This is a genomic window from Paenibacillus sp. LHD-38, from assembly GCF_031157315.1.
In the GTDB taxonomy this organism is placed as follows: domain Bacteria; phylum Bacillota; class Bacilli; order Paenibacillales; family Paenibacillaceae; genus Pristimantibacillus.
This window is the reverse complement of sequence record NZ_JAVIFU010000018.1, coordinates 57,672-115,342: the sequence shown is the minus strand read 5'-3', so window position 1 is coordinate 115,342 and position 57,671 is coordinate 57,672. Positions and strand designations below refer to the sequence as shown.

Annotated in this window: 37 protein-coding genes and 2 pseudogenes (1 of these 39 only partly in view); 6 read left to right on the top strand and 33 right to left on the bottom strand. The window is 47.6% G+C overall.

Going from position 1 to position 57,671, the window contains the following annotated elements:
* The 11 genes and pseudogenes from yiaK (RCO25_RS17090) to RCO25_RS17040 all read right to left on the bottom strand — a co-directional run.
* A protein-coding gene (gene yiaK, locus RCO25_RS17090; protein ID WP_308997347.1) for a 3-dehydro-L-gulonate 2-dehydrogenase crosses the window boundary here: on the bottom strand, positions 1-578 show its 5' portion. 424 nt of this gene lie to the left of the window's left edge; 578 of the gene's 1,002 nt are visible here — the first part of the coding sequence; the start codon lies at positions 576-578; the stop codon falls past the left edge of the window.
* A 14-nt stretch (positions 579-592) separates the two neighbouring features.
* Positions 593-1,612 carry a zinc-binding alcohol dehydrogenase family protein gene (locus RCO25_RS17085; protein WP_308997346.1) on the bottom strand — a complete coding sequence of 340 codons (1,020 nt, stop codon included), beginning with the start codon at positions 1,610-1,612 and terminating at the stop codon, positions 593-595.
* Positions 1,613-1,650: 38 nt separating this feature from the next.
* On the bottom strand, positions 1,651-2,604 hold the full coding sequence (locus RCO25_RS17080; RefSeq protein ID WP_308997345.1) for a Fe(3+) ABC transporter substrate-binding protein: 954 nt from the start codon (positions 2,602-2,604) through the stop codon (positions 1,651-1,653).
* Between the two features lie 106 nt (positions 2,605-2,710).
* Positions 2,711-3,712: a 3-dehydro-L-gulonate 2-dehydrogenase gene (gene yiaK / locus RCO25_RS17075; RefSeq protein ID WP_308997344.1), complete on the bottom strand. Its 1,002-nt coding sequence runs from the start codon at positions 3,710-3,712 to the stop codon at positions 2,711-2,713.
* A gap of 24 nt (positions 3,713-3,736) precedes the next feature.
* Positions 3,737-4,768 (bottom strand): mannonate dehydratase, encoded by a 1,032-nt coding sequence (locus tag RCO25_RS17070; RefSeq protein WP_308997343.1) that lies wholly within the window; start codon positions 4,766-4,768, stop codon positions 3,737-3,739.
* 29 nt (positions 4,769-4,797) lie between these two features.
* On the bottom strand, positions 4,798-6,156 hold the full coding sequence (locus tag RCO25_RS17065; protein WP_308997342.1) for an ABC transporter substrate-binding protein: 1,359 nt from the start codon (positions 6,154-6,156) through the stop codon (positions 4,798-4,800).
* A gap of 51 nt (positions 6,157-6,207) precedes the next feature.
* Positions 6,208-7,005, bottom strand: a complete 798-nt coding sequence (locus RCO25_RS17060) for a sugar phosphate isomerase/epimerase family protein (RefSeq protein ID WP_308997341.1) — start codon at positions 7,003-7,005, stop codon at positions 6,208-6,210.
* Positions 7,006-7,982: 977 nt separating this feature from the next.
* Positions 7,983-8,204: pseudogene (locus RCO25_RS17055) on the bottom strand (type I glyceraldehyde-3-phosphate dehydrogenase); the annotation flags it as partial.
* A gap of 75 nt (positions 8,205-8,279) precedes the next feature.
* The gene (locus RCO25_RS17050) at positions 8,280-9,461 is read right to left on the bottom strand and encodes a glycerate kinase family protein (protein WP_308997384.1); all 1,182 of its coding nucleotides are present in this window, start codon (positions 9,459-9,461) and stop codon (positions 8,280-8,282) included.
* A gap of 223 nt (positions 9,462-9,684) precedes the next feature.
* Positions 9,685-11,022: a GntP family permease gene (locus tag RCO25_RS17045; RefSeq protein WP_308997340.1), complete on the bottom strand. Its 1,338-nt coding sequence runs from the start codon at positions 11,020-11,022 to the stop codon at positions 9,685-9,687.
* 240 nt (positions 11,023-11,262) lie between these two features.
* Positions 11,263-11,412 carry a glycerate kinase gene (locus RCO25_RS17040; protein ID WP_308997339.1) on the bottom strand — a complete coding sequence of 50 codons (150 nt, stop codon included), beginning with the start codon at positions 11,410-11,412 and terminating at the stop codon, positions 11,263-11,265.
* A 263-nt stretch (positions 11,413-11,675) separates the two neighbouring features.
* Here RCO25_RS17040 and RCO25_RS17035 point away from each other — a divergent pair, with 263 nt between their 5' ends.
* Together RCO25_RS17035 and RCO25_RS17030 are read left to right on the top strand one after the other, a co-directional pair.
* Positions 11,676-12,215: a sugar diacid recognition domain-containing protein gene (locus RCO25_RS17035; protein WP_308997338.1), complete on the top strand. Its 540-nt coding sequence runs from the start codon at positions 11,676-11,678 to the stop codon at positions 12,213-12,215.
* Between the two features lie 140 nt (positions 12,216-12,355).
* Complete coding sequence (locus RCO25_RS17030; RefSeq protein ID WP_308997337.1) at positions 12,356-12,781, top strand: PucR family transcriptional regulator; 426 nt, start codon at positions 12,356-12,358, stop codon at positions 12,779-12,781.
* A gap of 541 nt (positions 12,782-13,322) precedes the next feature.
* Here the strand turns inward: RCO25_RS17030 and RCO25_RS17025 are convergent.
* Both RCO25_RS17025 and RCO25_RS17020 read right to left on the bottom strand, forming a co-directional pair.
* A complete protein-coding gene (locus RCO25_RS17025; protein WP_308997336.1) occupies positions 13,323-14,570 on the bottom strand; it encodes an MFS transporter in 1,248 nt (415 codons plus the stop codon).
* A gap of 640 nt (positions 14,571-15,210) precedes the next feature.
* Positions 15,211-16,656, bottom strand: a complete 1,446-nt coding sequence (locus RCO25_RS17020; protein WP_308997335.1) for a tyrosine-type recombinase/integrase — start codon at positions 16,654-16,656, stop codon at positions 15,211-15,213.
* 315 nt (positions 16,657-16,971) lie between these two features.
* On the opposite strand from RCO25_RS17020, the gene RCO25_RS17015 reads away from it, so the two are divergent.
* Together RCO25_RS17015 and RCO25_RS34860 are read left to right on the top strand one after the other, a co-directional pair.
* Positions 16,972-17,478: a tyrosine-type recombinase/integrase gene (locus tag RCO25_RS17015; protein ID WP_308997383.1), complete on the top strand. Its 507-nt coding sequence runs from the start codon at positions 16,972-16,974 to the stop codon at positions 17,476-17,478.
* Between the two features lie 54 nt (positions 17,479-17,532).
* Positions 17,533-18,102, top strand: a complete 570-nt coding sequence (locus tag RCO25_RS34860; protein ID WP_374992123.1) for a site-specific integrase — start codon at positions 17,533-17,535, stop codon at positions 18,100-18,102.
* A 145-nt stretch (positions 18,103-18,247) separates the two neighbouring features.
* Here the strand turns inward: RCO25_RS34860 and RCO25_RS17005 are convergent, their stop codons facing one another.
* From RCO25_RS17005 to RCO25_RS16955, 11 genes and pseudogenes are all read right to left on the bottom strand, one after another.
* Positions 18,248-18,976, bottom strand: coding sequence for a hypothetical protein (locus RCO25_RS17005; protein ID WP_308997333.1), 729 nt, complete (start codon positions 18,974-18,976; stop codon positions 18,248-18,250).
* 221 nt (positions 18,977-19,197) lie between these two features.
* The gene (locus RCO25_RS17000) at positions 19,198-19,941 is read right to left on the bottom strand and encodes a hypothetical protein (RefSeq protein ID WP_308997332.1); all 744 of its coding nucleotides are present in this window, start codon (positions 19,939-19,941) and stop codon (positions 19,198-19,200) included.
* A gap of 179 nt (positions 19,942-20,120) precedes the next feature.
* A complete protein-coding gene (locus tag RCO25_RS16995; protein ID WP_308997331.1) occupies positions 20,121-21,002 on the bottom strand; it encodes a hypothetical protein in 882 nt (293 codons plus the stop codon).
* A gap of 633 nt (positions 21,003-21,635) precedes the next feature.
* Entirely contained in the window at positions 21,636-22,484 is an 849-nt protein-coding gene (locus RCO25_RS16990; RefSeq protein ID WP_308997330.1) for a sulfurtransferase, read from the bottom strand.
* Positions 22,485-22,514: 30 nt separating this feature from the next.
* Positions 22,515-23,378 (bottom strand): alpha/beta hydrolase family protein, encoded by an 864-nt coding sequence (locus tag RCO25_RS16985; protein WP_308997329.1) that lies wholly within the window; start codon positions 23,376-23,378, stop codon positions 22,515-22,517.
* A 123-nt stretch (positions 23,379-23,501) separates the two neighbouring features.
* Positions 23,502-24,746 (bottom strand): molybdopterin-dependent oxidoreductase, encoded by a 1,245-nt coding sequence (locus tag RCO25_RS16980; protein WP_308997328.1) that lies wholly within the window; start codon positions 24,744-24,746, stop codon positions 23,502-23,504.
* Positions 24,747-26,385: 1,639 nt separating this feature from the next.
* A complete protein-coding gene (locus tag RCO25_RS16975; RefSeq protein ID WP_308997327.1) occupies positions 26,386-33,861 on the bottom strand; it encodes an immunoglobulin-like domain-containing protein in 7,476 nt (2,491 codons plus the stop codon).
* A 173-nt stretch (positions 33,862-34,034) separates the two neighbouring features.
* Positions 34,035-35,639, bottom strand: coding sequence for an extracellular solute-binding protein (locus tag RCO25_RS16970; RefSeq protein ID WP_308997382.1), 1,605 nt, complete (start codon positions 35,637-35,639; stop codon positions 34,035-34,037).
* A 65-nt stretch (positions 35,640-35,704) separates the two neighbouring features.
* On the bottom strand, positions 35,705-36,598 hold the full coding sequence (locus tag RCO25_RS16965; protein ID WP_308997326.1) for a carbohydrate ABC transporter permease: 894 nt from the start codon (positions 36,596-36,598) through the stop codon (positions 35,705-35,707).
* Between the two features lie 48 nt (positions 36,599-36,646).
* On the bottom strand, positions 36,647-37,570 hold the full coding sequence (locus RCO25_RS16960; RefSeq protein WP_308997325.1) for an ABC transporter permease: 924 nt from the start codon (positions 37,568-37,570) through the stop codon (positions 36,647-36,649).
* Between the two features lie 364 nt (positions 37,571-37,934).
* Positions 37,935-39,949 (bottom strand): annotated as a pseudogene (locus tag RCO25_RS16955) (beta-galactosidase).
* Positions 39,950-40,295: 346 nt separating this feature from the next.
* Between RCO25_RS16955 and RCO25_RS16950 the strand changes: the two are divergent.
* Positions 40,296-42,539 (top strand): AraC family transcriptional regulator, encoded by a 2,244-nt coding sequence (locus tag RCO25_RS16950; RefSeq protein WP_308997324.1) that lies wholly within the window; start codon positions 40,296-40,298, stop codon positions 42,537-42,539.
* Between the two features lie 93 nt (positions 42,540-42,632).
* Here RCO25_RS16950 and map read toward each other — a convergent pair whose 3' ends face one another.
* From map to RCO25_RS16905, 9 genes are all read right to left on the bottom strand, one after another.
* Positions 42,633-43,385, bottom strand: a complete 753-nt coding sequence (map, locus tag RCO25_RS16945) for a type I methionyl aminopeptidase (RefSeq protein ID WP_308997323.1) — start codon at positions 43,383-43,385, stop codon at positions 42,633-42,635.
* A 1,255-nt stretch (positions 43,386-44,640) separates the two neighbouring features.
* Positions 44,641-44,829, bottom strand: a complete 189-nt coding sequence (locus RCO25_RS16940; RefSeq protein ID WP_054026245.1) for a hypothetical protein — start codon at positions 44,827-44,829, stop codon at positions 44,641-44,643.
* A gap of 181 nt (positions 44,830-45,010) precedes the next feature.
* The gene (locus tag RCO25_RS16935) at positions 45,011-45,232 is read right to left on the bottom strand and encodes a hypothetical protein (protein ID WP_308997322.1); all 222 of its coding nucleotides are present in this window, start codon (positions 45,230-45,232) and stop codon (positions 45,011-45,013) included.
* 144 nt (positions 45,233-45,376) lie between these two features.
* Positions 45,377-45,805 carry a PaaI family thioesterase gene (locus tag RCO25_RS16930; RefSeq protein WP_308997381.1) on the bottom strand — a complete coding sequence of 143 codons (429 nt, stop codon included), beginning with the start codon at positions 45,803-45,805 and terminating at the stop codon, positions 45,377-45,379.
* Positions 45,806-45,810: 5 nt separating this feature from the next.
* Positions 45,811-47,592 (bottom strand): long-chain-fatty-acid--CoA ligase, encoded by a 1,782-nt coding sequence (locus RCO25_RS16925; RefSeq protein ID WP_308997321.1) that lies wholly within the window; start codon positions 47,590-47,592, stop codon positions 45,811-45,813.
* 15 nt (positions 47,593-47,607) lie between these two features.
* Positions 47,608-49,398: an acyl-CoA dehydrogenase family protein gene (locus RCO25_RS16920; RefSeq protein WP_308997320.1), complete on the bottom strand. Its 1,791-nt coding sequence runs from the start codon at positions 49,396-49,398 to the stop codon at positions 47,608-47,610.
* A gap of 89 nt (positions 49,399-49,487) precedes the next feature.
* Positions 49,488-50,702, bottom strand: a complete 1,215-nt coding sequence (locus RCO25_RS16915) for an acetyl-CoA C-acyltransferase (RefSeq protein ID WP_308997319.1) — start codon at positions 50,700-50,702, stop codon at positions 49,488-49,490.
* Positions 50,703-50,733: 31 nt separating this feature from the next.
* On the bottom strand, positions 50,734-53,175 hold the full coding sequence (locus tag RCO25_RS16910) for a 3-hydroxyacyl-CoA dehydrogenase/enoyl-CoA hydratase family protein (RefSeq protein ID WP_308997318.1): 2,442 nt from the start codon (positions 53,173-53,175) through the stop codon (positions 50,734-50,736).
* 97 nt (positions 53,176-53,272) lie between these two features.
* Entirely contained in the window at positions 53,273-55,516 is a 2,244-nt protein-coding gene (locus RCO25_RS16905) for a (Fe-S)-binding protein (RefSeq protein WP_374992122.1), read from the bottom strand.
* 246 nt (positions 55,517-55,762) lie between these two features.
* Here RCO25_RS16905 and RCO25_RS16900 point away from each other — a divergent pair, with 246 nt between their 5' ends.
* Positions 55,763-56,614, top strand: a complete 852-nt coding sequence (locus RCO25_RS16900; protein WP_483874712.1) for an electron transfer flavoprotein subunit beta/FixA family protein — start codon at positions 55,763-55,765, stop codon at positions 56,612-56,614.
* Positions 56,615-57,671: the final 1,057 nt, after the last annotated feature.

Below are 57,671 nucleotides of genomic sequence, written 5' to 3'. Positions count from 1 at the left end.
TCTTTATTTTTCAATTTATACTCTTCGATTTTTCCATAAGAGTACTGCGACATTGCCATATCAACAACAATATGTCCCTTTTGACGAGGAATAGCCATAATCAAAGGATTATTACCGATCCTTCTGTCCATTGCACCCCATGCAGGCATATTCGGCTGGGTATTGGTCCAGCAAATGCCAATGCATCCAGCGTTAGCCGCCTGCCAGCCATACGCTCCGCCCCTCATCCAGTGATTATTATTTTTTATAGCTACACAACCAATACCATATTGTGATGCCAGATCAATAGCTCGATCCATACATTGCTTCGCAATTAAGCTTCCTAATCCTAAATGACCATCCCAGTTTTCCAATGCGCCTAAACCGCCAATTTTTGTAGCTTTGACATTCGGTTTAATATAACCCTTTTCTATATACTGCACGACTCTTGGAAAGCGGTTTACACCATGAGAATACACGCCATCACAGCTATTATCGGCAAAAGATGTCGCAGCTTGCTCTGCTGACTCCTCATTGAACCCTTTCTCCATAAAAATTCGTTTGAATTCGCTTTTCATTTCTTCGTACGGGATTCTCACGCGTTCATTCCTCCTTAAAATAGCAAAACTACTTTAATGACTTCATTTGGTTTTTCATTAATCAAATCCATTGCTTCCTTGGCTTGATCAAAACTGTATCTATGGGAAATAATTTTTTCGGGATCGACCTCTCCTTTTTCCATCCATTCAATGGCAATAGGAAACTTGTTATTATTCAATCTCGAGCCGATAATGTCGAGCTCTCGTCTCATAATGTCAAATGGACTGATTTTTGCTTTTTCTTTAGGAAAGCCCAGCACCACGATTCGTCCTGCTTGAGCTGCAAGATCGGAAACGCATATTTCAAGTACAGCGATATTCCCCGTTGATTCAACAATAAAACTTGCCCCCTCTTGATTCGTAAAATCCATAACCGTTTCGACAAGCGGGTCTTTCTTAGTGTTTATAACGAGATCTGCACCCAATTCTTTAGCTTTTTCGAGTCTGCTTTCCACTATATCCACAGCTGCAACCTTTACATTCAGTCTCTTTACCGCTTGAAGAGTAATCAATCCAAGCGGACCCGCTCCACAAATCAACACATGGTCATTCTCGGACAAGCCTCCTCTATCAATAACCTGAGCTGCAATGCTATAGGGCTCAATTAACGCAGCGTGCTCCCAAGGTACGGTATTTGGAATTTTATAAACATTTTTTCCGCGAATTTTCAAAAACTCTTTGTAACCGCCTTCAACATGCACGCCAAGAACCTTAACCTCTCTGCACACATTCTCTCTGCCAATAGAACAAGCATAACAAGTACCGCAGGACAAGACGTTGTTGACTACCGCCTTATCCCCCTTCTGAAGATGAGTCACGCTCTCCCCCACCTCAACAATCTCCCCCGCTAATTCATGCCCCATTATATTGGGATACACTGCAAATGCCGAATGTCCATTGTAAATATGAATATCAGAACCGCAAATACCTGCCGCTTTCATTTTTATAATGACTTCATCCGCTGCAGGTTTACCGTAGTTTTCTCTATTTATAATATGAATCTCTCCGGGGCGAATCACTTCAATAGCCTTCATAAACATCCTCCTCGAAATAGAGAGCTTATCTCTATCAGTCATTGCCAACCGGCTTGATCAAATATATGAATCGCCTTCTGCTGGTTTCGTCCCAAAGCATCCATATATATCTCTTGTTCCTGGAAATCTCCCCACGACTGCAAAAGCTTGGATAGATTCGCATTGGGATGGACGGGATACTCATATTTCGTTTCCGCGTATGATGTCTGAATGGCTTCATCCGAGAGAAACTCCATGAAGCGGATAGCAGCTTCTTTATTTTTTGAGTACTTCGTTAATGCTATACCGCTCAAATTGACATGAGTTCCCGTACCCCCTTGATTCGGGAAGTACACACCTATAGCTTCAGCAGCCTTAACATCTTCGGGGTCTGAAGAGTACAGCATTTTGACGACATAATAAGTATTTATAAGTGACACGTCGCCCAGTCCAGCGGCAATCTCTCTCACCTGGTCGAAGTCGTCCCCTCCAGGCTCTCTACTTAAATTGTTTACGATGCTTCGCGCCCAATACTTGGCATACTCTTCCCCCATGATTTCGATAAATGAAGCGAGTAGTGATTTGTTGTATATGTTTTTGGATGAACGCATCCGTATACGTCCTTTCCATTCCGGCTCGGTCAAGGCTTCATAGGTTGAAAGATCTGACGGGTTGACCCTCTCCTTGTTAAAGACAATTACACGTGCTCTTTTGGTCAATCCAAACCACTTGTTATCCGAATCTCTCAACTTTTCCGGTATATTCCGCCTTAACCGTTCACTCTCGACAGACTGGAACAATTGCTTCTCTTGGGCCACGTATAAATTACCTGCATCTCCGGTCATTAACAGGTCTGCCGCTGTGCCGATACCCTCCATTTCTAACCGGTGAATCAATTGATCACTTCCGTCAGCTATCACATTTACGACAATCCCAGTTTGCTCCGTAAACATACGATAAAAATGGTAATCGGAATCGGAATGCCTGCTTGTATATAAGGTGATCGATTCCATCAGTTTCCCTCCCTTTCCACGGCATTGCACCTTGCTCAATGCCGTTTTTGTAAAGCCCCGACCGAAGGGGGCATGCCAGGTCGGGGCTCGGACGAAACAAAGGTTATTATAACGATAACAAGTTTTCCCATACTGCATCATTTAATGGAATACCGTCTTTAAGGTTTTTCTCCTTGGTATCAATCAAGGATTGACCCGGGAATCTAACCGACTCAAAACCAGGAGCTATTTCAGTATCCTTTACATATGCGATCGTATCCTCAACGATTTGCATGGCTTCTTCCCGTCCGCCAATAGCAGCAAAGTTAATCGCAATATAAATTTGAGAAATGTTGATGTCTGCGCCGAATTCATCTAATTGTTTCGTTGTATTTCCTGTAGATGCGCAAGAAACAACAAGATCGATAAGTGTGGCCAGAGCGGCGCCTTTCCAGTATCCAACAGGCAATAATTTTCTTGTTTCCATAACTTGAGCAGGATCGGTGGTCATTTCTCCACTCTCATCATATCCTCCAAGAACCGGCAATGATTTCCCTGCTACCTTATGGTTATTAAGCTGCCCAAAGGAAAACTGGGAAAATGCCATGTCGACAGCAACATTACCGCCTTCCCGTGGAACTGCAATTGTCAATGGGTTATTGCCAATCCTGCTTGTGGTTCCTCCCCAAGTTGCCATACAAGAGGTTCCATTTGTCGCGCATATGCCAATCATTCCCTGATCGGCAATTAGTGAACTGTATTTGCCGGCTCTGCCCCAGTGGTTGTTATTTCTTAAGGAAACACAACCGATCCCAAATTCTTTGGCCAGTTCCGCCGCACGCATGGCACAGGTATAGGAATTATAAGGGCCCAATCCCTTGTTTCCTTCCCATCTCTCAAAGCCTCCGAGTCCGCCGATTTTTTCGGGTTCGGCGTTTGCGTTCACTGTACCTTCCAATATTCTCTTGCAGGTATTCACAAAAATATTAGCTCCATGAGAGTAAACGCCAACAAGAGAATTTTCTGCATATATTGTCGCTATTAGACTAGCTTTTTCTTCATTAACTCCATACTTAATGAGAACTCTTTTAATTTCGCCTAGCAATTGCTCATATGCTACTAATGCCATTTTTCATCCGCCTCCGACATGTTTTTAATTATTTTCTGATTCAGCTGCTTGGAGCAAGGCTTTAATATATCCCAGGGAATACGCAGTAGTAAGAATTTCACCGTTTTCCCCTTGTCCTGCTATAGTAGGCGCATGATCCAATACAAGCGTTCCATTATATCCTGCCTTAACAAAAAACTTCATAATTTCATACATATCGGCATAGCCGTCATCAACGAATGTCTCTACAAAATAAGGCATAACTCCTGACACATTTCTAAAGTGAACAATAAATACTTTATTCGCCTTTACAAACTCTTGAATTCCTTTTCTTATATCGCCAAAACCCGCATTTCCTCCTTCAAGCCAACACCCGACACATAGCTCCATTCCGAAGAAATCACTGTTCGCGAGCTTAAATGCCTTCCGGTAATCATCCATGCATGTTATCAGAGATGAAATGCCTCGGGCCGTTTGGACGGGAGGATCGTTGGGGTGCAACGATATTCGAACTTCTTCCTTCTCCGCAACAGGAATAACCTTCTTCAGAAAGTATTCAAAGTTAGTCCAGATTTCATCTCTTGAGTACTGTCTCCCGTGCGTGAAAGGCATATCCTTTAGAATGGAATAATCACAAGCCCTTGTTATAGAACCGCCTCTGCCAACAGGTGAATATAACGTGCTGCCGGCTTGGCCATCTGCCGTCGTACATAAAGCTCCAAATCCGCTCGGTTCCCAAGTAATCGTTGTAGTATGAATATCTGCGCGACTCAAAACTCCAATAAATTTGTTGAATTGATCAATATGTTCGTCTCTTTCAGGCAGCCCCAACTGAATGGCTGCAGATTTACCATAAAACGCAATACCAATATTAAATAATGTTATACCGTAACGACTGCACCGCTCTTTGAGCTTCGATATAAAATCATAATTCATCTGTTCAGGTTGAATCCATGTATAACAATAGTTAACCCCAATCTGTTGTAAAAAACTGATTTCCTCGTCTGAAGCATTCGGCTTAATTGCGGCTGAAATTTTCACACCATGCCCTTGTTGATATTTCATAGCGCCATTCATATGCTTCCTCCCACTCCTATATTTCTTTATTATTTTTGATTTGCATAAGCATTTTCAAAATCTATTGCTAGTTTTTCTAAGAAGGCTTCTGCTGTCATACTCCCTGTTAACACGGATTGGAAATTTGGTTCTCCAACTTGTTTCGTAATCGTGTTAAATTCTGCTAAATAGTCTGGATTGCGTACTGCTAACTTATCGTTATCAGCTAGGAAAGGAATGGCCTCTTTAAGATGAGGAGAGGATAGAACCCATTCAGCTTCCATGGTGTCTTGACGAACGGGCAGTTCACCAATAAGCGAGTTTATCGCTGTATTTGACTCATTGGAAGCCAAGAACTTCATAAATTCCCAAGCTTCATCTTGGTGTTTAGATGCCTTAAATATAGCGTTAGACTTTACAGTAGGTTTAACTGAAGTATATTTCCCAGTGGATGGTGACTTAGGGAACACAGCAAATCCATATTGATCAGGTTTAAATGCCGTTCCAACCGTTTCGAATGAGCCTAAGTTGTGAACATATGACATGGATACTCCTGAAATGAAGTCGGAAGCCATCTCTTTAAAGCTGGCAGTTAAGGAAGACTGAGGTGCCTGTCCCTTTTTAAACACATCTGCGTATCTGTTAATAAACTCAACTGCTTCAGGGCTTCTTAAAATCTGAGCTTTTCCTTCCGCATCAAAGAAGTCGGGCAATCCAACATAGGCTATCAGGGGGTTTAATAATTGAATGACCGATACGTTCCCGCCCCTTATCGTATGTCCGTACGTATTGTTTGACTTATCCGTCAATTTCTCAATATTCGTAAAGAAGGTATTCCAAGATCCTCCTGGAGATTCAAGTCCTTTTTCTTTAAATACATCTGTTCTGTACCATATGCCATACATATTGGCAGCCTGTGGTAGCGAAAGCAATCTACCCTCTGAATCTGCATTTTTTATAACATCTAAATAGTCATCGATAAATAGTTTACTCTCATCCCATGCGTTAAACTTTTCATCCAAAGGTACAAATATATCTTGTTTAAATAACTCCGACGTCATGGAAGATTGTATGGTGACAATATCAGGCGTAACCCCTCCAGCTATTGAAACTTTAAGCTTTTCCATTGCTGAATCAAGTGCTAAATAGGTTCCCTTTACGATAATATCAGGATTTTTTTCATTCCATTCTTTAATAATTCCTTCATAGAGCTCGGTTCTTGACGGACCTGATCCCTCATACCAAAAATCAATTGTGACTGGTTTATCTTTTGCTTTTGGTGTAGTTGTTTGATCATTGTCAGTCCCCTTATTACTTGCGCATCCTGCAAGAAGAAGTGATAATACGAGCATGATGCTCAAAGCGACAAATACTGTTTTTTTCAATTCTGATACTTGACCATTCTTCATGACAGATAGCTCCCCTTGATCAGTTATTTTTCTTATAACAGGCACTTGTTATTAGGAAATAAACAGCTTGCGGGCATAATCCAAATCATATTTAAGATGTTTGAGAAGCTGCTCCTGATCCGTATACTCATGGGCAAAACAAATACTTCCTGAAAAGCTTCTTTCATTTAAATAGGCGGCAATTCTCGACCAGTCTGAAAGACCATTGTCACCCGTTGTAAAATATTTTTCCCAAATAGGGGCGGATTCAAATCCATTTGTTCTTCTGTAATAGGCATTTTTCAGGTTTATCATTTTCAAATGCTGCCATATAATACTTAAGCCTTGTTCCGGTTCTTCCCCGCACAACGCACTGTGAGCGCTGTCCCAAACCGCCCCAATGGCATCCGTATTAAAGCTCTGGATAAAATTTCTTATTTCCATTGAATTGGAGATCATTGCGCCACAACTATTCTGTAATCCAATCGCAACTTTGTACTTTTCACACAATGGAATAAGCTCTTCCATTTCTTTCTTAAGCTGCTCAATTGAAGCATCGTATCCTACCTTCAAGTCAATCCCCTTTAAAACTCTAATAATAGGGATACCCGCTGCTTGACAACCCGCCAGTACCGCTTCCGTTGGAGTTGCAGCCAGACTTACAACCTCAAGCCCATATTCTTTCAGTTGCTTCACTGCATTGGGTATGCCTTTCTCAGCAGCTTCGGGTTCCACCTGATAACCTGGTCTGACTGCAAGTTCTATTCCGTTAAATCCCAGACCACTTACTAATTTCCCTAATTCACTGATGGATGTCTCCTTTCTGCAATTTTTCATAAAAGCTGAAAATGTTATTTTTGATGGCTGCATATGCAACAATCTCCTCACTTTCTTAACCAATGTCCTTTGGTTAATCCAATGTTAACATCATCAATTGGCGCAGAGAATACAATATCTTTCAACAAAGTTATAATATATTCATGAATGTTTTTTGGTATTTTCCATTAACTGTAAAGTTAAAAGTCATAAGCATTAAGAATCCATGACTCTTGCTTCGGAAACAATGGCCTTGGAAGGCATTCTCCGATATAAATACACTCGGCTGATTATTTTGAATAAATGTATGGGGGAAGGGGGGCTTCAATGCATCAGGATAGTAGATTTCGATTTAGTAGAGGTAAACGATAGAAATGGATGATAGTGCGTGAAAAATACGAAAAAACCATATTTCAGCGTGTATTCACCAAGATGAGAAGCGACGAATTCGAAGAAAGTACGAAGAAGAATGAGCGGGATTTTAAGCGGAATCGAAAAATCGGCTTCTTTCCGCTGCTTGGTCTCATCCTACGCATGATCAGAAAATCGACGTAGTTGGAGTTGGATGAGTTTCGCGAGATGTTCATGCCGAAATAGGCGACAAATACAACCTATACGAAACAATTCTACTTCGATGTGAAAGGGTTGAATTGTCGTAAGGATCAGAGTACTCAGATTAGGAAGGCACAGACATCATAGTGTCTATTAAGAGTTTACGAGCATGCGCTCGTCTCGGCACCTAATACAGCGCAAAGAGTACATCGCTGCTGTATGAGCGATGTACTTCGAGTCACATACTACAATGTCAATTACTCCTTCTCTTCGTCACCAGTCGCAACAGGGCTCTCATGGCTAGAACTCCAATTACTCCAGCTGCTTATCCCCCCACGAACAGCTATGTTCAGTAGGTTCCAAAGCCAAAAAGCAGGTGTTCGGAGCAGCGCGGCGGGAATGCCTCGGAGAATATGCCCAAACCCATGTGCAGCGATCCCACTTAGCTACGCTTGGGAGGACTTAGAGAGCAAGAAGCCCGTGGAGGAAGCGGCGGACAAAAGCCGATGCTTGGCAGGATCATAACGGCGGTCATTGACGCCCATTACGACAGTCAGATCCATCTGCTTCCCCGGAGCGGTAATGATGACATGAGACGCACCAGCGGCAAAATGCCGGGATGCCCCTGTACGATCATTGAACTTGCCCGTCGCGTCGATTACCAGATCAATTCCTAGATCTCGCCACGGGAGCATTAGCGGACATGTATAGGGTCGGAAAAAAAATTCTTACAAGCATTCGGCCAATTCTCCCCATTCCGCTTACGCCAATCCCTCTCACCAATTCCGCTGTTTATTAACTTCGTTTCCGACAGTTCCATTTACGGGTCTATTGGCCATATATGTTCGGATGACCTGTTCGGCTGTTTGGGCCAGCAGCTCCGGCGCACTTTCTATCGCTGCCTGCAGCGACATCGGAGCGTTCACAATACTATGAATACTATGAATGCCGTATTCGTACAGTTCTTCTATTCCTCTGCCTATGGATCCGGCAAGAACGAAAGTCGGAATGCCGAACTTCTGTGCTGCTTGTGCCACTCCCACAGGTGTTTTCCCGGACGCCGTCTGAAAATCGATTTGCCCTTCTCCCGTAAAGACAAGATCTGCCTCCCGCAAGTGGTCTCGAAGCCTTGTATATTCAATGACGACATCGATTCCCCGCTTCATATCAGCAGGAAAGAACGCTTGAAACGCTCCGCCAAGCCCGCCTGCCGCTCCGGCCCCCGGCATGTCATGCATCCGAATCCCTGTCTTCTTTTGAACTATGTCTGCCCAATAATGCATTTTTTTATCCAGGATTTCAACCGTTTCAGGCGTTGCCCCTTTTTGCGGGCCAAAAACGAAAGTGGCGCCATTGGGACCGATTAAAGGATTTTTCACATCCGATGCGATTAAAAAGGTAGACTCGGCAATTCGGTGATCCCACTCGCTATCGTCGATGATGGCGATTCGGTCCAATTCCCCTCCACCGAAACCAACGGATTCCCCGGAGGAATCAAGCAGCCGCATTCCCAGCGCCTGCAGCATCCCGATCCCGCCATCATTTGTAGCGCTTCCACCGATCGCTAAAATAAAATTCCGGCATCCGTCATCGAGCGCTCTCCTGATGAGCTCGCCCGTTCCATAGGTTGTTGTCGCCATCGGATCTTTCCGGTCGTCAGAAACCAGGCATATGCCTGAAGCGCTGGCCATCTCGATAACGCATGTTTTTCCGTCACCCTGCAAGCCATACATAGCTTGAACCGGGGTACCTAATGGACCTTTTACTTTCACATGGACTTTCTTTCCTCCAGTCGCAGCTACGAGACTGTCAAGTGTACCTTCCCCGCCGTCCGCAACCGGTACCAAAACTGTTTTCGCATGAGGAACGTAATTTTTAATTCCTTTCTCGATCGCAGCAGCAGCCTCCACAGCAGAGACGCTTCCTTTGAAAGAATCCGGTGCGATTACAATGTTAATAAAAAACACCCCCTAGCTTGATTCGAAGAAATCGTTTTCAACCGCATCATGCTTTTATTATACTTAGTGAATCAATATAAATCTTCATGTACGATGTCCAAAAAAAATGCAAATCTACGATTTTTTTTGGATATATTATATAACTTTTCATATATCATTACGTCCTAAAATAAAGGTAATGAAGGCAGTAAAAAGGTTAGTTCAATTTATATAGTTTTTAGCATTAAATTAAGCTTCCTAAAATCAGTGTTCCTATCAATGCAACCACTGATGCAACAGTAGTAGCAGTTGTATAACACTTTAATGCATCTTGTACTGTCATTCCGTAGAATTCTTTAACCGTCCAGTAACCTGAGTCATTTACATGGGAGAGTCCAATTGCTCCTGCACCAATAGCTACACATATAATCGCTGGATTAATTCCAGGATAATTAGGTAAAAGAGGTAAAATTATGCCGGCTGCCGTCATCATTGAAACAGTAGCAGAACCTACAGCAGCTCTCATTATAAGGGCAACCAGCCATGCTAATACTATAGGATTCATATCTAGGTTTGCAAGAACAGTTCCAAGTACCTTTCCTATTCCACTGTCCTGAAGCACCTGATTAAATGCTCCACCTGCACCTATAACAAGCAGTATGCCTGCTACAGGCCCAAAGCTGCCTTCAGTTAGCTTCAGTATATCTTCCATATTCATACCCCTTGAAAAACCAAGACTAAAATATGAGAAAATTACAGAAATTAAAAGTGCAGAGATTGGATTACCCAAGAATTCAATGATCGGTAAATAAGAAGCATTTTCAGGAGCTGTTAATTCAACAATGGTTTTTAATACCATAATTAACATTGGTAAAAGTATTGTAAATAGTGTTATTCCGAATGTTGGAAGCTTTTCATCCGGTATAAGTTCGCTCTTGAAAAGATGCTTAGGAGGATTTACCTTTACAAACCTTGAAACTATATTACTAAAAACAGGGCCTCCTAAAATTGCGGCAGGTAATCCTACAATTAAGGACCATACAATAACGGTTCCAACGTCAGCATTAAGTATTCCAACAATTGCTAAAGCAGCAGGATGTGGTGGTAGCAAGCAATGAACTGTCATTAAAGCAGCTGCAACAGGAACTCCGATTTTAACAAGCGACATCTTTGTTTGAAGAGCAACACTAAATATTACAGGAATTAATAAGACCAAACCAACTTGAAAGAATACGGGTATACCACATATAAAGCCTACAATCATCATTGCCCAATGAGCTTTTTTTTCACCAAAGGCCCCGATTAATGTTCTTGCAAGACGCTGTGCTCCACCTGAAACCTCAAGCATCTTTCCAAGAACTGTTCCAAGACCGAGAACAGTGGCAAGGAATCCCAGGGTATTCCCCATACCTTTTTGAAACGAAGTAGCAATCTCACCAAGAGGCATACCCGCTAAAATACCAAGTGTGAACCCGGAAATAATCAATGCTATAAATGCACTCAACTTTGTCTTCATAATAAGAAATACAATTAAAGCAATAGAAAAAAGCAGACAAAGAACTAAATATGTTAAGCTACTCATGATTTAACCCTCCTAATATTACTGTCATTACACCATGTGTCTTAACGAATACGTTTGTAAAAATAACTATTCTATATTTTTATTCGACGCACGAAGGCGGGAATAACCTTACCAAATGAATGCAAGAAGATTTCATATCTGAAAGGGCTTTCATACTCACGCAAATAAATGTGCTTTTATTGGCCGTATAAGTTCGGATGACCTGTTCGGCTGTTTGGGCCTGCAACTCCAGCGCTCTTTCTATCGCATCGGAGCGCCCCATCGCAAGTGGTCGCGGAGCCTTGAATATTCAATGACGGCATCAACTCCTCGCTTCATAGTAGCAGGAAAGAACGCTTGAAACGCTCCGTCAAGCCCGCATGCCGCTCCGGCTCCCGGCATGTTATACATTTGAACCCCTGAACTAAGACTACCCAATAACTCATTTTTTATCCAGATTTCAACCGTTTGAAGCGTTGCCCCTTATTGCGCGTGAGATTACAATTTTAATAAGAAACACCCCTTTTCACGCTTTTAAGGAAGCGCTTTCAACTATGTTATTCATTATATATAGTGATAAAGCATAAAGCATCGTGTAAACTAAATAAAAATCGATTAATAATACCTTCTTTTTTTGTACAATTTAAACAATTTCTAAAAAGGCAGGTAAAGATATGCTTACTCGTGAAATTGCAGAAACTATAGTTAAAGAAACAATGAACCGATTGAACCGGAATATAAATATTATGGACAAAACGGGAATCATTATATCTTCCGGAGACCCGACGCGAATCAAACAAGTGCATGAAGGAGCTCTGGAGGTGATTCGAACAGGCAAACCTATAATTATTACCAGTGAAAATACAGTTCAATGGGAAGGCACTCTGACAGGAATCAACCTTCCGATTGAATTCCAAAATAAAATCATCGGTGTCATTGGAATTACTGGGGAACCGAAAGAAGTCGAAGAATTTGGCGGTTTGGTGAAGATGACAACCGAACTGATGATTAAACAATCCTTCCTTGCTTTACAGATGGAATGGAAGCAGCGGACAACAGAAATGATTATTGAAGTGCTAATTAAAGCTGAGCCAGACTTTGAAGCGATCGATCATTGGCTGAATTTGCTTCATATCCAGCTGTCTCCTCCTTATAACGTAACGTATGTATTATTGAAATCAAGGAAAGAACGGTTCAAAATCAAATACTTATAAAAAAAATAGAAGATATCATAAGTGAAGGCCAATATTTAGTTGGTTTTCTTAATGTAAACAGGCTTTTTATTCTGATGTCCGGGCTTCCCGAGAAGAAGACAACCAATAAACTGCTATTTATGAAAGAGACACTTGAGCGAATGGGAATCCAGTTCAAAATCGGATATACCTCCCAAGTCCATGAACTGAATAAGATCTCCATCGCTTTCCAGGAATCGGATCTTGCCCTGTTCATTGGGGATGATGAACGGTTGATTATTCCTTACTCCGATATCGAAACCAAGGCGCTTGTCCATCAAATGGATGAAGCTTTAAAACAAAGATATTTGCAGCGAATATTCCCAAATATATCATACAAATATATACAGACGTTGCAAGCTTTTTTTGAATCTGATTTAAACATAGCTGAAACGGCCAAAGCGTTATATATTCATCGGAATACGCTTATTTATCGCCTAAAGAGAATTAAAGAAGAAACAGGATATGATCCTCAGCTTTTTAAAGATGCCGTTTCTTTACAGCTAGCAGTTTGGATGTTTCAAAAAAATAGCCATTCCGGTAAGTAACGCGAATCACGTAACCACCCGTTCAACGGGTGGTTTCAGACTGTCGACAAAGTCGCTTGACTTTCTTTATGTGCGTATTCTAAAGGTGGGCTTTATTTCCAATAAGAAAGTCCATTTCGCTTTCATGCTTAGCGAAATTAAACTTTCCTATGTGGTCAAAAAAACAGCTGTTTACGGTTGAAGTCAAGCCGTCAACAGCCGGTACAAGCCTTGAATGCACAAACCGTCTTCCCTGTTTATTTATCTTCTCCCATAAACGGAAGCCCTGCAAGGTAGCCGATATACGCCGGACTTTGCGCACTGAGCATCAGGTAGATGAAACCGTCTAAGTTATCATTCCATCGTTGCTTACTTTCAAAGAGTGAACGTTGATTTCGTGTTGAATCGAGGCCATTCTAAATACAATACCAAGACACTCGCCTCAAGTGGCGATGCACTCAGAACGCCCGTCTGACGGGATTTCTCAGTCATTACTCATCCCTTGTAGCAACCGGATTCCCCTTATCAGAACTCCAATCACTCCAGCTGCAAAATTCATTACTCACTCTTGCAATGCTTCCTTGGTTGCAGGCATTCCGGCTTCAATTAAGCGTTTGTTACCAGCGAAGAATATGGCCAGAATAACCATTAACAATCCGGTCCCAACAAGCAGCCATTCAATCTCAATCACATCCGCAAGCGGGCCAAAAATCAGCATGCCAATTGGCATCATCGAAGTCGATATCATACCGAATACGCCGAAAATGCGACCCATATAATTCGGATCCACCTTTTCCTGCAGCAAGACGGTCGTTGGCGTATTCGCCAATGGTATTGCAACGCCGAATACAGCCATCACCATTAAGTAAATCCAGAATATCGGAACAATGCCCAAAACTAACGTGCATACGCCCATAATCAGGTTACCGAAAGTCATCGTATAGACTTTGTTTCGGAAGCCGCCCCATGATGCGATTATGGCTCCACCGGCCATCATCCCGATTGAAAAAGCAATTTCAATGGCCGTCAATCGCCAATAATCATCTCCGAAGCTGCGAGTGACTTGCAGCGGCGTTAAAAACGCGGCCGGAGCCATTAATACAAAGAAAAAGGCGAAAAAAATAAAAAAGGTTTTCAGAAAGCTATGATTCTTAATATAATTTAATCCCTGCTTGAAGTCATCCAAATAACTTGTCGTTTGTTTATCCGACGCCTTTTGGTGCAAAGGGATTTTGAGAAAGAAAAATAATGTAAAGATCGCGATCACCGCTGTGACAACATCGATAAAGAAAATAGCTTCGATAGTTGCCATGGAAAGCAGCGTTGCGCTGACAATAGGCGCAACGAACATCATCAGCGCCTGAAGTGTTCCGTTTATTCCATTGATCTTTGTCAGCTTATCCTCAGGCACAATTTGCGGTAATATCGCTCCCACTGCAGGCGTTTGAATACCTGCTCCGAGCGCGCGGACGGCGGCAATGACAAACAACAACCAGGGCGCGTCATATCCCAGTAAAAATGTGAGAGCGAGCAGCAGCGTAACAATAGCGATCATGGCATCCGATATTATAATCAGATATTTTCGGTTGAATCGGTCCGCCCACACACCGGCAAACGGCGATAACAGAAAAGTAGGAATGAACCCGCAGACGATAAATAGCGTCATCATAAGACCTGATTTTGTAGTAAGCGTCACGTGCCACATAATCGCATATTGAACTAATGCAGAACCAAATAACGATATGGTTTGACTGCTCAAAAAAAGAATAATATCCCTTTTCCATTTTTTTGTTTCTTTGGCATTTATCATTTCTTACACCTTTCTGGAGCCAAATGGATTCATCATTGATTTCTCGGCTTCCTATAGTAAATCATTACCACTTTCTATATAACTCACTCCTCCAGCCACTCAAAAATGGTTCGCCCTCCTCTTATTATGACATGAACAAGAACAGTCTGTTTCTTACGGATTGCTGGTTTCAGCTTTTCAATTGCCTGAATATAACTGTCTATAGCCGCTCCTCCTCTAAAACGTATAAAAAAATCGCTCAATTCTCTAAGTGCGATGTATCAAAGCCATACCATCAGACGCTCGGTCCGGGTCAGGCTGAAAATACTTATACGGAGCCGGCGTCGACTCCGAGTTGACTTCGACGCCCCTGAGCACAACACAAAGAAGTACATCGCCACATGAGCGATGTACTCCAAGTAACGTACTATATGAAAGAATAAGCTATCTATTCGTCCCCCACCGCAACCGGATTCCCTCTATACGAACTTCAATCACTCCAGCTGTCGATTATGTTTTCTAATCGCCTCGAGCCATCTCGTATTCGTTAGGTTTCGTTCACCCATTATACCGTTCTGACTGATAATAAGTTTTAAGGCAATCCTTTGTCAGATGACCCTTCCTTTGAACTCAGGTATGTTGGAACTAATGTTTCGATTCCTCATGTGTCACGATAAGATTCCATATTTAACTTGCCATGAGAATTAACAATTTTATGAATATTATCATTCGTTAGTTTCAAGTATGTTTCTGAAGTGCTGCTGTAACGCTTATGCCCTAATAATGATTGAACCACATACATCGGGGTACCATTCTCAAGCATTCTTTTAGCAAATGTATGACGAAATGTAATTGGAGATATTTTTTTTGAGATTGCAGTTCTGCCCACAATAATTGAAATTTCTCTTTGAATACCTCTTTCACTTAATACTCCATAAGGCTTTCTTTCTGACACAAATAAATGATCTGTTTGATCAATTCTTGAATCTAAATACCTTTTTATAGAATTATTAGCTTCTTCTGTAAGAACTACTACTCTATTTCTACGATTTGCACTAGTAATTAAGATAGTATTGTTACTCCAATCAATATTTTTCACATTAATATTTGCTATCTCGCCCAATTTACAACCTGTCGATAGCAGCACATTTATTAAAGCATGTTCCCTAAGAGTTATACAATTATTTTGAATTTCTTTCACTTCATCATCTAATAAAGATTCTATATTCGATTCTTGAATTCTATATGCTTTTACTTTATATACAGGGTTTTTATTAATAAGTTTTTCTTCCACTAACCACTCAAAAAAAATCCGTAATACTCCTCTGATTTTTTCCATAGTACTCTTAGTATTTATTCGATAATTATCTTCTCGAGATTTTAGAAACTTCTTAATATGATCTGTATCAACTTGTGTTATTAGTTTTCCTATTGAATATTTTTCAAAAACTCCTAGCTCTACTTTATATGAATTTATAGTCCCATCCGTTAGCCCTTGCCGTTTCTTATCAAGAAGAAAATTATTAATATTGGTCTCCAACTCTAATTGTTCATGATCTTTTTTTTTTATTTCATTATCAATATATTGATCAACATTGCTTTCAGAAACTCTAACCCATCCAATACCTGGATTGACCTGAAATTCTTTCATTAATGAAATAGAAACTTTGGACGCCAACTCTTCTTCAGTACTCCAAAAATTACACATTCTACTTCTAGTTGCTTTCTTTACAAATTCCTCAAGCTTATTTTGTAGTTCCATGATTTGTTCTCTTTCAGAAGGCTTTGTCGCAGCTTCCCTATCTTTAATAAAAGCTAAAATAGGTAGTCCTTTTTCACGCGCATAATCAAATTCTTTCTCAGTGTATGAAATGCCTTCCTCTGTGATAGATCCATATCGATGACCAATTATTAATACATAATAATCACTAATATCTATAGTTCTCTTTATGACAGTCCATTGATCATCATCTCCAGCGCTGAACATTTCCATACCTATAGGAAACTGGTACATCGATAAAATTGTTTCTGTTACCTTAGCTCGTGCGCTGATTAAATCTGTATAGGTTGAACTAATAAAAATTTGATACTTTTTATTTATATTCATATATGACACCACCCGCATCAAATCATTATGGGTAATAGTATACGCTTTTTTTTACAATCGTGGAATACTTCGATCAAGGTCATACTAATGACATAATCTCTGTCCTCTGAAAGAGGTTTCGCCAAGCTATTTGCTAAACCGTATGAAAAGTGGTCTATTCAAGATAAGAAACGTTTCGCAAAGGACAATTGTTGCTCCTTGTCCATCCTCTCCCTCTAACCGACACCGCCCCGTCAGACAGGGCTTCGTTCGTGTCAGGTAGGTACTCCTATTGCAATTAGAAAACGTTTGTAAGCTAGGAATTGGCGTAGATGTATCTCAAAACGTAAGAACGGAACGTATGCCTATACGATCGATATGGGCAAGCATCCAGAGACTGATACACGGCGGCAAAAGATGATAGCCTTCTTTACAAATAAGAAAGAAGCTGAAGCGGCTCTAGCGAATGTTCTCTCCGATCTTGGGAGCGGGAGTTACGTCGAGGAGACTAAGGAGACTGTACAGGAATACTTCACCAAGTTTCTTGATATCAAGCGACCAAATCTTAGACCTGGCACAGCAAAAAATTACAAGTGGCTCATCAACTATCACATCATCCCTCAACTTGGACAAGTCCCTCTCGTAAAACTTACGCCCCACCATCTTGTGAGCATGTACGAAATGCTTCGGGTCGTGAAGAAACTTTCTTCGCAAACCGCAAACCATGTACACAAGGTTATCCACGACGGTCTAGCAACAGCTGTTCGGCATGAAACGCTTCATCGCAACGTTGCCGCTCTGGTGCAACCGCCCAAAGTTCCAAAAACCAAAATGAACGTCTGAACGGTCGAACAACTTGTAGAGTTCCTTAACTACGCTAAACAATATCGATACTACATGATTATCTTGCTGGCAGCTACTTGTGGCTTACGTAGAGGCGAAGCTATCGCCCTTCGCTGGGAAGATGTAGATCTTGCCAAGGGGACGATCACAATAGTTCAGTCGTACACGCGCGGTGAGAAAGGTCATATCTTTCAGGAACCCAAAACAACAGCTGGTATACGCGCCATAGCGCTCCCACAAATCACAATCGACGCTCTTAAGAAACAGAAAGTTCTGCTGGCTCAAGATAAGCTCGCCGCTGGAGCCAAATACAACGACCACGGTCTTGTAACGCAGACCAAAGCTGGTTGCCCTATAAGCCCATGTTACTTTGAATCTCGTTGGCGTGATATGCTGCAAAAATCCGGGCTACCTAGAATCCGGTACCATGATCTGCGTCACACCCACGCTAGCCTGCTGATTCTTAAGGACATTAATCCTAAAATTGTAAGCGAAAGACTAGGACATTCAAGCGTTGGCATAACTTTGGATCGATACTCGCATACTTACGGAGTCGATTACAAAGCAGCTGAGGAATTAAATGTCATACTAGAAACGAGAAATAATACAATAATAAGAGCTTAGAATAAAAACAATAACAGCCGGAATCCTAATTGTGGGATTCCGGCCATTTGGTGCTATGGAATCAACCAGTACAGAGTTGTCTGGCTGATTTCACTTCCTGGCCTCTCTAACCAATGAGCGAAAGCGACGCTGCGTGAATATAGTGTTAGACGATGTTTGATCGCTTCTTTGTAATAGCCCGCAATATATTCTTCAGTTCTTTATTCAGTTCTCTTATTTCTTCATGTTGAGTTAACTTTCCACTTGTTTGAGGGTGTTTGCTTCTTTTTCTTAAATGATCCAAAACATATAGATAATTACTAGATTGTTTAGTTAGGATAATTACCGAATCAATATAGTCAGGATATCTCTCGGGACTTTCTAAATGATTCTTTTTAAGTGATTTTGTATTCATATCCGTACATTTCCCATGAGCGTAAGCATTACGCCAAGAAACTAATTCCTTGAACGCTGTGTATTGTTGTGTACCTACTAATTGAGGAATATTTAATATTCGATGAGCAACCTCAAGTTTATTTACCAGCGACAATGTCTCAATCGCCTCCGTTGTAACCTCTCCTATATTGTTGAAACAAAACATATTTACCCTTGCTTCTATATCGATACAACTTGTCAGTATGACCGCATCGCAAGACGATTTAATATTACTTTCGAGATTCCATAATTTATTGTTTATCTCACAAAACGCGATCATAGCATCATCAGAGTGTATGTCATCGATGTGTCTCATAAAATGATTATTTAACTTATCTTTAATTTCGGACTCTTCTTCTTCGTGTTGTCGAAGCAAACTAATAATTTCATTAAAAGACTTCAATACTATAAAGATAGCCCCATTACTACGCCAGTTGGGTTCTCGTGTATTTTCTTCCATGTTTTCTTTTCCCTTTCTTTTGTCAAATTACGTCTAACGTTGTTGTTCACAATCCCTCACCGGCTTAAGCGTGTAGTGCGGGTCGTCAGACTTAGCCAGTATAGAGTTGTTTTCTGAATCTACTTTCCCGAGATTCCTCTGCAGACCAAGAGCCGAATAGCCCGAAGCATGAATATGATGTTATACGAAGGAATCGACTTCTCAAATACGCATTCAAATTATTACTCGACAATTTCATAACTCTCTTCTAAATACCTAATTACGTCATCTTCACCTAGTTCTTTCAACTTATTTACCGTACTTTCAGAATCAAGAAGATAACTAGTCTCGTAAATGGAATATCCGATTCTGTTTATTACTGCTTCTTTCATATGAATAAGTTCACTGTTACTGATACTAATGTCAAACAGTGAAACTATTTCTTCAAAATATTCAATAACATCATTAATTATTGTCATTAATAGTCCAAATAATCTATCCGTAATCCACGAATTATGCATTCCTCCAATACAAGAACCCCAAATGGAATTACTATTTGAATGTACAATATTGCTTAAATCGTCATATATTTTTCCTGAGGTAGAATTATTATCAGTCGATAATCTTCTTTCTAAAGGAGTAATTCTTAATTTCTTTTTTACCACCCATTTTTTAACTTTCATAGGATTATTAATAAAATATTTGAGTAGCCAAGATAGTTCAAAAGCTTGCCTAAGCATAATCGAACTCTCGTCTTCTAATCCCATTTTTAGCATTTGGTAACTAGCGATTATATGATTTATTAATCTTGAAATAATAAAATATCGAGCGTGATGGAAGTATAAATCTTCTTCTTTGAATTTTTCTTCATTTAGTATCGCGAGATAATTTAAAGCTTGCCAAAATGTATCGTCTCTATCGTCTAAATGATTAAGAAAGGAGATTTCTTTCGAACTGTCATAAAATCGATCTTTAACGTTTATCATAAAATTATCCCCCTTAGGTAATTATGATGATTTCTTAATGATATTCCGATTCTTTCGTATAACGTTCTTGTGTTCACGACCTCCGACGACAGTCGGATGTGTCCGGCTGATCCCGCTCCCCCGATACCTGAAATGCCTCATCGATTTACTTTCAAAATTTATTTTTTCAACTTGTTATGTCATAATTCATAAGATTTTCTCACCATTCCCAGTACCTCAATCCAAACATCTTCATTTATTAGATTGTTAAAAATACAAGAATCTATATATTCAGATTGTACTAAATCAATTTCGAACAGATTTAAAATTTTCAAATAGATAAACGGTGTGCTCAAAGACAATTTAAGTAAGTTTGAAATTACGTCTCTATATTCACTTATTATTATTTCAATATGTAAATCATCTTGAGTGTTTTTTGTAATTGAATACTCAAAGTTCTCAGTTTCTCTAACGTTTGTTTTAAAATAAGATATTGAGTCATGTGCTGGATGAACAACTTCACAGAGTTTTGAATATAATTTTTTTGTGTTTATATCACTATGTTGGTCAAACATCCTAATATAATCAGTAGCAGATAAAGGCTGATTGTGTTTTATACCACTCTTGTCCGATTTGGCAGCAAATTGAAAATGAATTAACTTCTCTTCTAATTCTTGAGATATAAGATATTTGCTTAAATTACCATCCACAGCTTGTTTTATGTTTTTATAATTATTTGTGAAGTCAAAGGGGGAACTAAGTGAATAGCAACTATCAGTTACAGACTCTAAAAATCCTCTTAGTGATGCTGAAAATACGATGAAATTATTAGTTTCAATTGACATTATTATTCCACTTAACCATTTTTCGTTTCGCATTATACTTGTCACGGATGCAAAATGAGCTCTCAATAAGATCTCTTCCCAATAAATTTTGTTTGCTTGTTTAACATCCCTCAAGTTGAATAAAGTGTTTGCATAAGTTTCAGAAGATTGGTAGTAGTATTTTTTATGAATCAATTTTGAAATTACATCTTTATGTAATAGTCCATACATTTTGATCTCATCTATTAAATCTCTCAAAAGTATCTCTCCAATACTTCTTGATTTCTTTACTTAATAATTTTTCGAGAATTTCGCTTAACATAATATTTACGAACTTCGCAAATATAGCCAAAAAAATTCCAACAACTTCTAAATGAATATAGCATGTCATTTGGCCTATGTATATATTATTTAAAGTCTACGCTTAGCTATACAACTTTCGCTAATCTCGAACTTCATCGCATCTTTTCCTAATGTCCTAACCTCCTCAAACCGCTCTCTGCAACATCCATTTGAAGTTCAATCGTTGATTTTCTGTTGATTGGTTTGTAGCGGTGGGAAAGCTGTTGACTCGATGCCTAAATTAACACGTGAAATACTTTGAAGTAACGTCTTATTCTACGTAAAGTGGGCCGGTTAGCCACTCCCACGAGGAGGGGCTACCGGCCTTCTTTGTGTGCGTACAGCGTCGAGGGCCTGCATGCTCGGCGCGCTGTACGACGTATCCAAAAGCATACGAGCGCACGCTCGGGTTTGCCATTCATGAAAGCGATTTCAGTGAGCGATTGTTGATTTCGTGTTGACTCGAAGCCCCGCTGAATACATCGCCAAAGGCACTCGCCTCAAGTGGTGATGTACTCAGAATGCCCGTCCGACGGGGCTTCTCGGCTCTTACTCGTCTCCGGTGGCGATGGAGTTAGAGAAGTCCGAACTCCAATCACTCCAGCTCCCCGCATAAAGCTTCACATTGCGGAACCCCGCTTCTTGCAAAGCAAAAACATTCGGCGTAGCCGTCACGCCTGAGCCACAGTAGACGATGATTTCGTCTTCCTGCGACAAGCCTACGAAGCGCTCGGCTTGCTCTTCGGGCGACTTCCAGCTGCCGTCGGCGCGTTTGCCCTCGTTCCAGAAGCGGTTGATCGCGCCTGGAATATGTCCGGCCGCCGGATCAAGCGGCTCGACCTCGCCGCGGTAGCGCGGGGCTTCTCTGGAATCAATCAGCACGGTGCCGGCTTTGCCGATACGTGCCTTAACTTCATCCCGGCTAACCAGCATGTCCTCCTGAACGGCAGGCATGAAGGTTACTCCTTCCGCCGAAGCAGGAAATTCCGTGCTAACCGGATGACCGGCTGCTTGCCAGCCGGCAAATCCGCCCTCCAACAGGTAGACTTGCCCATCATGCCCGAGCCACTGCAACAGCCAGCGCAAGCGGGAGGCCATCGCGCCGCCATGATCATCGTAGGCGATGACCGTCGTATTTTGACCGATACCCATTCGCTCAAAAACAGCAGCCAGCGCCTGCGGCTCCGGCAGCGGGTGGCGTCCGCCTTCTCCATTCGGACGTTTTGGACCCGAAAGGTCATGGCTTAAATCTACATAATAAGCACTTGGAATATGCGCTTCAGCATACGCCCTTTTGCCCGCTTCGGTATCGTTTAACGCATAACGTGCATCGACGATAACCGTGCCTTCCTTGCCCAATTGCTCCAGCACCCAGTCTGCTTTTTGATAATAAGTCATAATGCTTAGCTCCCCTAACATTTTATATTATTAATTCTGATTCGATTGCCTCTCCAGCAGCGGAGCAAAGAAAGCACCCGTAATGGCAATCGCCCGCTCCAAATCATCCGTCGTTCCTGCAAAAGGATGCACCGTCCCGAAAGTATGTGTCGCTCCTTCCAGTTTCGCAAAGCGATGATGAGGCGCAGCCTCCTTCAAAGAGCGAAAGCCCGCAAGCAGCCGCTCTGAATCCTGCAGCCCTTGAATGAACAGCACTGGTGTCTTCAGCGACGCGGCTCGATCCGTAATGTCGAAGCGCTCCCGATTTCGATCCAAGTCCTCGAAAAATACAGCGTTGATCGGCATCTCCTGCTTCGTTCTGGCATTAGCTACATAACCTACGCCATCCTGCAAAACCTGTTTGCGGAACTCCTCGCCGAATAGATTCACATTCGCTATGCCGTTCCATGACACGACACCGCGTATTTCAGGATGCTCCGCTGCGAACAGCACGCTGTTCCCTCCGCCGCGGCTATGCCCTACCAAGAGAATTTGCTCCTTATCCAGCTGCTCCACCAACGGAAGTCTATCCTCCAACACAGCTGCAAGTACGGCAGAAAGATCCTTCTGCTCCTGCGAGTAGGTGTTCCGGCCGAATTTCTCCAGCTCGTCGAAGTCCTGCTCATTCACGCCGTTATGTGAGAAATTAAACGTAATGACCGCAAAATCCTGCTGCGCGAACCGCTCAGAAGCATAAGGGAAGAACCCCCAATCCTTGAACCCTTTAAAGCCATGCGCAAAAAGGAGGACCGGCATGCGTCCTCCCTCTTCCTTCACCCTAATATCGCCTTTAATAAACACATCCGGTTCCAGCTCCAGCGTAAACGTCTGATGCAAAATGCTCGTTTTACTCACCAGCAGCACCTTCCCCATCGCTATTTTTTGATAAAATAAAGCCCATTTGCTTAGCAGTCTTTATCATCATATCACTAAAACTAAGTATGAAGGTGGGTTTACATATTCATCATCAAAGGATAGCTACACCCATGCGTCATTCGCATATCCACGCTCTTCCCAATAGCCCACATGCTCGCCTTTAATCAGCTCGATCCGATTCAACCATTTCACCGATTTGTAGGCATACATTTTCGGTACGATAAGCCGGACGGGTCCGCCGAGATCACTCGGTATCGGCTTGCCGTCATGCATAACGGCAACCATAACGTCGTCCAAATCCGCTTGTTCAAGCGTCAGCGTATCCGTATAGACGCCATCTCCCGAGTAAAGCTTTACCGTTTCCGCGCCAGACTGCACGCCCGCCATCTTAAGCAGCTCTTTGAGAGGTATGCCCTCCCAGGTATTTTTGTACACCGACCAGCCGGTCACGCAGTGAAAATCACTCACCTGTACCGTGCGCTTCAGCGCCACAAACTGCTCCCAATCCCATTTAAACGTCTTGTTCACGAGCCCGTCTATCGTAAACGACCAATCCGCGTTTGTAAAAGAAGGAATCGGCGTTACCGTATAAACACGGAATTGCCCGATTGCGCCTCCCCCAAGCGGCGGAGTGGAGGCCGGAAGCGGCTGCGGTGCCGGAAGCAGCATATTCGTATCCTTTTCGATAAGCTTATCGATGGTTTCGCTTCCGCCTACGCTTCCTAGCGAGGTGCCGATCCATTTTAGAAAAGAAGGCCCTACCGTGACCGCGAGACCGAGGCCAATCGCGCCGCGAATGAACGTTTTACGCGTATACACAGCCTGTGGCGCCCCCGCTGGATGGATAACGTCGGCATCCTTCTGTTGTTCGTTTTTGATCGTCCGTCGATTCGGCTCTTTCAGCCATTTGACCCGCGTGACGGAATGGTAAATGATATAAGGCAGACCGATCCACGTTAACAGATCATGGATGACTAACGCGACATTCGAAACGCCTGGCCCTACTGCCCTAAACTGCCACAAAAGCACGCCTGAGCCGAACCATCCCAGCAATAATCCAAGCACCACAAGCACGTTAAATCGCTGCCACGGCTTTTGCTTCAGCTGCTTCCAATGCTTCCCCGCAAGCAGCAGGTAGTAGACGACTGGCAAAATAGAAGCAATGCCGACAACAATATGGGCCCACTTGATCCAAACCCGGCCCTCGCCTAGAAAACCGCGCCAGAAGCCGCCGATCAGGATAAGCCCGGTCAATGCCAAAATCACCACAATCCAGCCGTTCCAAGCATGAAGCGAAACGAGCTTTTTCCCATAGCCCTTACGCAGCCAATCGATCAGTCCGCTCATTCAGGCAACCTCCCTTCTTCTCCCATAGCTCATGTAATCCTAAACCGCTTCATTCCCATATAGCTCTCACGTTGCAAAAAAACGAAGGTAACCCTCTAGTCATGCTATGGCACGCTCTCGTCGCTCATCGCGCGCAGCGCTCCAGCATCTAACTCCTATAGATTCTTTTCTTCTATTATAGCGCCGATTGGACATAGATACGACTCCGGTGCCCATCCACAAAGCAACCACTCTTTCCTCACTCTCCCCGTACAATTTCAGCAGCAAAATAAGGCTTACAGCAAGCACTTCGTACCTGCTCCATACCGCTGCACAGGTGTACGCATCGCATATGAATCATTTGGGTTACTCTGATAGCTATCCTACTCCCCAACAGATACAGTAGCAGCATCGCTTACGGATCAGTATAGTTACTCCAATAACCATCCTACTCCCAACTAATACAGCACCAAGCATCGCTACGGATCAATATAGTTACTCCAATAACCATCCTCCATCCCCACAGATAAAGTAGCAACCATCGCTCACGGATCAATTTAGTTACTCCAATAACCATCCTCCATCCCCACAGATCCAGCACCAAGCATCGCTAGAATCAATATAGTTACTTCTATAACCATCCTACTCCCAACTAATACAGCACCAAGCATCGCTACGGATCAATTTAGTTACTCCAATAGCCATCCTCCATCCCCACAGATCCAGCAGCAAGCATCGCATACAGATCATTTTGGTTACTCTAATAACCATCCTACTCCCAACTAATACAGCACCAAGCATCGCTTACGGATCAGTATAGTTACTCCAATAACCACCCTACTCCCAACTGATACGGCACCAAGCATCGCATACGGATCAATTTAGCTACTCCAATAGCCATTCCTCCATCCCACAGATACAGTAGCAAGCATCGCTACGGATCAATTAGTTACTCCAATAGCCAACCTCCATCCCCACAGCTCCAGCACTAAGCATCGCATACGGATCAATTTAGCTACTCCAATAGCCATTCCTCCATCCCACAGATACAGTAGCAAGCATCGCTACGGATCAATTAGTTACTCCAATAGCCAACCTACTCCCAACTAATACAGCACCAAGCATCGCATACAGATCATTTTGGTTACTCCAATATCCGCCGCCTCCCCCCCACAGATCCAGCAGCTAATTTACGATTTTTCCACTCTAGCAGCTGAACTACCTTTATCTACGTTGCACTTTGTACAGCAGAAGAGGCGTTTGAGCCGAGCCCGGAGATGTACAGTGCAGTTTGTGCAATAGAATGATGCCTTCGCTCGGCAATATGATCCAATCCGGTTAAATCTATTGTATTTTCTACAGCGTAGCCCACTAAATGCTCCCCCCATCCCCTTTCTATTGTACAAACTGCAGCGTAGCCACCATCAAGGCATAATCTTGGCATCATCTTGGCATCATCTTGGCATCATCTTGGCACCATCAAGGCACCATCAAGGCACCATCAAGTCACCATCCCATCCCGTCCCCCACTCCTCGATCTATGAAAGCCCACTAAGCTAAAACTACCGTTTCCTGTATATCCACTATCACGTCGAAAACAAAAAAACAGATCACCCTCCATTGAAGGATGATCTGCCATCTATCATCTAAAGCCTCGAATTTACAGCTTAAGCAATTTGAAAATAACGGACGCAGCCTGCGCATGAGTAGTGTGCTGTTTAGGCTGGTAGCTTCCGTCCGTGAAGCCATTGATGAAGCCGGCCTCCTGCATCGCATCTACCGCGTCAACCGCATAGGCTGAAATCGCGGCTTGATCATTAAAGGCCTGCCCCTCAGCGCCTGCCCCTGATCCATTGCCGCTAATGCCGGCAAGGACTGCTGCTCGGGACAGCATGACCGCCATGTCTTCTCTCGTAATGGATTCGTTGACGCCAAAGGAGCCGTCCGATTTCCCTTTTACGATACCGAGTTTTTCTGCGGAAGCGACTGCCGCGTAATACCAAGCGCCTTCTTTCGCGTCGCTGAAGCTGCTGCTTGCTTGGTCATCAAGAAGTCCGAGCGAGCTTACGAGCAGCTGGATAAATTCTGCTCTCGTTACCGCTCTGGCTGGTTCAAAAATACCTTCGCCAGTCCCGCGAACGATTTCTCTTGCAGCCAAGGCTTCAATCATTGTTTGCGCCCATGCTGCTGTTTGAAGATCGGTAAAGGCAACATTCGCATAACCTGCCGCATACCGGCTGAAGTGCTTCGGCTTAAAGCTAATCATGCCTGAAGCCGCATCGTACTGCACATTGCGTACGACCTCTAGCTTGCCGTCATCGCCAATGTAATAGAGAACGATTTTATGGGCTTTCTCGCCTGGCTGGAGTGTATATTTCATCTCGACGGTAACAGGCTGGCTTGCATTGAAATTACTGACCTTTTTGCCATCTACACTGAGCGTAAAGTCGAACACCGGATACCCTTCCACTTTTTTCTTCACGCTCTCAGGCAGCTCCGAAGCATCCACCTGACCTACAGCCACTTCAACCTGCTGAGAGCCTCCCGTCAAAATGCCTGCGGAACCTGCCGTACCAAAGGAAACCGTCACATCACCCGCGGTCACTGCGACTTGAGTGATGCCTTGCGAGCCGTTCAGCAGCTGCTGAACAGGAATCGTTACCTTTGCTCCGCCATTCACGGTTCCAACGCTTGGTTGAACATTAATGTTCAGCGTAGCGGATGTTGTTGTTTCCAATGCTTTCTTCAAGTCAGCCTCTGTCACGCTGGCATGCAACACGCCATTTGCATCCACAGAGGTTTTGACCAAAATACTGCCTTCGACAACCTGAACCGAATCACCATTCGAGCCGGATTCGCCGTTATTACCTGGGTTCGTCGGCGTTCCAGGGTCTACCGGCTCTGCTGCTTTGGTTTTTATCTGCAATGCCGAAGAGAGCTCGGATCCGCCAGCACTGTTAGCCGCTGATACTTTGTAATAGTACGTTGTGTCTGCTCGGAGTCCCGTATCGGTAAACGACGGCTCAACCAGCTCATCCACGTTGATTTTGACATATACGCCATCCGCTGCATCCGAGCGATAGACGTTGTACGTCACAGTCTGGCCGGCAGGCTCCCATGCCAGCTTCACCGAAGAAATATCTGTCTCGACTGCCTGCATACCGCCCGGCACACCTGCCGGAAGCTCCTTCGTCTTCACCGTAGCGCTATCGGATAATGCCGATTCATTCACGCCGCCATACACAGCTGAAACTTTATAATAATAGGCCGTATTGGCAGCCAAGCTTGTATCGGTATACGCATTCGTCAAAATACCAGAATCATTCACTTTGACATAGGTTCCGTCCACCGTACCGGAGCGATACACATTATAGCTTGCTGCTTGCGGAATCTGTTTCCATGACAGCGTCGCAGCGCTTTTCGTTACGTCACTGGCAGCCAGCTGTACAGGCGCGTTAATTTCATGTCCGTACACCTTCACTTCGCCAAGCTGAGGCGTGTACCAGTTGCTTGGATTGTTGTGAAGCACCGCATCCACCAGCTGAACTCTAACATACCTTGCGGAACCCGAAAGGACATCCGAAGTAAAGCCGTAACGCGTATTTTCCATCTGATCGAGCGCGACCGTATAATGTACGCCGTCCATGCTCGTTTCAACTTTGTATTTGTGGTAAGCCTCGGAACCGTTGTACAGGAACCAGGAAATCTGGATACTGCTCAGGCTGTAGGCTTTGCCCAGATCGACCTGCCACCATTTGGGCCACGTATTATTTTCGCCGACCCAGCTCGTCGTGTAATCGCCGTCGTTCGCGTATTGCGGGCGATTCACGCCGCTCCAATCCGTTGCAGTTGCAGGTTTGCCTGCGGATAGAAGCTGCCCATCGGTTATTGCAGCTACGATGCCTGTTGCAGGGTCTACCGTAATATGATCCGCATAGTCATAGGATGCCGTCGTTCCGCTAAAGCTGATCGGCAGCCAAACGCGCTTCGATAGCTTAAGGTCGGCAGGCTTCCATTGGTTCGACATAATGATATAAGAGGTCGTTTCCGTCCCTTGAATCGTCAGCACGCCGCCAGATTGTCCGCCAAACGTGGAAGCATTGCCGATCTTTTGCGGCTCCGTCCAAGGTCCTGTAATTGACGTTGCGGTTGAGTACGTTCCTTGCGAAGGCCGCCAACCTGCCGCTCCAGAGGAGAACAGGAAGTATATACCGTCATGCTTCACCATGGCAGGCGCTTCGCGATGCTTGCCGGTATAGATTATGATCGCTCCCGCGGATTCATCTACCGTCAAATAATCGCTGGAGAGCTTATACATCTTCAGATCCGAATTCGTATTCGTTGATGAGATCAAATAAGCCGATCCGTCTTCATCGACGAAGGTTGTAAGATCCCTGGAATCATTGCCGAGCGGACGGAAGCTGCCTTGGAACACGAAAGGTCCCGTCGGCGAATCCGATACAGCTGCCGCAACTCTCGCCACCGTATAATCCACTGCATTCTCGTAGTGGAACCAAGCGACGTATTTACCGGTAGATTGGTTGTAAATGACGCTCATCGCTTCCAGCTTGCTTGCCGTGAGCTCTACATGCGATTCATCGCTCAGCAGCACCTGCTCCTGCAGCGTCCAGCTTTTGAAGTCATTCGATGTATAGACGATCATATCCGTGAAGCGGAAGCCGTCTCCTACCGTCGTATAGTAATACCAGGTATCCCCTACTTTAAGGTAGCTTCCGATCGGCATAACATTGCCGTCCGTATCGTACCAAATGTTGTTGCGGTTATCGAAAGTAATGGATGATGCCGGCACAACAAAGGTTTTGGCCCTGACAGCCTCCGACAGCCCAGACCCGCCGCCAGCGTGAATCGCCTTTACCTTGTAATAGTACGTATTGCCAGAGGAAACGCCAAGATCCTCATAAGCGGCTGCTCTTCCGCTGTACACCTGCGTATATTCGCCGTCTAAGCGATCCGAACGATAAAGCGTATAAGACGCTGCATTCGGCACCGCCTGCCAGCTAACATTGATGCTGGATGAATCTGCCGAAGATTGAACCGCCTCAGCCGTTAATCCCTGCGGCGCTGCCAACGCCATATCCGAGGTAAATACCTTCAGCTCATGCAAGCCTCTGTACCAGGTAACCAAGTTATTCGCGTTGTTCGTGTGACCGTATTGCCCAAGAATCGTCAGCTTCACATAACGGTATTTCCCAGCCAGCTTATGGCTGTTGAAGGAAGGCGTCCGATTCGCGCTTTGATCGATTAGAACCGTATAGGTTTGATCATCATTGCTGCCCTCGATTTTGTAGGTGTAATAAACCTCTGAGCCATTCCACTCTCTCCAGCTCAAATCGATTCGGCTGAGATCATACTCCCGCTCCAAATCAACCCGCCATGTCGTCGGAAAGGAAGTGCTGCCGGAGTCAAAATAAGTATCGTAGTTGCCGTCATTCGCAGCCGATGCCCCGTATCCCGCTGCCTCAGAGCTTGCTACTGCTGGCTTGCCCTGCGATACAATCAAATCCTTAGGCGTCTCGAAGCGGCCCGTTGCCGCATTTAAATCCCATTCTCCCGAATACGTAAGCTCCGCCAATCCGTTATCCAATTGCAGCGGAAGCCAAATATATTGGGATTCCATTAGTGCGGTCGGAGTCCAGCGGTCTCCCACATAAACATAGGATGTCGTATCCGATCCGTACACGCTTACGATAAAGGATGATTGCGTGTAAAATGTTGCCGGGTCCCCGAACTTTTTCAATGGCGACCATGCATTTTTATCAGCAAGATTTGTTGTTGTTGCGTACATGCCCTGATTCGGATACCAGCCCGATAAGCCGGAGGTGAACATGTAGTAGATTCCATCCTTCTTCACGATAGCCGGGGATTCGCGCTTTCCGCCCGGGAATGCGGTATACATGAACTCATCGACATACAGATAGTCATCCGTAAGACGGAAAATATTCATATCGGCATTATTATTCGAAGAGGAGAATAGATAAGCCTGACCGTCATCATCCTGGAATACGGTGAAGTCTCTGGACTGCATGCCTCCAGGCTGGAACCGGTTCACGTACGTATAGTCACCGTCGACGGTGTCGGATACCGCGACCACGACATTCGCTTGGTTATAGTTGCCGGACTCTTCCCAGTGTCCCCATAGGACGTACTTGCCTGTTTTTGCATTATAGAGCACTTTAGGACGCTCTATCTTAGCAGATGCCAGCTCCGGATGGGCAGCAGGCGTCAGCACCGTGTTGCGGTACTCCCATGACTTCAAATCCTTGGAAGCATAGATCGATACGCCCTTCAGCACTGCTGAATTATGGCCCTTATCCTCACCGAACCAATAGTAAGTATCCTCGACCTTAATGATATGGCCGCCATGCGCCTGAATCATGCCGCCCTCGTCGTCATACCAGAATTCGCCGTTGCGAATGGTGCCGCTGCTTGCATTATCGCTCATGACAGTGACCGCTGCTTGCACGCGCGTGCTTGCGCCTTTAACGGTACCTGCCGCTGTAAAAGAGCCCGCTGCCGCATACTTAGCCGCGTCAATGGCATCCCATTCCACTTCCACGGTTGTATACAAATTGTTGGTGTAGTCGATCTTCACCTGCTCGGGAAGCCTTGGCGCAAAGCCAACCTTCGTCGACACTTTAAGTACATCAAGCGTTCTTGGCGTAGACAAGCGGTTTACCAGCTCGCTCCACTCCGCTTCCGTAATCGTCTTAAAGCTGCCGGATATCGCACCTGCCGGCAGTGTAACGCTCGCCGAATCCTTCGTCCAGCTGCTAGTTCCGTTTGTGCTGGAGTACAGTGACCAAGCACCGTTCGCATACTCATATTTGTACCATTTGTCCTCGGAAATCAGCTTGAAAATGTTCTGCGGAGCCAGATCCGTAATGCCTGCGTTGCTGCTAAGCTCCGTCCACGTTCTGCCGTTACGGCCCACCGCATAATACAGCGTATCTACGCCCGATACGGTTTTCTTAAACGCGAGCAAGTACCCGGAAGATGCATCCTGCTCCAAAATAGTCACCGTAAACTCTCTCGTTTCGGAAACCGTGCCCCGCGAGATCGTTGCGGTCAGCTTCACATCCAGATCACCCTGGCCTATTGCCGGACGGCTGACCATGCCATCAGGTCTGAGATTCACCGGATAATCGGATTTCCAGCTGATGACGGTCTGATTCGCGCCGGCTTTCGGCAGCGTGATCTTAGCTGTTACCGCATCGGCATGCTCAACCGTAAGTGCGTCTTTATCAACCGCCACCGCATCCTCATCTGACAGCTGTGCCAGCACCTGAACCGTGAACGTTTTTACATCGGTCGCATTGCCTCGTTTTATCGTGGCAGTCAGTACAACCTCCGCATCCGGTTCGCCGAGCGCTGGACGGGTTACGACACCGCTCGAGCTAACAACCGCTGCGTTAGCCGATTCCCAAGTGATTTTCGTCCCGCTTGCCCCATGTGCAGGAAGCTTTAAATCCGACATAACCGCGCTCGTATCGCCCAGCGTCAAAGCATCCTTGTCAGCCGCTACCTTAGCGGTATCTTCAGGCGCAGTGAACAATGCAATCTCAGCAGGTCCGAGACTGCGGTTGAATACATAGAAATCGTCGATCTTGGCATCCATATACGGGTCCGCGCTAAACATCGAGCGGCCAATATAATTGAGTGTCGTGTTGCCGAGATCCTTTGGCCGGATCGTCACGCTGTTGTTGCGCGCAACCTCCCCTCCATTTACATACAGCGTCGCCGTGCTGCCGGACAGCGTAACCGCATAATGCACCCATTCGTTAGCCGTCTGCTGTGCCGGGCTAACCGTTGCATACTGCTCGCTGCCGCCGTTCTTGAATACGAACCGGCTTGCGTCGCCGTCCGTGCTTGCCGTTAAGAAAATATAATTATTAGTTCCGAGGCCGATATCGAAGATACGTCCCCATTTCTTGAGCGTATCCTGCTTTACCCAAGTCGTAATCGTCATATCGTTTAATCCGTTTAAAATGCCGTTTGGCAGCGTAACGTGATCGTTGACGCCGTCGAGATCAACCGCTCCGCCTGTCCGGCCTGTCGTCCAAGCCGCTCCGTTCACCAGATTAGCTTTCGTCTGATTGCTGCTTACGGCAAGCGGCGATGCGGTCGTCCCGGAGGACTCATCGAACGTATAGGCTGCAATGATGCCCGGCAGCAATGCCGGCGATGCTGGCAATACCAATATCGTCGTCACGCTGAGCGTAGGCGCCACTGCTTCATATTTATCCAGCTCCGAGGAAACCCGGTAATAATAAGTCACGCCAGAAGCAAGGCCCGTATCCGTGAAGGATTTCTCCGTTCCGCTGTACACCTGCGCGAAGTTGGCATCCGGCTGCGTCGAGCGATAGACGCGGTAAGTCGATGCTCCTACCGTATTCTCCCACGTAATGGTTGCACCCGTGGACGTTACGTCTACCGCCTGCACATTTGCGGGAGCCGCAGGCACCGGATTGGCAAGGCTCCGAAGCTGAACATCATCCAGGCCCGACTTCTCCCATCTGGAACGGAAGCCCGCTTTGCCTGAGGTTAGGGAAGTGTCCGTAACCTGCGCGATCAGCTTATTGTCGACATACCCTTTAATGACGCTTCCTTCGACGACCAAGCGCATCGTATACCACTGGCCTGCCGTAACGGCAGCCGAATAGTCAAGAAGCGTCGTAACGGTTCCGCCAACTTTTTTGGAGAGCGAGAACTTGCCGTCGCCTAATTGGAACAAGTAATAGTTGTTCGCGTCCGTGTAACGGGCAACGATGCCCGGGAAAGATCCGCTGGCAACCTTCTTAACTTTTGCCTCATAAATATAGTTGCTGCCTAAGCTGCTATCAATGGAAGCAATCGCTTCATCTCCGCTGCTTACGTTTAACATTTTGTTGCTGGCATTCGCGGGATCATTCGCAACGGTCAAAATAGATGCGTTATTTAACGTCCACCCCGTCGTATTTCCGTCCTGGAAATCATCCTCGAACAACACGGCTGACGGCTGCGAAACCGGCGGTTCAATGGGAGTCTCCTCCGCCGCAGAAGCAAAGGCCGGCACAACGCTGGAAAATACGATTAGAAAGGCCAGGAGCATTCTTGATAAGGCTGGTACGGATTTCATTATGTATATTTCCTCCATTCAATGGAATTGGAACGCTTACGGAAGGAGTTTCCCTCCTTCGACTTGTCATGGCTTCAAAACCCCAGTTATTTGTAAGCGCTGTCTTTCATCTTTATAATCAAGGCTGTCTCATCAGTAGAAACTCTACCTCTGAGACAGCCAGCTTAAAACGATTATTTAATGCCTTGTGCCTCTACATAAGCAAGCCATTGTTTTGTATATTCCGCTTGGATTTTCTCAAGACCCGCTTGCTTCGCTTTTTCCATAAACGTGTTCAAACCGTCATCCACGTTTTTCACAAGACCCGCATTAAGCGGGAACAGGTACTGCTTCTCCACTTGCTCAAGCGCAGCTCTCTCCGCTTGGTAAGCGGTATAGTCTTCTGCAAAGCCTGTGAATTTATCAGGCACTTGGATTTTATCAAGCTTTTCGAAGATTGCTTTTACGCCGTCATAGTTTTTGTCGAACAGCATGTACTCAGGGTTTCTCCAAGCCCAACCGTTCATGCCCTCGCGAGGGAATCCGTTGGTATTCGAATCGCCGAGCATGGAGTAGTAGCCGTCTTTCACTTCGTAGTTTTTGCCTTCTACTCCGTATTGCGTAAGCAGGTTGTAACGTTTATCCGTAACAAGCTTCTCGTAGAACGCAAGAGCGCGCTCTGCGTTTTTGCTGCTAGCTGGAATAGCGAAACCGTTGTGAATCGGGTGAACCGGTGTTGCGATTCCGTTTGTTTCCGGGAATGGGTGGTAGCCAAGCTTCCAGTCCGGGTGAGTCGATTGAATTTTGATAACCATATCGTTGAAACGAGTCGGGTTGTCGCCTAGAATAGCAGCAGCTTTACCGCTTGTCATTTGATCTTGCAGCGTATCTTTAACGGCTAGAACGTTTTTCACCATGTAGCCGTTGTCCTGCCAACGCTTCAATACAGTCAAATCTTGTTTTTGCTCATCGGAACCCCAGTAGCTGTATACTTCGCCAGGTGTTGCGTAGTTCACGCCGATTCCGTAAGGAAGTGCGCCGATTGGAGCGCGTGCGATACCTTTGAAACGGTCCATCAGGTTTGTTTTCACATCAGAGTTCATCGAAAGCGGTGTTACAGTTGGCTCGTTTTTCTTGATGCCGTCCAGATATTGCTCAAACGTTGCGATATCAACCGGGGTAGGCAGATTGTATTTCTCGCGAAGATCTTCGCGCCATACAAAGCCGTCTGTTACGTACTCTTTATAAGTAGCGGGTACAGTGAAAATTTTACCGTCGATTTTTACAGCTTCCCACATATCTTTTGGCACAAAAGAATTAAGCGTGGGTGCCGCTGCAGGAAGAATTTCGTCAAGCGCTTGGAAAGCGCCTTTCTTTGCATAGGATTGGTATTGCGTCCATTCAGCTGTGAAGATCAAGTCAACTTGTTGGCCTGAACCAAGAAGGAGCTTATATTTTTGATCCCAATCCGTCCAAGAAGTATAGTTGAATTTAACCGTTGCATTCAAATCTTCCAAAGCCATTTTGTTCACTTGCTCTTGTATAGAAGCAATGTCTTTCGGAGCATCACCCAGCATGTAAAATTGCAATTCCACTTTTTTCGAAGTATCGATAGCTGGTTTTTCCGCGCCTTCGGTTGTCGTGCCTTCGTTCGTTGTGCCCTCTGTCTCTTTTGGAGCATTTGTAGCATTGCCGCTATTTCCATTGTTGTTCGATCCGCAAGCTGCTAATACCGTGATAAGAACGATGATCGATAGAAACATGGAGACCGCTTTTGCTGCTTTCTTAGTCATGTGAATCCTCCCTTTAATTAAGTACTTATCTATGTTAGCTACACGTGGAATTATAAATCCCTTGTCTAGTTCTAACCTTTAACCGCGCCAATCGTCAATCCTTTTACAAAATAACGCTGTACGAACGGATACAGGAATAGTATCGGTCCCGTAACAATAATGGACATTGCCATCTTCGTTGATTCAGTCGGCATGTCGGAGCCCAAGGAAACGCCGGTGCCTGAGCCCATTTGTGCGATAAAGCTCATGGCATTAATGACGTTGTACAAGTAATACTGCAGCTGGTACTTGGTCGTATCGTTGATGAACAACGAAGAAGTAAACCAATCATTCCAATAATGCAGCGCCAGGAACAAGCCTACTGTTGCGATACCCGGCATCGAGAGCTGAAGCACAATCCGGCTGTAGATCGTGAAGTCGTTTGCTCCGTCGATTTTCGCGGATTCGATAACCTCATCCGGCACAGCCGAGCGAATGAAGTTTTTCATCAATATAATGAGGAAGGGCGTCATAAGGCCCGGCAAAATCAACACCTCAAGCTTGTCAGTCAGCTTCAAATACTTGGTCATCAGGATGTACCAAGGCACAAGACCGCCGCCAAACAAGGTTGTGAAATAAATCATGAAGGAGAAGAAGTTACGGTATTTGAAATCCTTGCGCTGCAGCACGTAACCCGCCATCGTCATGAGAAACAGACCGAGCGTCGTGCCGACAACGGTTGTTAGCGTCGTTACGCCGTAAGCCGTTAATACCTGCTTCGGAAAGCGGAACACCGTCTCGTATCCCTCGAAAGAGAATACCGTCGGGATTAGATGGTAGCCATCCCGTATAATCGCCTCATTTTGCGTAAAGGAAGCAGAAATGATGAGCAGGAACGGAAACAAGCAGGCAACCGTCGATATTAATATGACTACGAAAGCAATGAGCCTAAACCACTTCATATAATTGTCGTCTTTGATTTTCATGGGAACCTCCTACAGTAAGCTGGGCTGGTAGCGTATGCTTCAGATCGTTTAGAACAATGCGTACTCGTCGTTGATTTTCTTGATGATGTAGTTAACGGTCATGATTAGCACGAAACCGAACAGCGATTGATAAAGGCCTGCCGCCGTCGACATCCCGATATCGAACGTTACTTTCAGGGAGCGGTACACATACGTATCGAGAATATCCGTCGTATTGTAGAGCACGCCGTTGTTGCCGATCAGCTGGTAGAACAAGTCGAACTGGCCTTTCATGATGCTGCCTAGTGCGAACAGCAGGAGCATGACGAATGTCGTCTTCAGCATCGGAACCGTAATGTACCAGATCCGTTGAAAAATGTTCGCGCCGTCGATTTTTGCTGCCTCATAATACTCTTCGCTGATTCCCGTAATCGATGCCAGGTAGATAACCATGCTGTACCCGATGTTTTTCCACAAGTAGAAGATAATAATGAGGAAGATCCAAACCCAAGGCGTATTGTATACGTCAACCGATTCGTATCCGAATGACTTAAGCGTCGAGTTCAGGAATCCGCTTTCGAAGTTGAACACGTTATATACGATAACGCTCAGAATGACGAAGGAAACAAAGTATGGAAGAAACATGATCGATTGCGTCAGCTTCTTGAACCACTGCAAGCGCAGCTCGCTTAGCAGAATCGCCAATGCAATCGCGAGAACGTTTCCTAATAGAATGAATACGACGTTGTAGCCGACCGTATTTAAGGTGAGTCTAGCGAGAACCCCCGATTTCCATAAAAACTTAAAATTGTCGAGCCCGACAAATTGGCTGTTGAACAAGCTTGTGTTGAAGTCGAATCGGGTAAAGGCGTAGTAGACGCCTACCATAGGTACATACGAGTTAATAAGGAAGAAGATAAGCGCCGGCAGCAACATAAGGAAGAGCAGGCGGTTCGTCACGAGTTCCTTAAGCAGTCCATTTTTTTTCAACATGCAGATGATGTCTCCTCTCACAGCGTTCGTTTCTTTTAGTGTTGTCTGGTCTGTTCTCACTGTACGATCCCGGCGTTTTCAGCGAAAGAGTAAGAATGCAAATTCAGTGAACGAAATAGCGAAATGAACAGTGAACGATTTAAACTTTTATGGATTAACAGGCCATTTCATAGGGATAACGCACTAGCGTTAACGGCTGTCGCAGTCCCTTTTGGCGGCAAAAGCATGTTTCACGGTGAAATATAAGAACCCCGATAAGCTTCAAAAACTTATATTCTCTTATATTTTCAGAAAAAAAACCGCAAACCCGTTTGCTCGAATAGGTATTCGAGACTAACGAAGCCGCGGTTTTCTGGGTAAAGCCTTACACTTTTTGTAGAATCATGACGCCGTGGGGCTCGATTTCCACTGTCGCGCTCACCTGACGGTTCGTTAATAGATCATGATAGACCGTATTTTCGAGGGAGACGGCCGCTTGATGGCTGTTATGATTCAAAATAAACGTATAGATTTGATCATCCTTGACGCGCTGGGCGAGTTCAACGCCCGCATCCGCCATAAACGGGGCAGCAATCTGGTGTTTTTCGCAGAGAGTCCGGATCAAGTCGCCAAGCAGCTTTTGCTCGGGAGCCGTTGCCACGTAATAAGCCTCTCCCTTGCCAAAATCATTCACCGTCAGCGACGGCATGCCCGCATAGAAATCGGTACCATATGTACCGATCACTCTTGCTCCCTCCAAATGAAGAAGGTCGCATAACAAGCCGCATTCGTACGAGCCTTGTATATGACCATAGGCCCCGCCAATCTCGATGCTGTTGCGCATTTCAGGCAGCAGGCTGTCGATTTCCTCGACCCATAAGCCAAGAAGGCTGCGAAGCTTGCCCGGATAGCCGCCAAGCGTAACCAAATCATTCTCGTTTACGATGCCGCTGAAGAAGGTCGTAATAAAGATCCCGCCATCGCGCACAAACGCTTCAATCCGCTCGGCCACGCCTGGCTTCAACATATACAGCACAGGAGCGACGAGTATTTTGTATTTGGAGAAATCACTGAGCGGACTGCGTACATCCACAGCCACATTCTGATCGTAAAAGGCTTTGTAGTACTTTTGCGCCTGATCCAAATAGTTTAGATCCACGCTGGGTCCGCTCGTAATCTCTACCGCGTTCCATGTATCGATATCAAATAAAAGAGCGACTTCGGCATGAACCTCCGAATCCAGCAAACGATCGCCAAGCCCGCCGAGCTCTCGTCCGAGCGCTGCACATTCCCGGAATACGCGTGTATCCTCATGCCCGACATGCTCGATCACGGCGCCGTGATATTTCTCGCATGCCCCGAAGGAACGGCGAAGCTGGAAGAACATGACCGTATCCGCGCCATGCGCAACCGCTTGATAACTCCAAAGACGCATCACGCCGGGGCGCTTTAAGCTGTTATAGGGCTGCCAGTTCTGCTGGCTCGGCGTCTGCTCCATCAGCATGAACGGCTTGCCGTCCTTCAAGCCGCGCATATAGTCGTGGCGCATAGCCACGTTGGCCATCGGTTCATTCATCTGCGGATAGCTGTCCCAGGAGACGACATCCATCGCTTCTCCCCATTTTTTCAGATCAAGTCCATTAAACAGGCCCCAAATGTTCGTCGTAATCGGAATATCCGGCGTCACCGCCTTCAACTCCTCGTATTCGCCTTGATAACAGCCGAGAATCGAATCGGACATAAATCTCTTATAATCGATAGCCATCGGCTGAAAGTTGCGATTGTCGCCGTTCAGGTTGGATGGCGGCACGATTTCTTCCCATTCATAGACGGTATGGCCCCAGAAGCTCATATTCCATTTGGCGTTCAGCCTGTCGATCGTCTCATATTTCACCTTCAGCCACTCGCGGAACTCCTCCGCGCAATGATTGCAGTAGCAATGCGTGCCGTATTCATTGTTAATATGCCAGATGAGCAGTGCTGGATGGTCTTTATATCGTTCAGCTAATGTACGCGCAAGCTGGCTGGATAGCCGGCGGTACGTCTTACTATTTGGGCAAAAGTTTGTGCACGCCCCATGCGTCCGCTTCCTTCCGTCTACATCAACCGGCAGCACATCGTCATATTTGCGCGACATCCATGCCGGCTGGGCCGCTGTCGATGTGGCTAGACAAGCGTAAATCCCATTTTCGGCTATTAAATCCAGAAGCTTATCGAGCCATTCAAATTGAAAAACATCCTCTGAAGGCTGCAGCTTGGCCCAGCTAAAAACAGGAAGCGTGACCACATTGATTCCCGCTTCCTTAAATAAACGCATATCCTTATGCCTTATTTCCTCCGGCCATTGATCCGGATTATAGTTCCTCCATACCAAATCTGTTGCAGCTTTGAATTAATCATTTCTATAAGGCCCCTTCCGCTATTATCATGGAATTCCGTGACATTTCTAACGGATGAAACGGCGCTTTGTCATCTAAAATAGGGCGTTTCGCCAATATGTTCACTCCTGTATGGATTGTTCACTTTTATAAAATCAGGTTCATTCACCTTCATTTATTTGGTTCATTGCACCCAGCGTCAAGTGAAGATTATAATGATGAATGTATTACCGGGTAACCTAGTGAAATATTCAAACTAATTGCGCGAGTCCTAGGCTTAATCGCAAATGACAATGGGAAACGCTTTCGCTTAGGTCAGTGAATCATATGCTTATATACGCTTCATACATAATAGAGGGGGAACGAGCATGCCAGCCGTACAATTGAAAAACAACGGAAAATTATACAGTAAGCTGCTGTTCACAATCACCTTGTGCATTGTACTTACCTTACTAGTATCCTCCTTGTTTTACTTTTTCACTTATATGCAAATCGATTTGAAGAAAGCTTACCAATCTGATGTCAGCAATCTCACCCAAACTAGCAAAGAAGTTATCAGCATGACTGAGAGCGCGCAGTCCGTCTCCTTCCAAATCTATCGAACCTTCACCGTCTCCAAGCTCATGTTCTATAATGAGCCTAATATTTATGATGTCACGGCAGCAATGAACGAATTGGACAATTATTTAAGTTCCATGCCTTTTATTGAATCCATCTATGTGTACAACTCAGCGAATGGCCAGTTCTACACGGCCAGCCGTCAAGGAGAAAGCGGTACATTCAATAAAGAGGATCTCGCGGACCAAGGAATTCTTGATATTCTCGACAACTTTCAGGAATATCGTCCGTTCACTCCTATTCCAAGAACCTACACCACGGTTAGTTTAGCCGGTGAACAGGTTACGAAGGCCTATACCTATTTAGGTTATGATGCCATCGGTAAAGCACAGAAAATCAATTCCGCCGTCATTATCAATATTTCGTCCGCATGGATTAACAAGGACATTGGCGCTAACAAAAATGATAACGAAGGAAAATCGTATATTTTGGATAATCAGGACCGCCTGCTATCCGGTGATACCCTTGTGTCCAAAAAATTAAACGATGAGGACGCCGCCTTCTTCAATGAACAAATTAAAAACCAGGACTCCGGTTATGCCGTAACGAACTTTGAGGGAAAGAAATCGCTTATTTCGTATACCTCACCCGATTCGCTGGAATGGCAATATGTGCGCGTTACACCATATAAACAAGTAACCAATGCCATCTATTCTATCCGAAATACGACGATCCTCATCGCTGTTGTTATTCTCGTCATTGGCTTGTTTATTTCATGGCTGCTGTCTCGTATGCTCTATCGCCCTATTCATCAAATTATGAACAAAATGAACATTCTCGAGACCGAGAAGCGTAACAGCTCCTATACGATTAGGCAAAATATGCTGCGCAGCCTTATCCAAGGCTCGCAATCGCTTCAGACGAGCTCGCAGCAGCAGAAGCTGTCACAAAGCGGGATTACGTTCGATTTCAATTCACGTTACCGGGTCGTCATGCTGAAAATCGACCAGCTTGCCGCCTTGAAGCAAACCCGCGGCGATGATCTGCATGTGTACAAGTTCGCCGTCATGAACATTGCCTGGGAGATCGGATTAAAAAACTACCGCGTGGAAACCGTCGATATGGACGCCGATTATGTGATCATGCTGCTTAACCGTCTCGATGATGCCGAGGAACCCGATGATGAGCTGCTGCGTTCTATGTTGGAGCAAATTCAGCAGTCCTCCATGGATTATTTGAAAATCGGACTTTCCGTTACCTACAGTCCGGAAGGCTTCCAAGCCCAGCAGCTGTCCAACCTTTATAAGCTGGTGAAGGAAGCCTCGCAGCATCGGTTGTTTTACGGGCTTGGGTCGCTTATTGACGCACAGGATATCATCTCCTTGAAATCGAAGGAGTATATTTTCCCGGTCGACAAAGAGCGGAAATTAACCGATGCGTTAATGACCTCTAAAACCGAGGAAGCGAAAAAGCTGTTCGCGGAAATCGTTCAGGAAACCGCGCTTTATCCGATTCATGTCGTCCAGCTCGCGATTTCGCATTTGACGATGACGGTGAACAACATTCTGTTCACCATTCAGAAAAACAACAGCTTGGACGTTGAAGCAAGCCTAAGCATCCATATTCCGTCGCCGGACCATTTTGAAACCATTCAGGAGCTAAATGAGGTTTTCTTCTCGTTGTTCGATGACATTCAAACGAAGCTGTCGATGAAACGCTCCACGAAGCAGGGGGATTTGATCCGCAAAATCAATGAGCTGATTCACAAGGAATATGCTAATCCGAACCTCAGCCTCAACTGGGTTGCCGATGAACTAGACATGTCCTCTATTTACTTGAGCCGTGTTTACAAGCAGCAAACGTTAGCCGCCATCGTTGATGTCATTAACAACGTTCGCCTGGAAAGAGCCAAAGAATATTTGGAGAGCACCGATTGCTCTATCGTAGATATCGCCGTAAAAAGCGGATATACGAGCAGCTCTTACTTCCATCGCATGTTCAAAAAAAGCTTTGGCGTCACGCCCTCCGACTATCGCAAAATGAAGCTTAGCTAAACCTTTTTCGTTAACAAATAAAAGCCGAACAGCAGCAGAATCACTCTGCAAATGCTCGGCTTTTTGTTATGTTAGGTATGAAAAATGCCCCGCTCAGTCCCAACGGGTTAAAATAATCGGGCCATCCTTCGTTATGGCCACCGTATGTTCGAATTGAGCAGCCCAAGCTCCGTCCCGGGTACGTGCAGTCCACCCGTCTTGGGCAATGTAGACATCTGCTCTGCCTGCCGTAATAATGGGCTCAATCGTTATGACCATGCCTTCTTCAAGGACGATCCCTTGACCCGGTATGCCGTGGTGTATGACCTCAGGAAATTCATGCATGCTTCTGCCAATGCCATGACCAACGAATGCCGTCACGACCTCGAAGCCGGCCCTCTCCGCTCTTGATTGCACCGCATAGCCGATGTCGCCTAGCCGATTGCCAAGCACAGCCTGCTTAATGCCGTCGAGCATGGATTGCTCTGCCGCCAGCAGCAGCTTTTCCGTAGCCGTATTCGTCCTGCCAATTGCGTAAGTCCATGCCGAATCGGCTTTCCACCCATCCACATCCGCGACCATATCAATGGTGACGATATCGCCGGTTTCCAGCGGTTCCGAATCCGGAAAGCCGTGACAAACCACCTCATTCACGGAGGCACACGTTGCAAACGGATAACCCTTATACCCCTTCTGGGCTGGCGTGGCCCCTCGGTCAAGCATGAACCGTTCTACAAAACGATCAATTTCCTGCGTGGTGACGCCTGGCGCGATTCGCTTCGAAAGCGCTTTGTGACAGGCAGCGACAATACGGCCAGCCTTGCGAATTCCTCGAATATGTTCCTTCGTTTTCAAATCCACTGCCATGTGTGTACTAACCTCCTTAAGGTTTTGCGGTAGCAAAAATCCACTTCGTAAGCATTGACTTAGGTTTTGCGGAAGCAAAATCCACTTCGCCAACAAAAATATACCTACACTAACGAGTAGATTTGTCTATGTATAACTTATTCGCGAAAAAGGAGACACATTCCGATCAGATATGGCGAATTTATAGATAAATGACTGAGAGGAAGCAGCGGGAATGATGCGTAATAGCGTGTGGTACCCTTCTAAGGGTTTTATCTAATAAAACAGAGGGATAACGTCCATGTGGGACAAGAATTAGTAACAAAACTAAAGAGCTGTATAGGGGACACCGAGGCTAATTCCACCAATTGGCCCTTTGCTATTTTATCTTTATTACTGCCTGATGTGACACGCTACGCTGCAGAAACTACAACGTAATTAAGAATTTTCGGCGTGGATCAGAGCTACAGTGTAGAAAATACAATCCCATTAAGCAATTTAGCAGACGATTGCCATTATATCGTCGATGCTGCGGATTACCATTGCAGAAACTACACTGTAGCTGAGTAAACTCATCTTTAAGCAGCACTACATTGTAAAAACTACATTGTAGCCTCTGACCTTTCGTTCGAGGTGAGGACTAATAATTTAATTGATTAATTGATCGCAGAAAAATGACCTGTATCCCGCTAATTTACAAGATAACTAATGGAATGTGTTTTAGGTATGCGGTTGGTTGGTTGATTAGTGATTAGTGATTGGTGCTTGGTGCTGGTGCTGGTGCTGGTGCTGGTGCTGGTGCTGGTGCTTGGTGCTGGTGCTTGGTGCTAGTGCTTGGTGCTTGGGCTTGGTGCTTGGGCTTGGTGATCGGTGGTTGGCGGTTGGTGCTTGGTGCTCAGTGGTTGTGCTTGGTGCTTGGTGCTAGTGCTGGTGCTTGGTGCTTGGTGCTTGGGCTTGGTGCTTGGGCTTGGGCTTGGTGCTTGGGCTTGGGCTTGGGCTTGGGTTTGGGTTTGGGCTTGGGCTTGGGCTTGGGCTTGCTGTTTGTGCTTTGTGCTTTGTGCTTTGTGCTTGTGCTTGTGCTTGTGCTTGTGATGGTGCTGGTGCTGGTGCTTGGTGCTTGGTGCTCGGTGCTCGGTGCTCGGTGCTCGGTGCTCGGTGCTCGGTGCTCGGTGCTCGGTGCTTGTGCTTGTACTTGGTGGTTGGCGGTTGGTGAAAAACAAAAAGACTTTGCATCCTGCCGAGTGACAGTTTACAAAGTCGTATTCTACATATTCTGCTAACTGACCGAGGAGTTGATTCTGCCTAACTCATTTTCCACCAATGTCGTCAATTCATCCTCGTAGCCCCCGGTAATCCGGTACTTACGAATATACTCTTTAACAAATTTACGTGGGTCCTTGGGTTGAAAAATTCTCGTGAGTTCCTTCAGGCTTTCCTTGACTTCATTCTGGCTGTGTTTCGCCATGAAATCTCCTCCCTTTTACGTTGGATGGTCGTCCTAAACAGCATAATACGAGACCGCATGCGGCGATTACTCCGCAAGAACCCCCATTTGGTACAGGCAACTCCATGGCCAAAGAGTCACAATGTTCACATTTTTCTTACTATTATAACATTTTGATTTCGAATAGGAAAGTTAACATTTACTAATCTCGCGGCGGGGCTTGTTCGGATTTAACATCCTTATTGTGCCCGCCATCCATTGGTTTTGCTGCAATAAATACGTTTGGAGGCGAGACATCGTCTGGTTGGTGAGAAGTTGAAGAGAGCCTGTCTTTACGAAACATTCTTAAATATGCGATGACGCCAATGATAGCGACCACTATACCGAACCCTAACACCAAATTCGTCACCCAGCCTTGAACCATGTCCTCGCCTCCTTTCCCTTACTACATTTATCGGTATAAAACCGTTAATTATTAATCCTTTCGAAAAGCAATAAACTTTCCATATATTAGGTATTATCATTATAACGAATCAGAAGCAGGCAAGCAACTTGAGCATGAGTCTGCCTAAATAATGCGGTAAGCGCCGATTCCGATACCCAACAGCTTGCCGCTGTCATCCTTGACCCTTGCCTCCAGCGTCAGCGTTCGATCCGTGCGATGCACCAGCTCCGCCTCGCAAAGCAGCACGCCTCCCTTGCTGCTGGCGAGAAACTGCGTATTAAGATTCGCAGTTACCGCACGCTCATCCGGTACAGCCAGCATGACAACGAGTCCCATTGCATTATCGAGAAGCGACATCAGCACGCCGCCGTGAACGATGCCGAGCAGATTACGGTGCCGCTCCGAAGCATCGAGGCAAATCGTCGCTTTGCTTGCATTTGCCTGCACCACCTCGCAGCCGAGCACGCCCCAAAACGTTGCTTGCGCACGCTCGGCAAGCCTTGTCAGGTGACCTGCCTGATCAGCCTGCTGCACAAACCAATCCTCATCCATGCCGTTCACTCTCCCTTAACCTCCTTGGCCTTCTTCTGCTCCTCCGCCTCTTCCTCCTGAAGCTTGCGACGAAGCACTTTGCCAATAATCGTTTTTGGAAGCGTTTCCCTAAAGGAATAGTGATGCGGCACCTTGTAAGCTGCTAATCGTTCTCGGCACCAACGGTCAAGCTGGCTTCGCGATACGTGCCAGCCTTCCTTGAATACGATATACGCTTTTACCGATTCCCCCCTGTATTCATCCTTCACACCGATGACAGCCGCTTCTCTAACGGCCGGATGTTCGAACAGCACCTCTTCCACCTCTCGTGGATAAATATTAAACCCGCCAGCGATAATGACATCCTTAATCCGATCCATGATCGTAAAATATCCGTCCTTATCCATCGTCGCAAGATCGCCTGTATACAGCCAGCCGTCACGCAGCACCTGATCGGTTTCTGCCGGTTTGTTCCAGTAGCCCTTCATGACCTGCGGTCCGCGCACGATGAGCTCTCCAAGCTCGCCAACAGGCAATCGCGCCCCTGTTTCCGGGTCGATCACTGCTGCTTCCGTATCGGGAAAAGGTACGCCGATTGTACCGATTTTACGCATCCCCCATATTGGATTAGCATGCGTGACCGGCGATGCCTCCGACAAGCCGTAGCCTTCGATGAGCCGGCCTCCCGTTAATGCCTCGAACTTCTCCTGCACCTCGAGCGGCAAAGCGGCCGATCCGCTTATACATACGTTAATAGAGGAAAGGTCTGTTTTCGCAGCCGACTTATGATGGATAAGTGCCACATACATCGTAGGCGCGCCTGGAAAAATGGTAGGCTTCTGTTGGCTGATCGTCTGCAGCACCATTTCAACCTCGAACCGCGGCAATAAAATAAGCGTGCCTGACCGAAGCACCGACATATTCATTAATACCGTTAATCCAAACACATGAAACAGAGGCAGCGCCGCAAGAAACCGCTCCTTCGCATCCTCCGCCTTATAGCACCAAGCCGAGGTTTGCATCGTATTGGCAACCAGATTGCGATGGGTCAGCATGACGCCTTTAGGCGTCCCGGTCGTGCCCCCGGTATATTGAAGCGCTGCAAGATCAGCCCCCTTAGCAGGCTCGGGCAGCCGGTCAGCCAAGCTCTTCCCTGCCAGCAGTTTCTTATAGGCGATAACGCCAATGCTTCCGTAAGGAACCTCTGCGCGGAAGCCTTCTTTTCGCTGCTTAAGCGGATAAAGCAGACTCTTCGGAAACGGAAGACCATCCTTAATCGACGTGACGATTGCATGGCGCAGCTGCGGCAGAGGACCTGTCTCCGGCCGTTCGCCCCGTACACGTGCTAGGCGCGGATAAAGCAGATCAACGGTTATAATCGCGACGGCTCCGCTATCCGTGAGCTGAAGCTCCAGCTCGCGCTCCACGTACAGCGGGTTCGTCTGTACCACGACACCGCCTGCAAACAGCACGCCGTAATAAGCGATGACGGTCTGAGGACAATTCGGCAGCATGATTGCCACGCGGTCTCCTTTGGCAATGCCGAGGGAAAGGAGACCGGAGGCCAGGCGTTTGGCAGATTCATACAGCTCGCGGTAGGTTACTATTTTGCCAAGAAAATGTACGGCAGGATGGTTCGGATGATTCAAGGCGGCGTTGATTAGGAATTGGACGATGCTCTGATCGGGATAGCTCTGCGAAGGAGAAACCTCCTTCGGATAATGACGAAGCCATGGGCGTGCGAGCTCTTCGGCTTCGCCGGAGGGCTGCCCTTGTAAAGATGGGTCTTCCGGTCTGAGCGGTTCCATTCATGCTCTCCCCCTTCACACGACATAATGCTCATTGCGAATGACACGAGCGGCAATGGACCGCTTCAAAGCAACCGTATCCGATAGCGGCGCGCGCATCAGCTTCTTCAGAATGGAGAGCTGCATTTGCAGCCCGTCTCCCTGCTCCAGTGCGGTGAGCGCAAGCTTCGCCAGCGAGTCGATCCGCTCCATCGTCTCTTGCACGAACACCGTAGTCATCGCAATCACATTTTCCGTCTTATCCGAGTTGACGCCGCCGCTGGCCTTGCATATTTTTTGCGAGCGCAGCAGCGCGCTTTCCATTGCAAAAATATTAATCATGAGATCGGCAAGCGAGCACAGCACCTCCTGTTCCTGTTCGAGCCGCAATCCCAGCTTCTGAACAGCAAGCCCGCCGATGGCAAGAAAGGTTTTCTTCGCTTGCGCAACGCGGAACGCTTCCTTGCTTAGCGGCTTTTCGAGCGGCGGAATCGGCATCGGCTGCACCAGCTCCGCTTGCAGCGAGCGCACCTTGCGCAGCAGCGGCAGCTCTCCCTTTAACGCTTTTTTCATCAGCGTGCCCGGAATGAGCATCCGGTTAATTTCATTCGTTCCTTCAAAAATCCGGTTAATCCGCGAATCCCGATATATTCTCTCCACCTTATAATCGCGGATGTAGCCATAACCGCCGTGAATCTGCACCCCTTCATCCGCCACAAAATCCAGGGCTTCGGATGCAAAAACCTTAATAATCGAGCATTCTATGGCATACTCTCCAATCGCCTTCGCCATTGTCACGCCATCTCCGGCTGTTCCGTCTGCGGCTTCCGTTGACCGCAGCATCGCATCGATCCAGCCGGCAGTCCGATAAACCATGCTCTCCAGCACGTACGTGCGAATGTTCATATCGGCAAGCTTGGCGCCAATGAGCGGATACGAGGAAATCGCCCGCCCAAACTGTTTTCGCGTGTTCGCGTAGGACGAAGCGAGCTCAATCGTCTCCTTGGATGAACCGAGGCAGGCAGCACCAAGCTTGAAGCGACCAATGTTCAAAATATTAAAGGCAATCTGATGCCCTTTCCCGACCTCCCCAAGCACGTTTTCAACCGGCACCGCTACATCTTCAAAAAACAAAGGGCGTGTTGAAGAACCCTTGATGCCCATCTTATGCTCTTCCGGTCCGATACTGAACCCCGGCATCCCCTTCTCGACGATAAAAGCAGTAAAATATTCTCCGTCTACCTTTGCGTATACGATAAACACATCCGCAAAACCAGCGTTTGTAATATACAATTTCGAGCCGTTAAGTACATAATGCTTCCCGTTCGGCGACAATCTGGCTGTGGTCTTCGCCCCTAAAGCATCGGAGCCGGAGGCTGGCTCGGTTAAGCAGTAAGCAGCAATCCGCTCCCCGGTAGCAAGCGCAGGCAGGTAGGCCTGCTTTTGCGCGGGTGTACCGAAAAATACGATAGGCAGCGTCCCGATGCCTGTATGTGCGCCAACCGATAGCGCAAACGACGAGGCGCGGGCCAAGGTTTCCGCGAGCAGCGTCGTGCTTACCTTATCCAGCCCAAGACCGCCGTAAGCCTCGGGCACATCGGCTCCGAGCAGGCCAAGCTCACCGGCCTTACGCATCAGCTCTACCGTCAAATCGTAGTTCAGCGCTTCAAGCTCCGCATCGCGCGGCGTAATTTCCGCATCCATGAACTGCTGAGCCGCTTCTCCCATCATCCGCTGCTCTTCCGTAAAATCCTCAGGCGTCACGACCGATTCCGGCGCACTATCCTCCACGACAAACCGACCGCCAAAACGTATCGTTTCCGTCATGCCGCAGGTCTCCCTTCAGTCAAGCGATTATTAGGAACATTAACTTTATCCGTCATAAACCATTAATGCCGTGCAGCTATCCACATGGACTAGCTGCCGTATACCTCGATCACTCCCGCTGCTCCCATTCCTCCGCCTACGCACATCGTGACAACGCCGATTCCGCCTCCTCGTCTTCCCAGCTCATGAATAAGCGACACCGTCAGCTTGGTTCCCGTGCAGCCAAGCGGATGTCCTAGCGCGATGGCTCCGCCGTTCACATTAACCCGTTCGGGATCGATGCCAAGCTCTCTAATAATGGGCACGCACTGGGCGGCGAAGGCTTCATTCAGTTCAAACAAATCTACCTGTTCTATCGTGATACCCGCTTTCCGCAGCGCCTTAGGGACTGCTTCAATCGGACCGATGCCCATGATCTCGGGAGCGACACCCGCTACGCAGAAGCTGCGAAATGCAGCAAGCGGCCGCAGCCCCAGCTCCTCAGCCCGCGCTCGGTTCATTACGATAACAGCCGCTGCGCCATCGCTCATTTGCGAGGTATTGCCTGCCGTGACCGTCCCTTCGCGTGCAAAGGAAGGCTTAAGCGGCGCCAAGGTTTGAACGGTGGTCTCCGGCCGCACTCCCTCATCCGTATCAAATTGAAACACCTTCGACCAAGGGCGTCCCGCATCGTTTACGCCGGAACGGCTTGCGGTGATCGGTACGATTTCCGCTTTGAAACGCCCTGCCTCAATCGCCGCTGCCGCCTTGCGGTGACTGGACGCCGCGAAAGCATCCTGCTCCCCGCGTGATACGCCATAGCGGCGGGCCACCTCCTCGGCGGTATGCCCCATGCCCATATATACTTCCGGCCGTGCGTCTACAATAGCGGGATGCGGCGACAGCTTGAATCCGGTCATCGGCACATGACTCATGCTCTCTACTCCGCCGGCGGCGATAATATCCGCATCCCCAAGCCGGATGCGCTCCGCAGCGTAAGCGATCGCTTGCAGCCCCGATGCGCAAAAGCGGTTAATCGTAACGGCCGGCGTCGTCACCGGCAGCCCCGCGTAAAGCGAAATGGTCCGGGCCATGTTGAGCCCCTGTTCGCCTTCGGGCATCGCGCAGCCGATAATTACATCCTCAACGAGCTCTGGCGCTAAGCCCGGCACGCGTTCAAGCGCGCCTTGCAGAACAGCCCGCCCCAGATCCTCCGCCCTCGTCTCGGCCAAGCTGCCCTTCGATGCTTTGCCGACCGCCGTCCTCACCGCAGCAACGATAACGGCATCGCGATCGTGACTCTCAAACGGTGATGAAGCTGACATTTCGCTCTCCTCCTTCGGATAATAATAGCGTTTAGTTACGCAGCGGTTTGCCTGTCGCAAGCATATGGCTCATGCGCTCCTGCGTTTTGCGTTCGCCGCACAGGCTTAGGAACGCTTCGCATTCCAAATCGAGCAAATATTGCTCGCTTACCTCCGCGCCTGCCTGAATATCGCCGCCTGCAAGCACGGCACCGAGCTTACCGGCAATAAGCGCGTCATGCTCGCTAATATGGCCGCCTAGCTGCATGGCCTGCACCGCGACCTTCAGCACGGCCTTGCCTTCTCGGCCCGCGACGCGAATGCGCCCCTCCGCCTGCGGCGGATAACCCGCGCGGTCCAGCTCAAGCACTGCCCGCTTCGCTTCGGCGAAGCGCGCTTCCTGACGCATAATGACGCGGTCCTGCGGCCTCATAAGCCCTAATCGGCTGACCTCGAAGCCGCTGGATGATGCTTTGGCCAGCGCTATCGTCTCGAACAGCAAATTTAAATGCGGCTGCAGGTCTCCGCCCGGCTTGCCGCTGCTAGCGGCCGAAGCCCGCTCGGCCGCCATTGCAGCAGCTTCCTTGCAGCCTCCGCCCGCAGGAATCAGGCCAACCCCCGTTTCCACGAGTCCAAAATATGTTTCCGGAGAATAAATAATTTGATCCGCAGGCAAGCAGGCCTCCACGCCGCCGCCAAGCGTCATGCGATGCGGTGCCGCCACGACGGGCCGGTCAAGCCGCTTCAACTGCAGCATGCTGCTTTGGAAGAAGCGGATGATATCTTCAACCTCATCCCATTCACCGCTCTGCGCCTCCATCAGCAGCAGCATTAAATTCGCGCCGACGCAAAAGTTGCGCCCTTCGTTTGCGAGCACCAGCCCGCGCCAATTTTGCGATACCTCCTTCGCGCTTTGCGTAATGGCGGATAAAATATCGCCTCCGATGGCATTGTTCTGCGAATGAAATTCAAGCAGCGCCACATCGTCGCCGATATCGATCAGACTCGCGCCGGGAGTGGAGAACACGGTTTTCCCAGAAGCCTTTAACGCCGCAATCGAGATCGAATCCGCCTCTGCTTCTTCCAGCTTATAGGCTCCGCTCGCTGCATAGACCCGTTCGTTGCCCTGCGACTTATAGAAGCTTTCGTTACCCGCGGCAAGTAATCCCGATACCCATTCCGGTATCGCATCTCCCTCCTTCTGCATGCGCTGCACCGAATCGCGCAGCCCAATCGCATCCCACAGCTCAAATGGACCCAGCTCCCAGTTAAAGCCCCAGCGCATCGCGCGGTCGATATCCGAGATGGAATCCGCGATTACCCCTACCTGAGCGGCTGCGTAAAGCAAGGTTTTTTTGATCGTTGACCAAGCGAATTTCGCGTAGCGGTCACGAGGATCGGTGCGCAGCAGCGCATTCACCTTGCCGGCAGCACCTTTGGCAGCCTTTGAAGCGTCGATGACGGGAGAGCTCACTGGACGCTTTGGTCCGTATTCGAGCGTATCGAGCCGTAGCGTCTCGATTTCGCTGCCGCCTTTTCCCTTCACCTTCCGGTAAAAGCCGGCCCCCGTTTTCTCGCCGAGCCGTCCCGACGCAGCGAGCTGCTCGAGCAGCGGCGGCCTTGCAAATATTGCCTGCTCCGCAGGATCGCTGCTCCGCTCGCGCACATTGTCCACAACATGCAGCAGCGTATCCAGGCCAACCAGATCAAGCATGCGCAGCGTCGCCGTCTTTGGCCTGCCCATCGCCGGGCCGGTCAAGGCATCTGCCTCCTCCACCGTCAGCCCGTATGCCAGCGTATCTTCAAGCGTGATCAGCATGCCATAGGTGCCGATTCGGTTTGCGATGAAGTTCGGCGTGTCCTTCGCCAGTACGACGCCTTTGCCCAGCCGTTTCTCGCAAATCTCTGTTAAGAGCCTCACGACCTCTGGCGACGTATCCTTCGTGCCTACAATTTCAACAAGCTTCATATAGCGGGGCGGGTTAAAAAAATGCGTCACTCCAAAATGCTGCCGAAACTCCTCGCTCCGCCCTTCAACCATCGAAGCTGCGGATAAGCCCGACGTGTTTGTCGACACGATGGTTCCCGGGCTGCGGGCAGTTTCGATTTTGGCCAATACCTCCCGTTTAATGTCCAGCCGCTCGACCACGGCTTCAACAATCCAGTCCGCCTCACTAAGCGCAGCCAAATGATCATCTAAGTTACCTGGCGTAATTCGTGACGTCCAGCTCGGATCGTAGAGCTGTGCCGGCGATGCTTTGCTCATTCGGGCTACCGCAGCGGCAGCAAGCCGGTTTCGCACCTTGGCATCTGCCAGCGTCAAACCTTGCCGTTCCTCCTCCGCTGTCAGCTTTTGCGGAACAACGTCCAGCAGCACGACGCGCATGCCCGCATTGGCCAGGTGAGCCGCAATTCCCGCACCCATTACGCCGGAGCCGATCACTGCGGCTTTGCGTATGCCGCCTGCATTTTTTTGCGACGATTGTATCGCCATATACAGCCTCCTTTTTTTGAATCATCCACAAGCTTAACGGCTTAAACCGTTCTCTGCGGCAAACGCTCATTTCCCGTCACGTTCCCCGTTTTCCCCGTTACTCGCCAAATACACTCTCGGCCAGCAGCTCCGCCACATCACGCGCAATGACCTTCTCCTCCGCGGATAAGGCTTTCAAGCCGTCCTCCAACATCGTCAGGCAGTACGGGCATGCCGAGCTGATGACAGACGGCTTTACCTCTAATGCCTGCGCGGTTCTTGCATGGTTGACGCGGGTGCCCGAATGCTCCTCCATCCACATCAGTCCGCCGCCCGCGCCGCAGCACATTCCGTTGGAGCGCGAACGCTCCATCTCTTCGATCGTTACGCCCGGAATGGCTCGCAGCAGACTGCGCGGCGCTTCATAGGTATCGTTGTAGCGGCCTAAATAGCAGGAATCATGTACAGTTACCCGCTCATCAATCGTATGCAGCGGCTTCAAGGAGCCGTCCGCCAACAGACGCGCCAGCAGCTCGGTATGATGCTCGACGAGGATGTCTTGGCGCAGGCCAAAGTCAGGATATTCATTTTTGAGCGTGTTATAGGTATGCGGGCACGCCGTCACGATATGAGCAATTTCATATTTGTTGATGGTCTCGATATTCTCGCGGCACAGCTCTTGGAAAAGCAGTTCATTGCCAATCCGCCTTGCGGTATCGCCGGAGCTTTTTTCCTCCAGGCCAAGCGTTGCAAAGCTTACGCCTGCATGGTTCAGCAGCCGCACCACATCGTACAGCACACGCCTGCTGCGCATATCGTATGCCCCCATCGAGCCTGCCCATAGCAGCACATCAGCCTTTTTGCCCTGCTGTCTCAGCTCCTGCATCGTGGCAACCCGAATGCCTGTGCGGCTCTCGCATTCGCTAATCCAAGCCGCTCGTTCGGCGCGCGGCAGGCCCCACGGGTTGCTCTGACGCTCAATGTTCTGCAGTGCGCGCTGTCCGTCTGACGGAAGCCTGCCCTCCATCAGGACAAGGTAGCGGCGCATATCGATGATTTTATCCACATGCTCGTTGCCGACCGGACACTGCTCCTCGCAATTGCGGCAGGTCGTGCACGCCCATAGCTCCTCCTCCGTCAATACCTCGCCAATAAGCTCCACCTCCTCCGGCTTAACACCTTCCTTAATACTCCATGCTCCTGCTTGCGCAGCCATCGTCGGCTCAATGTTGGTTATCCCATCAGCTGAAGCCTCCCAGGCTGGAATCACCCCTCCCATTACATGGGCTTTAGGCCCATTTGCTTTGGATTGCCACAGACTGGCAGGAAGCCAAGGCGACTTGGATGTGATCGCTGCGCCTTTTTCCGTTAAATGATCCCTCAGCTTCACGATGAGATGCATCGGCGAGAGCAGCTTACCGGTGCTTGCAGCCGGGCAGACATTCGTACAACGGCCGCATTCGACGCAGGCATACAAATCGAGCATCTGCTTTTGCGTGAAATGCTCCACCTTCCCCGCGCCGAAGGTTTCCGCCTCCTCATCCTCCAGATTAAGCGGCGTAAGCCGTCCTGGGGGCGTGCTGCGCCTAAACCAAAGATTGACCGGGGCCGTCAACAAATGAAAATGCTTCGACTGCGGCACGTACACCAAAAAGCTCAGCAGCACCAAGAGATGAAGCCACCAAAATAATTCAAAGCCGGCATGCGCCGCCGCGCTTTCCGGCTGTACGCCAGCGCTTTGAAGCAGCTGGACCAGCAAAACGCTTACCGGTGCGTAGCCTGCTTCAACCAGATGAACGGCAGGATCCGCTTTTGCCGCTGCCAGCCGCTCGAACGCCAAAGAAAATAAAATCGTGAGCATCAGCGAGCCGATAAACCACATAACGAGTGACGGCTTCCACCCGCGCTTAAGCCGCGGCAGCCTCTCCCCGTAACGGCGAAAAGCACCGTACAGCACAGCTGCAAAGACGAGCGTAACGGTCATCTCCTGCGTCAATGAAAACCAGCTATAATAGGGCAGCGGCAGCGGAGCGCCGTCATTCAGCCCCTTCCAAATCAAATCCGCCGCACCAAACTGAAGCACAATAAAGCCGTAAAAATAAACCAAATGCATAATGCCGCTTCTCACATCGTTCAGCAGCTTGCGATGACCGAGCACTTGAGCGCTGAAGCTGGATTTGCTTTTGAGCTTGCGTTGATAACGCGTAAAAACAGCAGGCACCCCAAGCCTCATATACAAAATCCGCCTCTGCACGACCATCGCGAACATTGAAACGGCAATCAGCACAACGGCCGCAAACAATGCCCATCTTCCCCAAAATAACCATTGACCGACAGATCCAGCCGCCAATAACGATGGCATACGCCCCGCCCCCCTTAAATGCCCGCTCCTTAATCAGAGCAGCTGTGCGCAAAGCAGTCGGACAAGCAATAAAGCGCTTCCAAAAATAGCCGCGATGATTCCATGTATATGTCCTTTTTAACGCGAACATGCCGCACGCCGGGTGATTGAAAACGGTCTAATCCTTTTAGAAGAGACATATCGTAGCAATGATGGACAGTATCTTCAACATGTCTTCAAAATGTCGGTATAAGTGAGGGAGCTTCTATGCTGAAAATATTGGTGCTTCTCAAGCAAACGTTTGATACCGAGGAGAAAATCATAGTAACCGCTGCGGGCGTCGATGAGAAAGACGCCAAATTCGTCATCAATCCTTACGATGAATATGCGCTTGAAGAGGCGCTCCGCCAGCGGGAACGGCTGGGGGGCGAGGTCATTGCCGTCACTTGCGGCCCGGAGCGTTCCCAGGATGCGCTCCGCACCGCGCTCGCTATCGGCGCGGACGAAGCGATACGGCTCGACAGCGGGTCCTTGCCGGATGACGGAAGCGCGGTTGCCGCTGCGCTTGCTGCCATCATCAAGCCGCTCTCCCCCGACCTGCTGCTGGCCGGCTTATTTGCGGTAGACAGCGGCGCTGGCAGCGTCGCTTTGCAGATCGCGGAGCGGCTGGGGCTGCCCCATGCCTCCTCCGCCGTTAAACTCACGATCCTGACCGCTGACGAGCTCAGCTCTCTGCCAAAAGAGGGCTTACTGCTTGAAGCTGGCGCATCAAGCGCCGTGCGTTTTGCGCTCGTTGAGCGTGATATCGAAGGCGATACCGAAACCGTATCGCTCCCGCTGCCTGCGCTCATTACAGCCCAGCAGGGCTTAAACGAGCCTCGCTATCCGTCTCTGCCGGGCATCATGAAAGCGAAACGAAAGCCGCTTCGCACCGCCACGCTCCAAGAGCTGGTGAGCAGCGGTGCGCTCTCCGCGGAAAGCGTCTCGCCACGCACCTCTCGCTCGAAGCTGCTCCCGCCCCCGCCGCGCGCAGCAGGCAAACGCCTGCCAGGCGCGCCGGCGGAGCAGGCCGCATCGCTGGTGTCGCTGCTGCGGGAGGAAGCGAAGCTGCCTCTTTGAGCGGGGGAGTGATAGGAGCTGCCGCTGGGCGCGGCGAGCCTTAAGAGGAGCACGAGCTGACGCTGGTGAGGCTCAGCGAGCCTTAGGAGGAGCGCGGGCTGACGCTGGCGGGGCTCAGCGAGCCTTAGGAGGAGCGCGGGCTGACGCTGGCAGGGCTCAGCGAGCCTTTGGAGGAGCACGGGCTTCCGTTGGCGAGGCTCGGCGAGCCTTAGGAGGAGCGCGGGCTGCCGCTGGCAGGGCTCAGCGAGCCTTTGGAGGTGCGCCGGCTTCCGTTGGCGGGGCTCGGTGAGCCTTTGGAGGAGCGCGGGCTGCCGCTGGCAGGGCTCAGCGAGCCTTAGGAAGAGCGCGGGCTTCCGTTGGCGAGGCTCGGCGAGCCTTTGGAGGAGCGCGGGCTTCCGTTGGCGAGGCTCGGCGAGCCTTTGGAGGAGCGCGGGCTTCCGTTGGCGAGGCTCAGCGAGCTTTGGAGGAGCGCGGGCTGACGCTGGCGGAGCTCGGCGAGCCTTTGGAGGAGCGCGGGTTGCCGCTGGCGAGGCTCGGCGAGTGCGATAGAACTGAAAAACACACTAGTGTTGAGCTGGGCTGATATCAGCGCTTTTGCAAACCGGTCAGCTTACCCGCATTCTACACTGCAGTTTGTGCAATAGAATGCCTATAAGGACCGGAAGAAACGCGCTACGCTGCAGTTTGTACAGTAGAATCAGCAGCTAATCGGCTCCAACGGCGCTTAATAGGCTATTCCGTTGTATAAACTGCAATGTAGCTCACCATTGGAGCTCTTATGTAAGGTTTCTGTTGCACAATATGCAGCGTAGGCACGGAACACTGATGGTAGTTAAGGGACTTAACTACCTACCAGGAGCGAAAGTAAGTAAAAACACACTAATATTGGTTTGTTAGAGGCTTCTGCAAATCCGACAGCTTACCCATACTCTACACTGTAGTTTGTGCAATAGAATGCCCATAAGAACCGACAGAACCGGGCTACGCTGCAGTTTGTACAGTAGAACCAGCAGCTAATCGGCTCCAACGGCGCTTAATAGGCTATTCCGTTGTATAA

Bases quoted from the DNA above. Each gene is read 5' to 3' on its own strand.
- RCO25_RS17000 (WP_308997332.1), bottom strand. From the start codon at position 19,941: ATGATAAACGTTAAAGATCGATTTTATGACAGTTCGAAAGAAATCTCC.
- RCO25_RS16935 (WP_308997322.1), bottom strand. From the start codon at position 45,232: ATGGTTCAAGGCTGGGTGACGAATTTGGTGTTAGGGTTCGGTATAGTG.
- RCO25_RS34860 (WP_374992123.1), top strand. From the start codon at position 17,533: ATGATTATCTTGCTGGCAGCTACTTGTGGCTTACGTAGAGGCGAAGCT.
- RCO25_RS17060 (WP_308997341.1), bottom strand. From the start codon at position 7,005: ATGCAGCCATCAAAAATAACATTTTCAGCTTTTATGAAAAATTGCAGA.
- RCO25_RS17065 (WP_308997342.1), bottom strand. From the start codon at position 6,156: ATGAAGAATGGTCAAGTATCAGAATTGAAAAAAACAGTATTTGTCGCT.
- RCO25_RS16900 (WP_483874712.1), top strand. From the start codon at position 55,763: ATGCTGAAAATATTGGTGCTTCTCAAGCAAACGTTTGATACCGAGGAG.
- RCO25_RS16990 (WP_308997330.1), bottom strand. From the start codon at position 22,484: ATGACTTATTATCAAAAAGCAGACTGGGTGCTGGAGCAATTGGGCAAG.
- RCO25_RS17025 (WP_308997336.1), bottom strand. From the start codon at position 14,570: ATGATAAATGCCAAAGAAACAAAAAAATGGAAAAGGGATATTATTCTT.
- RCO25_RS16920 (WP_308997320.1), bottom strand. From the start codon at position 49,398: ATGACGGAAACGATACGTTTTGGCGGTCGGTTTGTCGTGGAGGATAGT.
- RCO25_RS16965 (WP_308997326.1), bottom strand. From the start codon at position 36,598: ATGAAAATCAAAGACGACAATTATATGAAGTGGTTTAGGCTCATTGCT.
- RCO25_RS17020 (WP_308997335.1), bottom strand. From the start codon at position 16,656: ATGAATATAAATAAAAAGTATCAAATTTTTATTAGTTCAACCTATACA.
- RCO25_RS17040 (WP_308997339.1), bottom strand. From the start codon at position 11,412: ATGTATAACATGCCGGGAGCCGGAGCGGCATGCGGGCTTGACGGAGCG.
- RCO25_RS16910 (WP_308997318.1), bottom strand. From the start codon at position 53,175: ATGGCGATACAATCGTCGCAAAAAAATGCAGGCGGCATACGCAAAGCC.
- RCO25_RS16950 (WP_308997324.1), top strand. From the start codon at position 40,296: ATGCCAGCCGTACAATTGAAAAACAACGGAAAATTATACAGTAAGCTG.
- yiaK (WP_308997344.1), bottom strand. From the start codon at position 3,712: ATGGCATTAGTAGCATATGAGCAATTGCTAGGCGAAATTAAAAGAGTT.
- RCO25_RS17030 (WP_308997337.1), top strand. From the start codon at position 12,356: ATGGGAATCCAGTTCAAAATCGGATATACCTCCCAAGTCCATGAACTG.
- RCO25_RS16980 (WP_308997328.1), bottom strand. From the start codon at position 24,746: ATGAGCGGACTGATCGATTGGCTGCGTAAGGGCTATGGGAAAAAGCTC.
- RCO25_RS16960 (WP_308997325.1), bottom strand. From the start codon at position 37,570: ATGTTGAAAAAAAATGGACTGCTTAAGGAACTCGTGACGAACCGCCTG.
- RCO25_RS17070 (WP_308997343.1), bottom strand. From the start codon at position 4,768: ATGAATGGCGCTATGAAATATCAACAAGGGCATGGTGTGAAAATTTCA.
- RCO25_RS17045 (WP_308997340.1), bottom strand. From the start codon at position 11,022: ATGAGTAGCTTAACATATTTAGTTCTTTGTCTGCTTTTTTCTATTGCT.
- RCO25_RS16940 (WP_054026245.1), bottom strand. From the start codon at position 44,829: ATGGCGAAACACAGCCAGAATGAAGTCAAGGAAAGCCTGAAGGAACTC.
- RCO25_RS17085 (WP_308997346.1), bottom strand. From the start codon at position 1,612: ATGAAGGCTATTGAAGTGATTCGCCCCGGAGAGATTCATATTATAAAT.
- RCO25_RS17080 (WP_308997345.1), bottom strand. From the start codon at position 2,604: ATGGAATCGATCACCTTATATACAAGCAGGCATTCCGATTCCGATTAC.
- RCO25_RS16925 (WP_308997321.1), bottom strand. From the start codon at position 47,592: ATGGAACCGCTCAGACCGGAAGACCCATCTTTACAAGGGCAGCCCTCC.
- RCO25_RS17005 (WP_308997333.1), bottom strand. From the start codon at position 18,976: ATGGAAGAAAATACACGAGAACCCAACTGGCGTAGTAATGGGGCTATC.
- RCO25_RS17035 (WP_308997338.1), top strand. From the start codon at position 11,676: ATGCTTACTCGTGAAATTGCAGAAACTATAGTTAAAGAAACAATGAAC.
- RCO25_RS16930 (WP_308997381.1), bottom strand. From the start codon at position 45,805: ATGGATGAGGATTGGTTTGTGCAGCAGGCTGATCAGGCAGGTCACCTG.
- RCO25_RS16905 (WP_374992122.1), bottom strand. From the start codon at position 55,516: ATGCCATCGTTATTGGCGGCTGGATCTGTCGGTCAATGGTTATTTTGG.
- RCO25_RS16975 (WP_308997327.1), bottom strand. From the start codon at position 33,861: ATGAAATCCGTACCAGCCTTATCAAGAATGCTCCTGGCCTTTCTAATC.
- RCO25_RS16915 (WP_308997319.1), bottom strand. From the start codon at position 50,702: ATGTCAGCTTCATCACCGTTTGAGAGTCACGATCGCGATGCCGTTATC.
- map (WP_308997323.1), bottom strand. From the start codon at position 43,385: ATGGCAGTGGATTTGAAAACGAAGGAACATATTCGAGGAATTCGCAAG.